The organism is Stenotrophomonas sp. 1278 (assembly GCF_029892765.1).
Classification (GTDB): Bacteria; Pseudomonadota; Gammaproteobacteria; order Xanthomonadales; family Xanthomonadaceae; genus Stenotrophomonas; species Stenotrophomonas indicatrix.
On record NZ_JARXWD010000011.1, the window covers coordinates 1 to 57,671 of the forward strand.

Below are 57,671 nucleotides of genomic sequence, written 5' to 3' on the forward strand. Positions count from 1 at the left end.
GGGGGGGTTGTTTTGTGGGGGGGGCGGCGGCGGGGGCCCCCCACCGGGGTGTGGGGGGGGGGGCCCCCCCCGCCCCCCGCCACTACCCACATCCGCAGGCATTCCGGTGGTTGCCGGCCAGCGGCCGGCACTACCCACATCACCGCTGCGACGGACCCCAGTAGCCCAGGTCCTTGCGGATCTGCAGGTCGCGCACCCAGCTGCCAAACGGCTTGCGACGCAGCACGCCCATCTCGCCGGACAGGAAATCCTCGGTGGCGGCGATCACCCGCTCGCTGGACAGGCCATCGCGATAGGGGTGGATGGCATCGGCGTAACGCACGATCTCCGCCTGCAACGCCGCGTCGGGATGCAGCGCGCGCGCCAGCATGGCCGGCAGCTGCTGCGGATCATCGAAATCGATCATGTGCGGCTTCGGCACGCGGTTGCGGAAGGTCACCACCGGCTTGTGCTGGACGATGAACTCCGAAACGATCGATGAGGTGTCCGACACCAGCACGTCGGCGGCGCGCTGGGCTGCCATCACCTGCTCCGGTTCGATGAAACGCGCATTGGCGCCGGCCAGCGCGCGGTAGCGTTCGAACAGTTCCGGCGGGCACTTCGGGTGCAGGGTCAGCAGCCAGTAGTGCTGCCCGGCGGCGATGTCGGCCGCGATCTGCGCATGCAGGTGCGGGGCGGCGCTCAAGCGCTCGGTGAAGGTTGAACCGAACAGGATCACCGGGCGGCCGCCGGCTGCACTGCGCAGCGCGGCACTGTCGCCACCGTCGTCGCGGAACAGCGGGTCCAGCTTCGGCCAGCCGGTTTCCGCCACGGCGAAATGGCCCTGCACTGCCGCGATCTCGCGGAACGGCGCGGTGGTGGCAGGGCCCTGCGTGCAGTACAGGTCGAACATGCCGCGCACCCGGAAGTGGCCACGCGCACTGTCGCGCTTTTCCACGTTGAAGCCATGGAACAGCTGCACCTTGGCCCCCGACAGGAAGGTCGGCACCCAGTTGGCCGCGCTGAACACCGCCCGCGGCCGCATCGCCAGGGCCTGCTTCAGGCCGATGTTGGGCACGCCGGGAAGCTGGCTGCCAGCCGCGCCATCTTCGAACCAGGCCGCCACTTCCTGGCCGGAAGCGTGCAAGGCCTGCACCAACGGGGCGAGAATAGGCAGCGCATAGCGCTCCGTCGCAAACAACAGGTACCCGGCCATCATGTCCTCCACGACCGCTCCCATCGAACGGCCTCGCATCTCGGCCTGCATTATCGCGTTCAACGAGGCCGGGCGCATCGGCGACTGCCTGGCCTCGCTGGCCTTCTGCGATGAGATCGTGGTGGTGGACTCGCAGTCCACCGACGCCACGGTGGCCATCGCCGAGGCGGCCGGCGCCCGCGTGCTGCAGCGTCCGTTCGATGGCTTCCGCAGCCAGAAGGCGTTCTGCGTCGAGCAGGCCACCCACCACTGGGTGCTGTGCCTGGACGCCGACGAGCGCATCAGCCCGGAACTGCGCACGGCCATCGAGCAGGCCCGCGACGGCGGCTTTGCAGGTCATACGGGTTACCGCTTCGCCCGCCTGTCGGAGTACTTCGGCAGGTTCCTGCGCCACGGCAATGCCTATCCGGACCGGGTGCTGCGCCTGTTCGACCGCCGCCACGGCGGCTGGCGCGGCAAGCGCGAGATCCATGAGGCGGCCAGTGTCGATGGCACGGTCGGCACCCTGCGCGGGGACCTCATCCACTTCCCCTACCGCTCGCTGCAGCAGCAGCTGGCCAAGACCGAGAAGTACGCGCGGATGATGGCCGAACACGAGTTCGCGCGTGGCAAGCGGGCCACCCTCGGCAAGCTGGTGCTGGCCCCGGCCTGGCGGTTCTGGCGCGGCTTCCTGTTCCGTGGCGGCTTCCGCGACGGCTGGCATGGCCTGGTATACGCCTACGTGCGCGCCAACTACGTGCGCCAGAAGACCATCATGCTGTGGATGCTGGGCAACGGTCAGGCCGTGTCCGATCCGCCCAACCCGTGAGTGCGGAGCCGAGCGTGGCTGGACGCTACCGGGCGTTCTTTGCCCGGTGCCGGGCACCTTCCACGATCGACAGGCCGGTCAGCAGGCCGACGATGGTGACGTAGAAGCTTGCGGTCATCTGGTGCGCGAACATCGACTGGGTCAGGCCGCACAGGATGTAGGACACCACCACCATCACGCCGGCGGCGGCAGGGCCACGGAAGGTAGCGTGTCCACTGCGCCGGTGCAGGCGCAGGAACACCCACAGTGGCACCCCGTATACCGCCAGCAGCAGCAACATGCCCGGCAGGCCCTGGGTGGCCGACCATTCGGCCAGATCGTTGTGCGCATGGCGCAGGTGGCAGCGGATTTCCTGCGGATTCTCGCGGCAGGCCGGCACACGCTTCATGGCCCTGTCGAAGTGGCCGATGCCCACCCCGGTCAGTGGATGGTCGAGGAAGGTCTCCCACGCCACCTGCAGGCGCTCGACGCGCGCCCCGGCCGAAGAGTCGCTGTCACCCTGCTCCATGCGCTGCACATCGCTGTGCAGTTCGGACAACCGCACCTGGTGGCGCAGCTCGGGCACCGACAGCAGCAGGGTCGCGCCGATGGCCAGCATGCCGGCAAGCACTGAAAGACGCGCCGCGCCGGTGCGCCAGCGCAGGCTCAGTGCCAGCACCACCAGCAGCGCCAGCAGGGCCGCGAACACGCCCCGGCTTCCGGTCAGGATGATGGTTCCGCAGCCGGCGGCCATTCCGACGATCACCAACGACCAGCGCCGCGACGGCCGGCAGAACACCAGCAGCACCATCAGCATCATCACGATGTCGGCGAGCACGATCGCGTTGGTGAACAGTTCGGCGCGTGCCGCACCCTGGAACACCTGCAGCGCCGAAAGCACGAAGGTGCCCACCAGTCCGGCCAACGCACCGCGCCACAGCCAGCGCATGTCCGGGCGCAGCGCACACACCCACAGTGCGATCCACGGGATGACCAGGAAGCGGGATCGATTGTCGACATCGCGCAAGCCCTGTTCGAACAGCGCGACCGACACGATGGCCATCACCAGCACCGCCAGCATCAGCCAGCTGAGGACCTTGATCGGCTGCTTGTCCATACGCCGGGCCTGCCACAGCAGGCCGGGCACCATCGCCGTGCTGACCAGCAGCAGCAGCGCGTAGGGCAACAGGTTGATCGGGATCGTCAGCACCAGTGCCGGCATGCAGAACAGGCCGATCTGCGCCAGCCAGTGCGCCGCGCGCGGGCGCCTGCCTGCGGGGACGCCCAGCGGATCGCCGATCGTGGATTCCAGGTTGTGCTGTGAAGCTGCCACGTCGAAAAAGTTCGCTGCAATCCGGCGGAATGAACGGGATCACCGGCACGGCCAATCCCACGCTGACGTTTTACTGCCTTTGCTGTCGCTTGGGCAGTCTGGACAAGCACGGGCCAGGATGGTTATTCCTCACGTTGCAGCCGTCGTTCACGTTCGCGTTCCTCCGCGCTGGCCACGCAGCGGCCCTGCACGGCAGCAGCCGGTACCAGCCACCAGCGGCGGCGGTTGGCGATCCCGGCCAACTCGGCGTGGTTGCGGTCGATGCAGGGCAACAGCGCCTCTTCGTGGACCAGCAACCAGCGGCGCCGGGGCGCCAACTGCTGCCATTCCACGGCCGCAGCCAGCTGCGCATCCCAAGGCTCGTTGAAACCGAAGGTGGCTGCCGGGCGGTCGGCCATCAGCAGATTCTGCTCTTTCCAGGCCACCAGTCCCAGCTCCGCATCGGCGCCGATACGCTGGCCGGTGTGCCGCATCAGGCCGCGGGCGGAACTTGAATCATTCAGCAGCGGATAGCCGATCAGGCTGTACAGCACCCAGACGGTAGTCAGGGTCGAGACCAGGGCCAGCTCGCGGCGGGCGCGCCCGAACAGCAGCAGGCTGGCCATACCCCAGCCGCCCATCGCCATCGCCGCCCAAGCCAGGGCGTTCATTTCGCCATTGCCGATGCCCCGCGTCTGCATCAGCCGCACTTCGAAGCCGGGCTTGCCCAGCAGGGCAGACAACCCCGCGGCCAACGTCCCCAGCGACAGCAGCAGGGTGAACGCGCCCAGCAGCCATTGCACATCGCGCCGGCGCAGCAGCCCCGGCAGCAACGGCGCCAGTGCCAGGCAGAACATCGGCAGCGCCGGCAGGATGTAGACGTCGCGCTTGCCATTGGGGATCGAGAAGAACAGCACGATCAGCGCCCACCAGCCCAGCAGCAACAGATAGCGCGCATCCCGGCGCTGCAGCCGGCGCCGCCAGGCGGGGATCGCCCACGGCACCGCCAGGAAGGCCGGAATCCACATCGACGGCATGGTGCCCAGGAAGTACCACCATGGCTGGTGGTGGTCCCACGATTGCGCATAGCGCTTGGCGGTCTGCCGGAACAGGATGTCGTCCATGTAGGCCAGGTATTCGCCGGAACGGGTGGCCAGCGCGGTCATCACCATGGGCACCAGCCACAGCGCGACGGCCAGCACGAATGCCAGCGGCGCCAGCCAGAAGCGCAGGTCGCGCGCATGCAGTCGCACCCGTGGCCAGTGCAGGGCCGAACCGATCACCGCTGGCACGATCATCAGCAGCGCGATCACGCCCACGCCCTTGGTGATCACCCCGATGCCGGCAAAGAACCAGCCCAGCCACCACCAGCGCCAGGCAGGCCCCAGCAACAGGTGGCGAAGCAGGCCATAGTTGGCCAGGGTGATGAACAACACCACCAGCGGGTCGATCTGCGCCTTCTTCGCCTGGAAGGTGAACTGCAGGGCGAACAGCAGCGCCCAGCCAGCGTACAGGCCGACCTGGCGTGTCCACAGGCGCCGCCCGAGGTCGACCACGCACCACAGCGTGCCCAGTGCAGCGATCAGCGAAGGCAGCAGGAACGCTACGCGCCAGTTGCCGATCACGCTGTACAGCGTGGCCTGCCACCACATCAGCATCGGCGGCTTGTCCGAGTACAGCTCCAGCCCACGGTGCGGGAACAGCCAGTCGCCGCTGTCCACCATCTGCTTGGCGACCAGGGCGAAGCGCGGTTCGTCCGAGGGCCAGGGATCGCGTAGTCCCAGCCCGGCACCCAACACCAACAGGGCCATCACAACGAACAGCCATGTCTGGCGTGACGCACGGGTTTTCAGCATGGGGGCTCGGACAGCGGTTGGGTCAGCCCTTTTTTAGCAGACGCGCGTAGAAAAATCCGTCAGCATCGTTTTCACCGGGCAGGCGCTGGCGAGCAATACCGTCACAATCCAGACCAAATGCGTCATCCAGCGCGACCGCTTCCGCATCCGCGTGCCATTTCAGGAAGCCCTTTACCTGATCGACGTTTTCCGCGCGCAGGATCGAGCAGGTGGCATACAGCAACACACCACCGGGGCGCAGCATCGACCAGCAGGCTTCCAGCAGGCGGGCCTGGATGCCGACCAGCGCATCGATGTCTTCCGCACGGCGATGGAACATCACGTCCGGTTGCCGGCGGATGACGCCGGTGGCCGAGCACGGTGCGTCCAGCAGGATCGCGTCGAACGGAACGCCGTCCCACCATGCCCCCGGATCGCTGGCATCGGCCACCAGGACCTGGGCGCCTTCGCCCACACCGGTGCGGGCGAACGTATCCCTGGCGCGCGCCAGACGACGGGCATCGATATCCAGCGCCAGCAATCGCAGGCTGGGGTCTCGCTCGAGCAGGTGCGCCGACTTGCCGCCCGGGGCGGCACAGGCGTCAAGCACGCGGCTGCCGGCCGGCGGCGCCAGCGCGTCGGCTGCACACTGCGCCGACAGATCCTGCACCGACAGCAGGCCTTCGCCGAAGCCGGGCAGCTGGTTCACCGGAACCGGCACGGCCAGTCGCAGCGCATCGGCGCTCAGCGCGCTGGCTTCGGCGGCAATGCCCGCCTCGGCCAGGGCCGCCATCATCTTGTCGCGCCCGCCCTGCTGGCGGTTGGCACGCAGCCACAGCGGCGCCGGCTGCAGGCTGGCGGCGAAGATCGCCTCGGCCTGTGCCGGCCAGTCGCGCTCGACGGCCTCGGCCAGCCAGGCCGGAAATGCGTCGCGTGCAGGTTGTTCGGGGAAACCCTCGCGCTGGGCGCGGCGCAGGATCGCATTGACCAGGCCAGCCTGGCGTTCACGGCCGAGTGCGCGCGCAGCGTCGACCGTGGCCGACAGCGCCGCATGGGCCGGCAGGGCCAGCACATCCAACTGGGCGAAGCCCACCATCAGCAGCGTGCGCAGGTCGGCGTCGCGCGCGGACAGCGGCTTCTGCATCCATCCCTGCAGGGCGGCGTCATAGGTGCTGCGACGACGCAGCACCGCAAAGCACAACGCTTCAAGCAGCGCGCGGTCGCGGGTGTCGGCCAGCTTCGGCAGCGCCCAGGCCAGTTCCGCCTTGAGCGAACGACCGCGGGTGAACACCTGCGCAAGCACGCGCGCAGCCAGCATGCGGGTGGCCGCGCCCGGCGCCGCCTTGGCGATGGAAAAATCGTTTGCCTTGCTCACCCGTCAAACCCCCACGCGCAGATCACGGCGCGCATTGAGGTAGTCGGCGGCGGTAATCGCCTTGCCGCCCTCCCGCTGCAGTACACGCAGACGCAGCGCGCCCTGCCCGCAGGCGATGTCGATGCCCTCGCGGCCAGCGGCCAGCACCGTACCCGGCGCCTGGCCATGCGCCACATCCAGCGCCACCGCGCCATGGATGCGCACGCGCTCACCGGCCAGCAGTGCCTCGGCAATCGGCCACGGATTGAATGCACGCACCGTGCGCGCCAGCGCTTCTGCGTCCTGCGCCCAGTCAAGTTTTGCCTCGGCCTTGTCCAGCTTGTGCGCGTATGTCACGCCCTGCTCCGGCTGCGGCCGTGCGATCGGCTTGATGCCGGCGCGCAGCAGGCCCAGCCCATCGGACAGCACCTGTGCGCCAAGCTCGGCCAGCTTGTCGTGCAGCTGACCACCGGTATCGGTAGCGGCGATCGGCAGCTCCTGGTGCAGCAGCACCGGGCCCGTATCCAGGCCGGCTTCCATCTGCATCAGGCAGATGCCGGTCTTGCTGTCACCGGCCTGGATGGCGCGCTGGATCGGTGCGGCGCCACGCCAGCGCGGCAGCAGCGAACCATGCACGTTCCAGCAACCGTGGGTCGGAATGGTCAGCACCGCCTTGGGCAGGATCAGGCCATAGGCCACCACCACCATCAGGTCCGGCTGCAGGTCACGCAGCTGCTGCTGGGCCGCTTCGTCCTTCAGCGTTTCCGGCTGGTACACGGGGATGCCACGGGCGACCGCTTCCAGCTTGACCGGCGAAGGCGCCAGACCACGGCCGCGACCGGCAGGGCGATCGGGCTGGGTATAGACAGCCACCACCTCGTGATGACGCGCGGCCGCGCGCAGCGACGACACCGCGAATTCCGGCGTACCGGCAAAGACAATCCTCATGGCAACCCCACTTGCAGGATGAAATCGTGCAGGAAAAAAAACGGCGCCGTCGGCCGGCGCCATGCAGCCCGCGCGTCACGCGCAGGCGCGGGCCACCCCGAAGGGCGGCCCGGAGCAGCGATCACGCCACGTGCTTGCGCTGCTTGGCCAGCTTCTTGCGGACCATCTCGCGCTTCAGCGGCGACAGGTAATCGATGAACAGCTTGCCGTCCAGATGGTCCATCTCGTGCTGCACGCAGACCGCCAGCAGGCCGTCGGTGGTCAACTCCTGCGGCTGCCCCTGGCGATCCAGGAACTTGACGGTGATGGTGTCGGCACGGGTCACGTCGGCGAAGATGCCGGGCACCGACAGGCAGCCTTCCTGGTACACCTGGCCCCCGTCCTTGGCGACGATTTCCGGGTTGATGAAGACGCGCGGCTCGTTCTTTTCTTCGCTCACGTCGATGACCATGAAGCGCTGGTGCACGTCCACCTGGCTGGCAGCCAGGCCGATGCCCGGGGCGTCGTACATGGTCTCGAACATGTTGTCGAGCAGCTCCTGGAACGCCGGCGTGGTCACTTCGGCGGCATCGATCAACGCAGCCTTGGTACGCAGGCGCGGATCGGGGAACTCAAGGATGGGGAGTAAAGCCATGGCAGTTTCCGGGGTTGGGGCCGGGGTACGCCGGCATACGTCGCAGATTCTAGCTCCAACGCTTGCCTTGCGCCCCGGTTTCTGGACTATAGTGCGCGAACCTGTTGGGGAATCAGGGCTTCACACCTATGTTGCTTCGTTTTCGTACGGTCGTCGCCGCGGCGATGCTGACCGTGGCTGCCTATGCTACCGCCGTGGAAGTGAATGGCGGGCACCCGGACACCTATGTGGTCCGCAAAGGGGACACCCTGTGGGACATCGCAGGACGATTCCTGCAGAAACCATGGCTGTGGCCGGAGATATGGCAGGCCAATCCGCAGGTCGCCAATCCACACCTGATCTATCCCGGTGACGTCCTCAGCCTGGCCTACCTGGACCGCGTGACGGCCCAGCCCGGCCCGCGCCAGGAAGCCCCGGTAACCGGCGTGCCGCTGGCCCAGGTCGAGCCGTTCCTGAAGCAGCTCAGCGTGGTCGACAGCATCGAACAGCTGCCCTATGTGGTCGGCCTGGAAGACAACCGCCTGCGCGCCACCGGTGGGCAGACCGCCTATGTGCGCCTGGCCGACGCCCAGGTCGGGCAGCGCTGGGCCGTGGTCCGCCCGACCGTGCGCTACGCCCAGCCCAAGCCCACCGAGGACCTGACCGCCAACGGCGACGTCACCCCGGGCAGCGGCAATCTCTGGAAGGCCTTCAGCGCGCCCAACCACCGCCGTGGCGTACTGGGTTATGAGCTGGCACAGGTCGGCACCGGCACCATCACCAAGGTGGCTGGCGGCAAGACCGAAGCGTCAACCCTGGTCCTGGACAACGCCAGTGGCGGCCGTGAAGTGCGTGCCGGCGACCGTCTGGTGCCGGTCGAGGCCACGCCGTACGACCTGCAGTTCTTCCCGCATGTCCCCGCCGCCGGCGTGGAAGGCGTGGATGTACGCGTGCTCGCAGTCACCGACATGTTCAGCACCGGCGGTCCGCGCGATGTGATCGCGATTTCGGCTGGCCGCGCCCAGGGCGTGGACAACGGCACCGTGTTCTCGCTGTGGCGCCAGGGCAGCCACGTGGCGCACCGGATGAAGTTCCCGGGGTCCTCGCGCATGGACGACTCCGTCAGCACGGGCGCCGGCCGGGTCAGCCTGCCCGATGAGTACGCCGCGCATGCCATGGTCTTCCGCACCTTCGACAACGTCAGCTACGCGTTGGTGATGCAGGGTGTGAAGCCGGTGCGTGTGGGCTACAGCGCGCTGCATCCGGACACGAAATGATCCGGCGCCGGGCCCCGACCGGCCTCGGCAGGGAGTGCCGGCCGCATCGGCCGGCAACCTCCGGGATACCCTGACAGCAATACGCGAAGGCGCCCTAGGGCGCCTTTGTTGCGTGAGGCCGATAGTCGGGGGATGACTGAGCATGGACATGAGGCGCTGCTGCGCCTGTTGATCGCGGCTGGTTCCCTGGCACCCAGGCGCGCGCTGCTGCAGACCACCGGCAATGCGGATGCAGCGTTGGCGCTCGGTGTTGCCGGCTGGCGGGCCCACGGCTGCACGGCGGAACAATGCGCTGCGCTGGAGCGTCCCGACACCCGCGCCCTCGCGCTTGCGCAGCGCTGGCTGCAGCAGCCTGATCATCATCTGCTGGCCTGCAACGATGCGGCTTTCCCGCCCCTCCTGCTCGATGCACCCAACCCGCCCCTGGCGCTGTTCGTTGCCGGCGATCCAGCCATCGCCTGGCGTCCTGCGGTGGCCCTGGTCGGCAGCCGTTCACCCACCCCCGCCGGCCGTGCCCTGGCCGCCCGGTTTGCCACCTGCTTCGTCGAGGCCGGGCTGGCGGTGACCAGTGGATTGGCGGCAGGCATCGATGCAGCCGCCCACCAGGCGGCACTGGACGCGGGCGGCTGCACCCTCGCGGTGATAGGCACTGGCCCGGACCGCGCCTATCCCACCAGCCATGCCCGCCTGCAGGCAAGAATCGCCACCGACGGCGCGGTGCTCAGCGAGTACCTGCCAGGTACGCCCGCACGGCCGGGTCACTTCCCCGCGCGCAACCGGCTGGTGGCCGGGTTGGCCCTGGCCACGGTGGTGGTCGAGGCCGCACAACGCTCGGGCGCCCTGATCACCGCCCGGCTGGCAGCCGAAGCCGGCCGCGAGGTCTGCGCGATACCCGGGTCGGTGCTCAATCCGCGCGCCGCCGGCTGCCACCGGCTCATCCGTGAAGGGGTTGCCCTGGTCGAACGGCCCGAAGAAGTGCTGGAACTGCTGGCCCCGGCACTGCGTCACCAGCTTCCGGACTTGCAAACCCGGCTTGCCACCCCCACTGAACAGGCAGCGCCGGCGGACCTGCCGGCATGCTGGGCGAACGACGCTGACTACCAGCGCTTGTGGCGGGTGCTGGAGCACGACCCAATCAGTATGGATTCACTGATCACGCAGTGTGGATTGACGGCGTCGGAGGTGTCCTCCATGCTGCTGGCCATGGAACTTGCGGGGATCGTGGTGTGCGTACACGGCCGCTACTGTCGACGTCCCTAGTTTCTTCACCTCCACAGCGTCGCGCGACGCAGGCCGAGGGGCAATGAAAGAGAGCATCCTGGATGTACTGTTGTACCTGTTTGAACACTATTTCAGCGAAGATGCGGACCTGATCCGTGACCGCGACTCCCTGCAGAATGGCCTGATCCAGGCCGGTTTCAGCCCCACTGAGATCAACAAGGCATTCGAATGGCTCGATGCCCTGGCAGCGCAGCGCCCGAGCGCGGCCCAGGCCCGGGTCGATGGCCCGGTGCGCATCTATCACGGCCCGGAGCTGGACAAGCTTGACGTGGAGTGCCGTGGTTTCCTGCTGTACCTGGAACAGCACGGCATCCTCGATGCCGGCCAGCGCGAGCTGGTGCTGGACCGGGCGATGGCCCTGGACCAGGACGAGCTGGACCTGGACGACCTGAAATGGGTGGTGCTGATGGTGCTGTTCAACCAGCCCGGCGCCGAGGCGGCCTACGCCTGGATGGAAACGCAGATGTTCGTGGACGAGCCAGAACCCCTGCACTGACCGTACACTTGGGGACCGTGCGCATTCAGGAGCGTCCCCGTGAGTGAGTGGTTCCATGCCGAAGGCAACCGCCAGCAAGGCCCGTTGCCCTCGGAACAGTTGATCGAGCTGTTCCGCAGCAACCAGATCACCCTGGACACCCTGGTATGGCGCGACGGCTTGCCGCAATGGCAGCCGTTGCGCAACGTGGTCGACGAACTGGGCCTGATCGTGCCCGCCGTTGATGCAGCCGCCACGGCGCCACCGCCGCCGCCTGCCGCCCCTCTGCCGCCAACCCTTCCCCCCGCCTCTCCGTACGCGGCCACGGCGATGGACGCTGCGCCGGTCGCGAAGAAGGGCCTGTCCGGCTGCGCGTTGACCGCCATCATCGGCGGCGTCGCACTGCTGGTGGTGGTGCCGATCCTGGCCATCCTGGCCGCGATCGCCCTGCCGGCCTACAACGACTACACCATCAAGGCCAAGGTCGCCGGCGCGGTCACCGTGCTGCAGCCGCTGAAGGACAAGGTCCAGCACTTCGCCGATGACCAGGGCCGCTGCCCGGGCGCCAACGACGCCGGCTTCCCGGCGGCGGACGAATTCGCAGGCCAGGGCCTGTCGGCCGTGCATATCGGCCGCTTCAACAATGGCCACTGCGGCATCGAAGCGACGCTGGCGGTTCCCGGCAAGAGCCAGGATGGCGACCTGCTCTGGCTCGAATACGACCGCGACAGCGGGCGCTGGGAATGCAGCGGCGAAAGCGACGACAAGTATCTGCCCACGCAATGCCGCGGCTGAGCCGCGCATCGGGCAACCCACCAAGGACGACCCAACAGGGGACATGCAATGACTGAGTGGTACTACGCCGAAGGACAGCAACGCCAGGGACCGCTGGAGGTCACCGAGATCCGCCAGCGCTTCCAGCGTGGCCAGTTGAACCTGGACACCCTGGTCTGGCGCGAAGGCATGGGGCAGTGGGCGCCGCTGCGGCAGATGGTGGAAGAGCTGGGCCTGCAGACCCTGGCCGATGCCAGCACGTCCCCCGCCACCGGTGGCTTCGACCTGCGCAACGACTACGCCGCGATCGACAACGGCACCGCGCCCCTGCCGGGCACCGGCGCCCTCAGCAGCTCGCCGTACACCGCGCCCGGTGCAGGCGGCAATGACTATTCGCAGCCGGTGCAGGGCGGCGAGGTGGTCTATGCCGGCTTCTGGAAGCGCTTTGCCGCCTACCTGATCGACTACTTCGTCCTGCTGATTCCCAGCGGCGTGGTTGGTGGCGTACTAGGCTTCGTGCTCGGCGCGGGCATGGGCGCTGCCGGCAGCGGCGAAACAGCGGTTGAAGTGGTCACCCAGCTGATCAGTGGCCTGGCCGGCCTGTTCATCGCCGCCGCCTACTACGGCTGGTTCCATGCCTCCCGCGGCGGTGCCACCCTCGGCAAGATGGCCATCGGCATCAAGGTCGTGCGCGGCAATGGCGATCGCCTGACCCTGGGCCGCAGCATCGGCCGCTATTTCGCCACCATCCTCAGTGGCCTGACACTGTGCATCGGCTACCTGATGGCCGCCTTCACCGAGCGCAAGCAGGGCCTGCATGACCTGATCTGCGACACCGTGGTGGTCGACCGCTGGGCCTATACCGACCAGCCGCAGCTGCAGCGCCGCGAGATGGGCACGGTGACCATCGTGATCCTGGTGCTGGGCGGCCTGCTGATGCTGGCCGGTTTCGCCGCGATCATCTTCGCCGTCGGCGTCATCGCCAACATGGCGTCGTGATCGCGGATCGAGGGCCAATGCGCCGTCGCGGACGGCCATCCTCACGCCCCCCTGCTTGACAATGGCAGGCCGGGCGTGATTCCTCTAATAAGGTGAAACCTGAACGCCCGGCACAGTCCCGGGCGTTCAGTTTATTGATTTGCCCGTGGCCGCTTCACTAATGCGGCCGTTTGCTCCACCCTAGCGGCCCTTCCCCGCGGCTTACCCACAGACCCTGCTGCCATGCCCAAGCACCTGCTCATCGTTGAATCGCCGGCCAAAGCCAAGACGATCAACAAATACCTCGGCAAGGACTACACGGTCCTGGCCTCGTATGGGCACGTGCGTGACCTGATCCCGAAGGAAGGCGCGGTTGACCCGGACAACGGGTTCGCCATGCATTACGACGTGATCGAGAAGAACGAAAAGCATGTCGATGCGATCGCCAAGGCCGCAAAGGGCGCCGACGACATCCTGCTGGCGACCGACCCGGATCGCGAGGGTGAAGCGATCAGCTGGCATATCGCCGAGATCCTGAAGGAGCGCGGGCTGGTCAAGGACAAGCCGATGCAGCGCGTGGTGTTCACCGAGATCACCCCGCGCGCGATCAAGGAAGCGATCAGCCAGCCGCGCGAGATCGCCAGCGACCTGGTCGATGCCCAGCAGGCGCGCCGCGCGCTGGACTACCTGGTCGGTTTCAACCTGTCGCCGGTGCTGTGGCGCAAGGTCCAGCGCGGCCTGTCGGCAGGCCGCGTGCAGAGCCCGGCGCTGCGCATGATCGTCGAGCGCGAGGAAGAGATCGAAGCCTTCATCGCCCGCGAGTACTGGTCGATCGCCGCCGAGTGCGCGCATCCCTCGCAGCACTTCAACGCCAAGCTGGTCAAGCTGGACGGGCAGAAGTTCGAGCAGTTCACCGTCACCGACGGCGACACCGCCGAGGCCGCCCGCCTGCGCATCCAGCAGGCCGCGCAGGGCGCCCTGCATGTCACCGACGTGGCCAGCAAGGAGCGCAAGCGCCGCCCCGCGCCGCCGTTCACCACTTCCACGCTGCAGCAGGAAGCTTCGCGCAAGCTCGGTTTCACCACGCGCAAGACCATGCAGGTCGCGCAGAAGCTGTACGAAGGCGTGGACATCGGCGGCGACGAAGGCACGGTCGGCCTGATCTCGTACATGCGTACCGACTCGGTGAACCTGTCGCAGGACGCGCTGGCCGAAATCCGCGACGTGATTGCCCGTGATTACGGCATCGCCTCGCTGCCCGACCAGCCCAACACCTACCAGACCAAGTCCAAGAACGCCCAGGAAGCGCACGAAGCGGTGCGCCCGACCTCGGCACTGCGCACCCCGGCCCAGGTCGCGCGGTTCCTGACCGACGACGAGCGCAAGCTGTACGAGCTGATCTGGAAGCGTGCAGTGGCCTGCCAGATGATCCCGGCAACGCTCAACACCGTCAGCGTGGACCTGTCGGCCGGCAGCGAACATGTGTTCCGCGCCAGCGGCACCACGGTGGTGGTGCCCGGCTTCCTGGCCGTGTACGAGGAAGGCAAGGACAGCAAGAGCGCCGAGGATGACGATGAAGGCCGCAAGCTGCCGGCGATGAAGCCGGGCGACCGCGTGCCGCTGGAGCGCATCGTGGCCGACCAGCACTTCACCCAGCCGCCGCCGCGCTTCACTGAAGCGGCGCTGGTGAAGGCGCTGGAAGAGTACGGCATCGGTCGTCCTTCGACCTACGCCTCGATCATCCAGACCCTGCTGTTCCGCAAGTACGTGGAAATGGAAGGCCGCAGCTTCCGCCCGTCCGATGTCGGCCGTGCGGTGTCCAAGTTCCTGTCCAGCCACTTCACCCAGTACGTCGACTACGACTTCACCGCCAAGCTGGAGGACGAGCTCGATGCCGTCTCGCGTGGCGAGGAAGAGTGGATTCCGCTGATGTCGCGCTTCTGGGGACCGTTCAAGGAACTGGTCGAAGACAAGAAGGAATCGGTCGACCGTGCCGAGGCCAGTGGTGCGCGCGAGCTGGGTACCGACCCGAAGACCGGCAAGCCGGTCAGCGTGCGCCTGGGCCGGTTCGGGCCGTACGCGGCCATCGGCAGCACCGCCGAGGATGCCGAGGACAAGCCCAAGTTCGCCTCGCTGCGGCCGGGCCAGTCGATGCACACCATTTCCCTGGAAGACGCGCTGGAACTGTTCCTGATGCCGCGCGCGCTGGGTGAGGACAAGGGCGAGGACGTCAGCGTCGGCATCGGCCGCTTCGGCCCGTTCGCCAAGCGCGGCAGCACCTACGCTTCGCTGAAGAAGGAAGACGACCCGTACACCATCGACCTGGCCCGCGCCGTGTTCCTGATCGAAGAGAAGGAAGAAATCGCGCGCAACCGGATCATCAAGGAGTTCGAGGGCAGCGACATCCAGGTGCTGAACGGTCGTTTCGGCCCGTACATCAGCGACGGCAAGATGAACGGCAAGATCCCCAAGGATCGTGAACCGGCATCGCTGACCCTGGCCGAGGTGCAGCAGTTGATGGAAGAAACCGGCAAGCCGGTGCGCAAGGGCTTCGGCGCCAAGAAGGCCGCCGCCAAGAAGGCACCGGCAAAGAAGGCGGCAGTGAAGAAGGAAGCCGCGCCGAAGAAGGCTGCTGCCAAGAAGGCGCCGGCCAAGAAGGCGGCTGCGAAGAAGGCCGTGGCCAAGAAGGCACCGGCAAAGAAGGCCGTCAAGAAGGCGGCCAAGTAGATCCACGCCATGCGTGGATGATCTGCCAAGGTGAGCGGACCCACGGTCCGCCCCCACCGCTCCACCCGCTCTGCACGCAGCGGGGGGATAATGAAGGCCCACGCCGGGCCCGGTCGCCGCCATGAAAGAACTCACACTGGACACCGCAGTCGCCACGCTCCGCAGTGGCGGGGTGATTGCCTACCCGACCGAAGCGGTCTGGGGCCTGGGTTGCGATCCTGCGCACGAGGCAGCGGTGCACACGCTGCTGCGACTGAAGCAGCGCCCGATCGAGAAAGGCATGATCCTGGTGGCCGCTGACCTGTCGCAGCTGCAGGGCTGGGTGCGCCTGCAGGCGCTGCCCGATGCGCGCCAGCGCGCAGTGCTCGCCAGCTGGCCCGGCGCCAACACCTGGATCCTGCCCGCCGGTACCCGCGCGCCCGGCTGGATCACCGGCGAACACAGCGGCATCGCGGTACGCATCAGCGCCCACCCGCTGGTCGCAGCGCTGTGCCAGGCCTGGGGTGGCCCCCTGGTATCAACCAGTGCCAACCTTGCCGGCGAGCCCCCCGCGCGCAGCCGCGAAGAACTGGACCCACGCCTGCTGCGCCTGCTCGACGGCATCCTCGATGGGCAGACCGGCGGCCTGGCCCAACCCACGCCGATCCGCGACGCGCTCAGTGGCAACGTACTGCGCTCCTGACAGGTCCATTGCGTCGGCGTTGCCGATCGCGCACGCTGCGCCCATGACCCTGCTGCGCGCTGTCCTGTCTCTGGCCCTGCTGCTGTCGTTGCCGGCCCTTGCCGCCGACGACGTGCGGGTCTACCGCTGCGTCGGCAGCAATGGTGCCGTCGCGCTGCAGGACAAGCCCTGCACGGCCGGCCGCCAGCAAGTGCGCGACCTGCAACGGCCGCGCGACCCGCCGCCACGGGTGGTCAGCACCGAGGCCGCGCCGCCCGCACCGGTGCAGACGCCAGCGATGCGCGAGCGCGAGGTGCGCCATGTCTACATCCAGCCGCCACAGCCGATGTACGAATGCGTGAGTGAAGACGGCGACCGTTACACCAGCGACAACAACGAAGGGAATCCGCGCTGGGTGCCGCTGTGGACCACGGTCTGGTACCCGCATGGTCATCCTGGCGGTGCGTACCCCGGACCGCATCCGGGGCCGCGTCCGGCCGGCAGCGGCAACACCATCGGCCCCCCCATCGGCGGCGGGCCTGCGGTGTATCGCCCGCCGTCAGTGGGCGTCGGTGTCAACGTGCCTGCCGGCAACATCCTGGTGCGCGATACCTGCCACGCCCTGCCCCCGCAGGAAGTGTGCGCACGCCTGCGTGATCGTCGCTGGGAACTGGACCGGCGTTACAACAGCGCGCTGCAGAGCGAGCGCACCGCGATCAGCAAGGAGCAGCGTGGCATCGACGCGCGGCTGGCGCAGGACTGCGGCGGCTGAGCCCTGTGCTGGGGACGGTACCCCCTCTTTGGTAGATGCCCACCTTGGTGGGCACTGGCAAACAGCGGTGCCAACCAAGGTTGGCAACTACCGGGGCATGGACCACCGCTGTAGGCTGCTCGCATGAGAAGACTGATCTGGCTGGCCATGGCCCTGTTGCCCGGCAACGCGTTGGCCGACGACATGGTGATCTACCGCTGCATGGGCAGCAGCGATGTTCCTACGTTGCAACGCACCCCCTGCCCCGCCGGCACCCGGCAGGAAATCCAGCGTGTCCCGGCGCCTTCGCCGACGGCGCCGATCGTACCGGTGCAGAACAGCCCCACTCCGCCGCCTGCAGCGATGCCGTCCGTGGACGTCGCCGCCGAGCCTGCCGCGACGCAGCCACGTGAGGGCCGAACGATCATGGAAGCACGCATGGTCGAGCACGAAGGCGGCGACGCCATACTCGACAGCGCGGTGCTGCCACGTTCGAGCGACGCCACGTCGGGGGATGGCAACACACCGTCAAAGCCACCGCTGCCGGCGATCTATCAATGCCTCGGCAGCGAGGGAAGCTCGTACCTGCATGAGTACGAGGCTGCACCAGGCCGCTGCGAACTGTTGAACGTGCAGGGCCTGGGCGGAGCGACACCGGTGAACGCCGCCAGCTGCGAGGTGGTCCGGGACCGCTGCACTGAAGTGGCCGAAGCGCAGCGCTGCGGCAGCTGGCAGCAGCGCTTCCGCGATGCACGCGGTCGCGAGCGCTTTGCTGCGCCCGAGAACCAACCGGCAGCGCGCGGCGAACGCGAACGCCTGCAGGCCGTGCTGGAAGCCAGCGACTGCCCCGTACCGAAGTAGAGCATCCACGCCCGCCGTGGATGCCGATTCGCAGCGGGTGGTCCCGTCAGAACCCGTATCGCAGGAAGCCGCCATCCACCGCGATGCATTCGCCGGTGACATAGCTCGATGCCGGCAGGCACAGGAAGCCCACGGCCGAGGCCACTTCCTCCGGCTCACCGATGCGCCGCATCGGCGTGCGTCCGATCACTTCCTCGTAGTAGTCGGTATCGGACAGCGGGCCGGACGTGCGACGGGTCCGGATGTACCACGGCGCTACTGCATTGACCCGGATGCCGTCCTCGGCCCACTCCACCGCGAGGTTGCGGGTCATCTGGTGCATCGCCGCCTTGGTCATGCCATAGACCACGCCGCTGCGCACATGGGTCAGGCCGGACACGCTGCCGACGTTGACGATGGCCGACGAAGCGTGGCGCGCGAGCAACGGATGCGCATAGCGCGACAGCTCGAACGCCGAGAACAGATTGGTCTCGAAAATGCCGCGCCACTCGTCTTCGGAATATTCCGTGGCGGGCTTGGTGATGTTGCCACCGGCATTGTTGACCAGAATGTGCAGGCCGTCGGCGTGGTCCTCGACCCAGTCCAGGATCTGCCGGCGATCTTCGTCATCGGACACATCGGCGGCCAAGGCATGCACCTGGTGCTGCGGATACACATCCAGCAGTTCGTCGCGGGCACTCTCCAGCATGTCCAGGTCGCGGCCGACGATCATCAGATCGGCGCCGAGACCGGCCAGTTCATGCGCGATCGCCAGGCCGATACCGGCGCTGGCACCGGTGATCAGGGCCGTCTGCCCATCCAGGCGCCACCGTTGCTGGGTCATATGTCCTCCGGGGCCGCGCCCGCTGTGTTTCGATGCGGCAAGGATACGCGCTCACGACCGTCCGCCGCCCGGGATGCGACACTGACTGCACGTCCCTCGTGGAGAGCTGCCATGCGCGTCCTGATTCCCGTCCTGCTGTCGGCCGTCGCGCTGGCCGGGTGCCAGCGCCCTGCACCGCCCAATCCCGAACGACCACCGCAACCGCAGGCGATGGCCAAGGCGTTCAATCAGCCGCTGGACCGCGCAAAGGCCGTGCAGAAGACCCTGGACGAGGCGGCCGAACGCGAGCGCAAGGCAGAGGCCGACGCGCAGTAGAACCCCGCATGCAACAACGCCCGGCCAAGGCCGGGCGTTGTGCGTTCAGTAGATCCACGCCATGCGTGGATGGGCCATCAGAACCCGCAGAAGCAATACGCCAGCGACTTCACCGGTGCACCGTTGCCCTTCTCGCGGGCCGCATTTTCAACGAAGCGCAGCTGCGTATCGATTTCCGGCATCGTTCGCGCCAGCATCATCCGGCCCACGCCGGAATCGGCCAGCATCCAGGCGCCGACGTGGCTGCCAGCGAAGCCGCTGACGAACTGCGCGAACGGCGTGGCCGCCTTCTCGATGTAGCGCACACGGTACTTGTCGGTCGCGCCCAGCTTGGCCCGGCCAGCAGCGTCAGCCACGGCGTCCTTCAGGCCACCGAAGGCATCGACCAGACCGCGCTCCTTGGCCTGCGCACCGCTCCAGACACGCCCACGGGCCACTTCGTCAATCGCCTCGACCGGCTTCTTGCGGGCCTCGGCAACACGGCCGGTGAAATCGGCATAACCCTTGTTGATCACCGACTGGATGACCTGGCCCACCGCAGGGTCCATCGGCCGGGTGACATCGAAGGCACCGGCAAAACGGGTGGTGCCGACGCCGTCGGTGTGCACGCCGAACTTGTCCAGCGCACGGCTGAAGTTGGGGATCATGCCGAAGATGCCGATCGAACCGGTGATGGTCGACGGATCGGCATAGATGCGATCGGCGTTCATGCTGATCCAGTAACCACCCGATGCAGCGAGGTCACCCATGGACACCACCACCGGCTTGCCCGCAGCCTGCAAGGCCACCACTTCGCGACGGATCTGCTCGGAGGCGTAGACCTCGCCACCCGGCGAATCCACACGCAGCACCACAGCCTTGACGTCGTCATCGTCGCGCGCCGCGCGCAGCAGCGCCGAGGTCGATTCACCACCGATACGGCCGGCCGGCAGATCGCCGCCGCTGATTTCACCGGAGGCCACCACCACGGCGACCTGCGGACGCGAATCAACCGGGTTGCGACGCGCATCGAGCTGGGCCATGTAGGTGCCGAAATCGATGTTGCGGAAGCCGCCGTCGGCGTCTTCGTCAGCCACGCCGCGCTCGATCATCAGATCCTCGAATTCCTCGCGGGTCTTCAGCGCGGTCACCAGCTTCTGCTGCAGGGCGAACTTGGCCAGGTCGCCGCCGGCGGCAGCGACGCCTTCAGGCAGGGTGTCGATACCGGCCGCCAGCTGTGCCGGATCCAGGCGGCGGGCCTTGGCGATATCGCCGAGGTAGCGCTGCCACACATCGTTCATCCAGAACAGATCGGCTTCCTTGGACGCCGGCGATGCTGCGTCGAGCACGTACGGCTCGGCCGCCGACTTGTACTCGCCCACCTTGAACAGGTGCACGTCCACGCCCAGCTTGTCCTGCAGGCCGGTGCGGAAATACTGGCGGTAGCGACCCAGGCCTTCCAGCACCACCGACCCCATCGGATCCAGGTAGACCTCGTCGGCCTGTGCGGCAAGCAGATACTGCGACTGCCCCATGCTCTCGCTGAAGGCCACCAGCTGCTTGCCCGAAGCGCGCAGTTCCTGCAGCGCGGCGGACACTTCGCGCAGCGAGGCGAAACCGGACGGCTGCAGCTTGTCCAGTTCCAGCACCACCCGCTCGATCTTCTTGTCATCGCGCGCGCTCTCGATCACCCGGATCAGATCGCGCAGCTGCACTTCCTCGGCACCGTTGTCACCGACGGCCTTGGCCAGCGCGCGGCTGACCGGATCGGCACTGTACTGCTCGACCAGGCGGCCTTCCGGCGCGATCACCAGGGTGGTGCGGTCCTGCAGCGCCTTGCTGGCACCTGCGCCCATGCCCGCAGCGACGATGAACATCACCAGCACCAGCAGCAACAGGCCGAAGAACACCAGGTTGAGGATCAACCGGCGGGTGAAATTCATCACGTCCCACAGCCCGATGAAGAAGCTGGCGACAGGATTGCGGTTCGCCGGGGGCAGCGGCGGCACGGGTTGGTTCATGGAGCACTCCGGATGGCTTCTTGCCGTGGTAACAGCATAGCCGGTGCCGCGTGAGGCAGCATCGGACACAAGTCAGGGGATCGCCGGTCACGGTTGCCCGGGACCGGCGTGATGTCAGGCCAGCGTGGACTGGCCAATGCGTTTGCTGCTGCGGCTCAGACGCCAGCCCATCAGGATGGCGGCGGCGGTCAGGCCGACGATCAGGCCGATCCACATGCCCTGCGGCCCCAGGCCCAGGCCCAGGCCGAGCCCGGCGCCCAGCGGCATGCCCAGGCCCCAGTAGGCGAACATGGCGATGAACATCGGCACGCGGGTGTCCTTCAGGCCGCGCAGCGCGCCGGCCGACAGCACCTGGATGCCATCGGGGAACTGGAAGGTGGCCGCGTACAGCAGCAGGGTCGAGGCCAGCCCGGCCACGGCCAGGTCGTTGGTGTAGACGCCGACGATGGCGTCGTGGCCGAACAGCAGTGCCGCCGCCGACAGCGTCTGCGTGCCCATGATGATCGCGTAGCCGGCCCACGCCGCACGGCGCACGCCGAAGCCATCGCCACGGCCAACCGCATGGCCGACCCGCACGGTGGTCGCCTCGGCCACGCCCATCGGGATCATGAAGCACAGCTGCGCCACGTTGATCGCGATCTGGTGCGCGGCTGCTTCATTGGCGCCCAGGCGACCAATCAGCAATGCGGTGACGATGAACAGGCCACCTTCCATCAGCACGGTGATGCCGATCGGCAGGCCGGTGCGCAGCAGGTCCCAGATCGCTGACCAGCGCGGCCCCTCGAAGTGCGAGAACAGCTGCAGGTGGGCAAAGCGCTTGGTGAACCACAGGTAGGTACCGAAGGCGATCGCCTGCAGCCACATCATCACCGCCGAGGCGATGCCCAGGCCTTCAGCGCCCATTTCCGGGAAGCCCAGCTTGCCGTTGGCCAGCACGTACCCCATCGGCGCCAGCACCAGCAGGCCACCAAAACCGAGCAGCATGGTCGGTAGCGTCCAATGCATGCCTTCACTGAGATAGCGCATGCAGAAGTACAGCGTCAGCGCCGGGCCACCCCAGCGCACCGCATGCAGGAAGGCCGTTGCGCCGGGCACGATGTCCGGGGCGATGCCGAATGCCGGCAGCAGCGGCGGTACCACGGTGAGGAAGGTGAACATGATCAGGCCCAGGCCCAGCGCCAGCCACAGCGCCTGCCGGAACAGCGGGCCGATCTCGCGCTCACGGCCGGCGCCATGCAGCTGCGACACCGAGGCGGTGAGGGAGATCAGCGTGCCGATCGGGATCAGCATCGGCAGCCACAGCAGCGCAGTGCCGATGGTCACTGCGGCCAGGGTGGATGTCGCATGGTGGCCGGCAATCACGTTGTCGACGAAGGAGATCAGACCGGTGGAGACGTGCCCGAGCACAAGCGGCAGGGCAAGCAGACCGGTAGCGCCGACTTCCTTGCTGAAGCGCGGCGTGGAGGTTGCAGTAGACATAAGGTGCTTGACGCGAACTACGGTTGCGCGCGAAGGGCACAGGCACCGGGTTGCGGCCGGCCATCTTACGCGCGCCGGGCGGTCATTCCCATGACTGCCCCATAAAGGGGACGGAGGAAATTAAGTCGTATCCGGCACAGTCGAGCCAAAAACGACTTAATTCCCTCCGTCCCCTTTTCGCTTATTGGCCGGCCTGGCGCTTGAGCCAGGTGTCGCGTTCGGCGGCGGGGACCGTCAGGAATGCGCTGCGTACGCTGTCGCGTTCCTGCGGCGGCGTGCGCTGGGCGACCAGGGCCAGCTGCGCCAACTGCGACGGGCTCAGCTGGCGCAGCACGGCAAGCACGGCATCGCGCTGTTGCGGCGGTACGAAGCCGAACAGGCCGTGCAGCTTGGGGAATTCGGCGCCCAGTTGCGGGCCCAGCCGCCAGCCTTCGCGGAAGGCCTGGTCCTGTGCCTGGAACTGCGCGCGCAGGCGTTGCTGCTGGTCGGCCGGCAACGCGGCGAAGCGGGCGGCGGCCTGGCGGATGCGTTCGCGTTCGCCCTCGGGCAGGGCGCGCCACGCGGCGTAGTCGCTGCGGCGCTGGCGTTGCTGGGCGGGATCGAGTTGCGCGAATGCCGCCGCGGCAGTGGGCGCCGCAGTGGGCGCGGCCGATGGTGTTGCCGACGGTGCGGGCAGCGGCACGTTCACTGATTGCGGAGCGGCCGCCAGCGACAGCGGCAGGGCCAGCAGCAGGCCGGCGAAGAGGAGCTTATTCATCGGCAGCAGAGGTTTCCAGCGCTGCGCCGACCGGTTCCGGGTGGGTCGGCTTGGGTTGTGACTCGTCCACCGGCAACGGGCCGCCGGCGGCACTCCAGGCATGCATGTCGGCCTCGGCCAGCAGCGGGTAATCGCGGTCGGCCAGCATCGCGGCATCTTCGCTGGCCTGCGCATCGCTGCCCGCAGCAGGGCGGACATCGCTGGCTGGCAGCGCCTCGACGGTGACCGGCCCGGCCTCACCCACCACGCCTTCGGGCAGGGGGCCATCGGCAGTCAGCGCACGGCCCTGCCAATGGCGCCAGCCCAACGCAGCCAGCAGCAGCACCGCCACGGTGATCAACAGGATCACCGGGCCACGCCAGCGCGGCTTGGCATTGGGGCGGCGGCGCTTGCCGCTTGCAGATGCGCGTTCGTCGCGCGGCGGTGCACGCCAGCTGGACGCAGGCGCCTGGTTGTTGGCCGCTGGCGCGGACGGTTGCTGCAGCTGCTGCAGGCGCTTGGCCGGCAGGTCGCGGACACGCAGCTGCACCTGTTCGGCCAGAGCGCGCCATGCAGCGGCGTCGGGCTGGCCATCGGCATCGCGTGGGCAGGCCGTGGCCAACAGGCGCTGATAGCCTTCTTCGTCTACATCCAGAACGCGGGTGGCGATGCCCTCGTCCAGGCTGCCCCCCACCCGCAGCAGCAGGGCCAGCCGTGGCAAGGGGGCCATCTCGCCCAGCGCGGCCAGCGACGGTGGCCACTGACCGCTGGCCGGCTCGCGCAGCGCCTGGCGCTGGCCCAGCAGGGTCCAGAAGCGGCTGGGCCACTGCGCCATCGGCAGGTCGCTGGCGACTGCGGCGAAGGCGCGCATCACCGCCACCAGCGTCTGTTCGGCACGGGCGGGGTCACCGCACTGCAGTTCGGCCACGACCAGGGCACGGCGTTCGACGCCACGCAGGAATGCCGACAGCGCGCCGGCCGCGGTCGAGGAAACAGGGGCGGGCACAGCCGTCATCGGTCACTCCAAAGGTCTGCCGGCATGATAGCGGCAGCCCATCGCTGCCCGGCAGGACTTGCGATTGCAGACGGTTTCTGCTGCAGGTTGTGCACAGCACCACGCGGGAACCGGGCGATTCCTGCGTGAATGGCTGAATTCACCCTGTTTCAGCAATGTTTCACACTTAAGTTGTTGATTTCAATTGAATTTAAAGTGTGGCTATTTTTTGACCAACCAAAGCGTGAGGCCGTCGCCATCGGCCTCATACGGCGCCATGAGCCGCTAACGCACAGACTTATCCACAGAAGATGTGGATAAGACTGAATCTCCAATAGACACCGATATTTAGGTGACATTTATGATTCGCCGGAGGGCATGCCAGTCGCATCTGCCACTGCCATGCGCCCTCGCATGGGCCGTTACACTGACCCGATGCTCGCCCCTGAATCCGGCCCTGTCCCGACCCTGCAGGTCGCCCTGCCCGTGCCCCTGCCGCGCCTGTTCGACTACCTGCCACCGCAGGGCGAAGGCCCGACGGTAGCGGTCGGCTGCCGGCTGAAGGTGCCGTTCGGCAACCGCGAACTGATCGGCGTGGTGGCCGGCCACGGGCAAACCGAGGACAGCCAGGGCCTGCGCCAGGCACTGGCCTGGTGTGACACCACACCGCTGCTGCAGGGCGAGTTGTGGCAGAGCCTGCAGTGGCTGGCCCGCTATGCCCACGCCCCCTTGGGCGAAGTACTGAGCACCGCCCTGCCCGGCCCGCTGCGGCATGGCGAACCGCTGCCCGACACCCATCACTGGGGTTGGCAGCTGACACCTGAAGGCCATGCCCAGCGCGAGAAGCTGCGCGCCGGCAGCCGACCGCGGCAATTGGCCGAGCTGCTGGCCGAAGCGGTGGTGGACGAAGATGTCCTGTCCGCGCGCATGCAGGACTGGCGGGTGGCCGCACGCAGCCTGGGCAAGCGCGACCTGGCCGAGCGCATCGCCCTGAGCGTGGCGCCGCAGCACGCCCAGCCCCTGCCCGGCCCCACCCTCAATGCGGAGCAGGCCGAAGCGGTGGCCGCGATCACCGCCGCCGAAAGCTTCCAGGCATTCCTGCTGGACGGGGTGACCGGCAGCGGCAAGACCGAGGTCTACCTACAGGCCATCATCCATTGCCTGGCGCAGGGCAGGCAGGCCCTGGTGCTGGTGCCCGAGATCGGCCTGACCCCGCAGACCCTGGCGCGCTTCCGTGGCCGTCTCGGCATCGCCGTGCATGCGTTGCACTCGGGGCTGACCGACAACGAACGCGCGCGGGTCTGGGCTGCGGCCTCGCGCGGCGAAGCACGGGTGATCGTGGGCACGCGTTCGGCGGTGTTCATTCCGCTGCCGCAACCCGGCCTGCTGATCGTGGACGAAGAGCACGACGGCAGCTACAAGCAGCAGGACGGCATCCGCTACCACGCACGTGATTTCGCTCTGGTGCGGGCCAAGGCGCAGGGCATTCCTGTGCTGCTGGGCAGCGCCACGCCGTCATTGGAAACCCTGCACAACGCCTATGCCGGCCGCTATGCGCACCTGCGCCTGAAACAGCGCGCCGGTGATGCCCGACCGCCGCGCGTGCGCATCCTCGACGTCCGCAAACGCCCGCTTCGCGATGGCCTTTCCGCCGACGTACTGGCCGGCATCGGCGAACACCTGCAGCGTGGCCAGCAGGTGCTGGTGTTCAAGAACCGCCGCGGCTATGCGCCGGTGCTGCTGTGCCACGACTGCGGCTGGACCGCACCCTGCAACCGCTGCGATGCACCGATGACCGTGCATGGCGGTGGCCGTCGCCTGCAATGCCATCACTGCGGTGCGCGGCAGCCGGCACCACTGGCCTGCCCCGCCTGCGGCAGCCTGGCCCTGCAGCCACAGGGCATCGGCACCGAGCGGCTGGAAGAACACCTGGTCAGTGCCTTCGCCGATTTCCCGGTGGTGCGCATCGACCGTGGCACCACCGCCCGCCGCGATGCGCTGGAGCAGCAGCTGGCCAAGCTCGGCAACACGCCCGGCATCCTGGTCGGCACGCAGATCCTGGCCAAGGGCCACGACCTGCCCAAGCTGACGCTGGTGGTGGTGGTGGGCATCGACGAAGGCCTGTTCTCGGCCGATTTCCGCGCCAGCGAAAAACTGGCGCAGCAGCTGATCCAGGTAGCCGGCCGCGCCGGTCGCGCGCGCGATCCGGGTGAAGTATGGCTGCAGACCCATCATCCGGGCCATCCGCTGCTGGAGACGCTGGTCAACGGTGGCTACCACCCGTTCGCCCAGGCCGAACTCAACCAGCGCCAGGCAGCCGGGTTCCCGCCCTTCGCGCACCTGGCATTGATGCGTGCCGAAGCGCAGCAGGTCGAGCATGCCAACGCGTTCCTGCTCGCTGCGCGGAAACTGCTGGGTGAACAGGACATGGTGGATGCCTACGGGCCGATGCCGGCGCCGATGCCACGCCGTGCCGGATATCAGCGCACGCAGCTGCTGCTGTCGGCGGCACAGCGGCCGCCGCTGCATGGGGTACTGGCACAGCTGGTGCCGCAGTTGTACGCGCTGCCGGAGGCACGCAAGGTGCGCTGGTCGCTGGATGTGGATCCGACGGATCTGTACTGAAGGCAATGCGCTGGGGTCAGAGCCCGCCCGCCGGGTGGGATCCGACCCCGATGGCTTGAGGTCGGATCCCTTTCCGCAGAAAAGGGCTCTGACCCCGAACGTCGCGCCTTCGCTTACGTCATCGGTGACATCACGCCGCGCTGGTACGCCGGGCGTTCGCGCAGGCGTGCATACCACTCGGCCAGGTGCGGCAGGTCCGGGCGCTGGATCGGCAGTTCGAACCAGGCGTAGATCAACGAGCCCAGCGCGATGTCACCCATGGCGAACGTGTCGCCCGACAGCCACGGCTGCTTGGCCAGGGTTGCGTTGGGCAGCGCCAGGAAATCACCGGCGCGCACGATCGCTGCATTGATGCGCGCCTCATCGCGGTCGGCCGGTGCGGTGCGCATGATGCCCCAGATCAGTTCGGAGTACAGCGGCGCCATCCGCGAGGTGCTCCAGTCCATCCACTTTTCGGCCTGGGCGCGCTCCATCGGATCTTCGGCATACAGCGTGCCCAGCGAATAGCGCGCACTGAGGTAGCGCACGATGGTGTTCGACTCCCACAGCGGCAGGCCGTGGTCTTCGATCACCGGCACCAGGCCGTTCGGGTTCATCGCCACGTACTCCGGCGACTGCGTGCCACCGTGGCTGCCACCCACTTCGATGGACTCGTACGGCAGGCCGATTTCCTCGGCGCACCACAGCACCTTGCGGACGTTGCTGGAATTGCGGCGGCCCCAGATCTTCAACATGCGGGTTTCCTTGCGTGCAGCAGTGCGCCGCGATGGCGCGGAGCCGCTACGATACGCCCATCCACAGGGAGAGACGACATGACCGCATGGGATGCAGTGAACTACACGCTTCTGGCAGCAGGACTGGTGATGCTGGTGCTCGGGTACCGGCGCTCGAACCGCAACATGCTGCTGTGCGCCGGCGTGCTGCTGCTGGCCTTCAATGGCGTTGAAGACTTCGCCAACGGATTTGCGGAAGGCCATGCCGGCTCCAGCGCACGTACGCTGTAGCCACACCATGTCTTCTGCAGTGCTGCGCGACCGGCACACGCTGGGCAACGCCCGGCGCTACCGGTTCTTCTTCGGCAGCGCGCGTACGTAGGAGGACTTGCCGTCCTTCTTCAGTTCGAACAAACCGATCGCCGCCAGCAGGTCACTGAGTTTGCCGTAACCGTAGTTGCGCGGATCGAACGAGGCCTGGTTGCCGATCTGGCTGCCGACCGGACCCAGGTGCGACCAGCCATCCTCGCCTTCTGCCGAGGACACCGCACGGCGCAGCATCTTCACCAGGCGCGTATCGCTGCGCATTTCCGCCCCGCTCTTGCGTGGGCGCGCATCATCGCTGGTGGCCTGCTCGCTGGGCGCCTGTCCGTTCGATGATTGTTCGTTCGCTGCCTGCTCCACATCCTGCACGCTGGCGTGGGTCTGGCCCAACGCTTCGAGGTAGGTGAACTTCGAGCACGCGTTGACGAAGGGTTCCGGGGTTTTCTTTTCGCCGAAGCCATACACCTTCACGCCATCGGTCAGCAGGCGCATCACCATCGGGGTGAAGTCGGCATCGCTGGACACGATTGCGAAGCCATCGAGGTTCCGCGCGTACAGCAGATCCATCGCGTCGATCACCATCGCCATGTCCGACGCGTTCTTGCCCTTGCTGTAGGCGAACTGCTGGATCGGGCGGATCGCGTACTCGTGCAGCACCGCCTCCCAGCCTTTCAGCCGAGGGCTCTTCCAGTTGCCGTAGGCACGGCGGACGTTGGCCACACCGTAGCGCGCGACCTCGGCCAGGACTTCGTCGATCTTCGAGGCCGGTGCATTGTCGGCGTCGATCAACAGGGCGATGCGCTTTTCCGGTTCGCTCATGGACTCCTCACGGGCAGTTGCCTGAACCCGAGTATCGCCGATCCCGATGCACGCTGACGTGACAAGGAGCGGCCGTGCGAAGATGCCAGGCACTTCCCCCATGCCCCCCTGGAGTGAGTCGATGAGTCGTGATCGCGTCCCCCACCTGGTCGTTGTCGGCGGCGGTTTCGCCGGCCTGTGGGCCACCCGTGCGCTGGCCCGCGAACGCATACGCATCACCCTGGTCGACCGTCGCAACCACCACCTGTTCCAGCCGCTGCTTTACCAGGTGGCCACCGCTGGGCTGTCCGCTCCGGATATCGCCGCACCGCTGCGCCACATCCTCGGCCACCAGCGCAACGTGGAGGTGCGGCTGGGCGAAGTGGTGGCCATCGACAAGCAGGCCCGCCAGGTACGCATGGCCGATGGCAGCACGCTGGACTACGACAGCCTGCTGCTGGCCACAGGCGCCACCCACGCCTACTTCGGCCACGACGAATGGGCGGACGATGCGCCCGGCCTGAAGACCCTGGACGATGCCATCGCCCTGCGCCGCAAACTGCTGCTGGCGTTCGAACGCGCCGAAGCCGAGCCGGACCCGGAAAAGAAGGCGGCATGGCTGAGCTTTGCCGTGGTGGGGGGTGGCCCGACCGGGGTCGAGCTGGCCGGCACCCTCGCGGAAATCGCCCGGCATACGCTGCGCAATGAGTTCCGCCACATCGATCCGGCCAGCGCCAAGGTTCGGCTGGTCGAGGCCGGTCCGCGCGTGTTGTCCACCTTCCCCGAAGTACTTTCGCTGAAGGCACGCCGGCAGCTGGAAAAGCTGGGCGTGGAAGTGATGACTGGGACGCCGGTGAGCCACATCGATGGACAGGGCTTCAAGCTGGGCGACCAGTTCGTGCCCGCGCGCACCGTGGTCTGGGCCGCCGGCGTGGCCGCCTCACCGCTGGCGCGCACGCTGGACGTGCCGCTGGACCGCGCCGGTCGCGTGCAGGTGCAGCCCGACCTGACCCTGCCTGGTCATCCGGAACTGTTCGTGGCCGGCGATCTGGCCGCACTGAACCAGGCCAACGGCAAGCCGGTACCGGGCGTTGCGCCTGCCGCCAAGCAGATGGGCAAGTACGTGGCGGACGTGATTCGCGCGCGCCTGCATGGCAAGGCAGCACCCGGGCCGTTCAAGTACGCCGACTTCGGCAACCTGGCCACCATCGGCCGCATGGCCGCGATCGTGCACCTGGGCAAGCTGCAGTTGTCCGGCGTGCTGGCCTGGTGGTTCTGGCTGGCCGCGCACGTGTTCTTCCTGATCGGGTTCCGCAACCGCGTCGTGGTGCTGTTGAACTGGGCGGTGGCGTACTGGAGCTACCAGCGCAGCGCGCGGATCATCTTCGGCGATGACCGCGAAGACCGGCGACCGAAGCGGTAGGTACTGCCGTGGGTGACCTCTCGACCGACACAGTAGATCCACGCCATGCGTGGATGAAGTTCAGTGCAGGTTGCATGGAGCGCAGCCACGCATGGCGTGGCTCTACTGCTTCATCGGGCCTGGATCATGTCCGGCAGAACTCTTCGCGGTAGGTAGCGCGGCGAACGCCCTCGACCGACACAGTAGATCCACGCCATGCGTGGATGAATTTCTGTGCAGGTTGCATGGAGCGCAGCCACGCATGGCGTGGCTCTACTGCTTCACCGGGCCTGGATCATGTCCGGCAGAAATCTTCGCGGTAGGTAGTGCCGCGGGCACGTCCTCGACCGGCACAGTAGATCCACGCCATGCGTGGATGAATTTATGTGCAGGCCGCAGGGAGCGTAGCCACGCATGCAGTGGATTCACCGTTTCATCGGGCCGCCGGGCACACGCCGTTTCGACCATGCCCGGCAGAAATCCTCCTTCCTCGCGGTGTCGGCAATCTGCGCCGCACTCCAATGCCGGGTGATCCAGATCGTCAGTGCGCTGCTGCTCAGGTGCCAGCGCAGCATGTCGTGCTGCGGCTGCCGCATCAGGTGGCGGCGTGCAACCCAGAACGCTTCGCGCTCGATATCAGTCGCTTTCTTCAGCGCTCCAGGATCGAAGAACCGCGTCGTGAAGCTCCATGGATTCATCGGCTGGAATCCCATGCGCGGCTCACCGCTGCATGCGGCCACACCACTGGGCGCGCGATCAGCCGGCTGCGGCCAGCCTTCCACCATCGCCAGCCCCAGCAGGTGCAGTAGGCCGGGCAGCAGCGCGATACCGGCTGCCACCAGGACGACCGAGAGCCACGCTTTACCGGCGGCGCGCATTGCTCATTTCGCCTTCGGCTTCGGGTACCACAGCGCGTTGACGATGACCCAGCGCTGCTCGAAGCGGCCCATGTGGAAGTAGTCGACGAACCACGGGGTTTCCAGCCGCACCGATGCGGCGTTGCCGGTCACGTCCAGCACCGTGCAGCGGCGATCCCATTGATCTTTCGGGGTCTTCAACGCGCCCTGCTTCGTCAACGCAACCAGCTCTTCCTTCGACATCCGGCGCAGGCCCAGGCGTTCGTCCGGTGTATCACCGAGCACCGCGCGCTTGGCCAGATCCGGATGCAGGGAACGGGCGACGCGCTGCGGGTCGGCTTCCAGTTGACCGTCGACGTAGTCGTGGCAGGTGGCTTCGATGGCTGCGATCGTGGCGGCGTCGGCGGCGGGGCTTGCTGCTGCGGAAAGTGCGAACAACAGGGCAACGGTGGACATCCGGGTCTCCAGCGCTGAGGGCTGGGCGATCATGGCATGGCCGGATGCGCCCCATCCACGCATGGCGTGGATCTACTGCAACAGCCACGCCAGTTTGCGTTCGCGCGGCTGCCGCTTGAGCTCCCATTCGGCGCGCGAGGCCGCCGCCCGGTCCGGGTACTCACGCACCGCCAGGACCCGCAGTGGCGGCCGTGACCGGGTGTAGCGGGCCCCCTTGCCGGCCTGGTGGGCAGCAAAACGGGCCTGCACGTCGGTGCTGATGCCGGCGTAATAGCTGCCGTCGCGGCATTCGAGCAGGTACAGGAACCACGGGCGGGAGGGCGAAACCATTGCCGGATTATGCCGTGCTGCACTGCAGCGGATATACTGGCGACCGAATGCAGGAGAGAGGCGCCGCGCTGGCGCCCGCCGAAGGCGCAGGCTCCCATGATCGCTCAGGCCGGTGGGCTGGAATCCCACCAACCATGCATTCGACTCGCCGAGCTGGAGAGAGGTCACCGGGCACGCCCGGGACGATCCGCCGAAGGGGCACGCGGCTCACGCCGCTGAACTCTCAGGCAAAAGGACAGCGGGAGCGGCACCGGTCATCGTCATCCCGTCATTGCGCAGGCAGTGGCGGTATCTGCGCATGGCCGGCCCCACCGCGCCCGGAGCCTGTCCCATGCTGCTGTCCATCATCTACCTGATCGCCATTTCCGCCGAAGCCATGACCGGTGCCCTGTCTGCCGGCCGCCGCCGCATGGACCTGTTCGGCGTGGTCATGATCGCCTGTGTTACCGCCCTCGGTGGCGGCTCACTGCGCGACATCCTGCTCGGCCATTACCCGCTGGGCTGGGTGAAACATCCGGAGTACCTGGGCTTCACCGTGTGCGCGGCACTGATCGCCACCTGGGTGGCGCGCTGGATGCATCACTTCCGCCGCACCTTCCTGGTGCTCGATGGCCTGGGCCTGATCGCCTTCACCCTGATCGGCTGCTCGATCGCGCGCGAGGCCGGCCATGCACTGCCGATCGTGCTGATCGCCGGCATGCTCACCGGCGCGTTCGGCGGCGTGCTGCGCGACATCCTCTGCAACGAGGTGCCGTTGATCTTCCAGAAAGAGCTGTACGCCATCATCTCGCTGCTGACCGGTGCGGTGTATCTGCTGTTGCTGCACTGGGGCGTGGCCGATGCCACGGCGATCCTGTGCTGCCTGGGTGGTGGTTTCGCTGTGCGTCTGCTGGCCATCCACTACCGCTGGGAAATGCCCAAGTTCGTGTACCACGACGAAGTGCATTGAGGGGCGCGGGCCGGCACCACCGGCGGGGTCGCATGACCAAGGTCACGCGGCGACAGCCCGCGTAAACCGCTACCATTGGCGCCCCGTCGCACGCGCGACGGCATCCAGCCACGCCGCGTCCGCGGCCCCGCCAGACAATCCCCCTCCCCGCTGCCCGTGGCCCTTCGTGGTGCCGACGGGCCCGCATGACCCTGCGTGCACGCAGGGCGCAGGATGCCCCATGTCTGTCGCCGAAAACTCCCGCTCACGTCGTGCCCGCCTGCTGCTGGTCGTTGCCGGTCTTGCCCTTGCCCTTGTCGCTGGCCTGGCGTGGTGGCTGTGGCCGCAGGCCGAGGCGGGCAGTGGCGAAGCCGGCAGCGGCAAGACGGTGCCTGTACGCATCGCCCTTGCCAGCGCCGAGCCGCTGGTGCTGCGGATGAAGGCGGTCGGTACGGTCACTCCGCTGCACAGCGTGGTGGTGCGCAGCCGCGTGGACGGCGAACTGATGCGCCTGCATTTCCAGGAAGGTCAGCAGGTCAACGCCGGCGACCTGCTCGCACAGATCGATCCCCGCCCCTACCAAGTGAAGCTCGCGCACGCGCAGGGTACGCAGCAGCAGAACCTGGCCGAGCTGGAGAATGCCGAGCGCCAGCTGCAGCGCTACCGCGAACTGCAGCGACAGAACTACGTGTCGGCACAGGAACTGAGCGACCAGCAGAGCAAGGTGCGGCAGCTGCAGGGGCGCCGCCTCAGCGACCAGGCATCGGTGGACGAAGCACGCCTGCAGTTGCAGTACACGCGCATCATCGCCCCGGTCAGCGGCCGTGTCGGCCTGCGCCGGCTGGACGTAGGCAACCTGGTGCACGCCAGCGATACCGAAGGCCTGGTCACGCTGGCGCAGACGGCGCCGATCAGCGTGCTGTTCACCGTGCCCGAGCCGGAGCTTCCCGCCCTGCTCGATGCGGTGCAGGCGCAGCCGGCGCTGGCGGTGGAAAGCTGGGACCGCGAAGAACGACGGCAGCTCGCCAGTGGCACCCTGTCCAGCGTCGACAACCGCATCGATACCGCCACCGGCACGCTGAAGCTGCGCGCGCAGTTCGACAACGCCGACCAGGCGCTGTTCCCCAACCAGTTCGTCAATGTGCGCCTGCAGCTGGGTGAGCATCCCGCGCTGCTGATTCCCGATGCCGCCGTGCAGTTCGGCAGCCAGGGCAACTACGTGCACATCGTCGACAAGGACAACAAGGCACAACGTCGCTCGGTAGTGCTCGGTCCGGCCGACGACGGACGCGTGGCGGTGCGTTCCGGTCTGGTGGCTGGTGACAAGGTGGTGATCGAAGGCATCGACGGGCTGGAAGACGGCACCGCGGTGGAGATCATCACCGAGGAGGCATCGACCAGGGCCGGCGCATGAACCTCTCGCGCGCCTTCATCCTGCGCCCGGTCGCCACCACCCTGCTGATGGTGGCGCTGCTGCTGTCCGGCGTGCTGGCCTATCGCCTGCTGCCGGTGGCGGCGCTGCCGCAGGTCGACTATCCGATCATCCAGATCACCACGCTGTACCCCGGCGCCAGCCCCGAGCTGACCACGCGCACCATCACCGCGCCGCTGGAGCGCCAGCTCGGGCAGATCCCCGGCCTGAAGCAGCTGTCGTCCACCAGTTCCGGGGGAGCGTCGGTGATCACCCTGCAGTTCGGCCTGGAGGTGTCGCTGGGCGTGGCCGAACAGGACGTGCAGGCGGCGATCAACGCCGCCGGCAGCTTCCTGCCCGGCGACCTGCCGGTGCCGCCGGTGTACCGCAAGGTCAATCCGGCCGACACGCCGATCCTGACCCTGGCGGTGACCTCGCAGGGCCTGTCGCTGCCCCAGGTGCATGACCTGGTCGATACCCGCATCGCCCAGCGCTTGGCGCAGTTGCCGGGTGTGGGCCTGGTCAGCCTGGCCGGTGGCCAGCGTCCCGCCGTGCGCATCCAGGTCAATCCGGCCGCACTGGCCGCCAACAACCTGGGCATGGACCACATCCGCACAGCGATTGCCGCAGCCAACGTCAACCTGCCCAAGGGCAGCTTCGATGGCCCGATCCGCGCGGTGATGCTCGATGCCAACGACCAGATGCGCAGCGTTGCCGAATACCGCGCACTGGTGCTGGCCTGGCGTGAGGGCGCACCGCTGCGGCTGGGCGATGTGGCCACCATCACCGACGGCGCCGAGAACCGCCAGCTGGCGGCATGGAGCGGCACCACCCCGGCGGTGCTGGTGAACATCCAGCGCCAACCCGGCGCGAACGTCATCGCCGTGGTCGGACAGGTGCGTGCGTTGCTGCCGCAGCTGCAGGCCACGCTGCCGGCCGGCGTGCAGATGACCGTGCTCAGCGACCGCACCGAATCGATCCGCGCGTCCGTGCGCGGCGTACAGAAGGAACTGGTGCTGGCCATCGCGCTGGTGGTGCTGGTCACCTGGGTATTCCTGCGCAACCTGCCGGCTACGCTGATTCCCAGCGTGGCGGTGCCGCTGTCGCTGATCGGTACGTTCGCGGTGATGCTGCTGGCCGGCTATTCGCTCAACAACCTCACGCTGATGGCGTTGACCATCGCCACCGGCTTCGTGGTGGACGATGCGATCGTGATGCTGGAGAACATCGCCCGCCACTTGGAAGACGGTGAAAGCCCGCGCGAGGCAGCGCTGAAAGGTGCCAGCGAGATTGGCTTCACCCTGGTGTCGCTGACGGTCTCGTTGATCGCCGTGCTGATCCCACTGCTGTTCATGGCCGACCTGGTGGGCGCGCTGTTCCATGAGTTCGCAGTGACGCTGGCGGTGGCCATCGGCATTTCGCTGCTGGTGTCGCTGACCTTGACGCCGATGCTGTGTGCGCGCTTCCTGAAACCACATGCCAAGGAGTCAGCGCCCCACGGGGATCTGACCCTGGCCGGGTCGGATCCGGTCAGGGCTCCGACCCCGAAGCGCGACGTGTTCGATCGCATCATCGCCCTCTACGACCGCCAGCTGCGCTGGGTACTGCAGCGCCAGCCACTGATGCTGTTGGCAACCGTGGCCACGCTTGCGCTGACGGTGGCGCTGTATTTCGCCGTGCCGAAGGGCTTCTTCCCGGTGCAGGATGCCGGCCTGGTCCAGGGCATCAGCGAAGCCCCGCAGGCGATCTCGTTCCAGGCCATGCGCGAGCGCCAGCTTGCCTTGGCCACGGCCATTGAACAGGACCCAGCCGTGGCCAGCCTGTCTTCCTACATCGGCGTGGACGGCAACAATGCCGCCCTCAACACCGGCCGCCTGCTGATCGAACTGAAGCCACACGGCGAGCGCGAGGGCGCCGACGTGGTGATGGCGCGGCTGCGGCAGCGCGTGGCGAGGATTCCCGGTATCACCCTGTACCTGCAACCGGTGCAGGAGCTGGGCATCGAAGACCGCATCAGCCGCAACCAGTACCAGTTCACCCTGACCACGCCGGACCTGCAGACGCTGGAAACCTGGACGCCGAAACTGTTGCAAGCGCTTCGCCAATCGCCGGCGCTGCGTGATGTGGCCAATGACCTGCAGATGCAGGGCCGGCAGGCCAGGGTGAGCATCGACCGCGATGCCGCCACACGCCTTGGCGTGAGTGTGGAAGCGGTGGCCGACGCACTGTACGACGCCTACGGGCAACGGCAGATCTCGACCATCTTCACCCAGGCCAGCCAGTACCGGGTGGTGCTGGAGGCCGATCCCGCGCGGCAACCGGGGCCGGAGGCGATCAGCGGCCTGCGCGTGCGCAGCAGCAACGGCCAGACCGTGCCGCTGGGCGCGGTGGCGCGCGTCGAGCAGGGGCCAACGGCGCTGCTGCGCAACCATGTCGGTCAGTTCCCGGCGGCCACGCTGTCGTTCAACCTTGCGCCCGGCGCATCGCTGGGCGAAGCGGTGGATGCCGTGCATGCCGCGCAGGCACAGGTGGCATTGCCGCAGAGCATCGAGCTGCGCCTGCAGGGCGCGGCGGCGGCCTTCAGCAGTTCGCTGTCGAGCACGCTGTGGCTGATCCTGGCGGCGGTGGTGGTGATGTACATCGTGCTGGGCGTGCTCTACGAGAGCTTCATCCACCCCATCACCATTCTCTCCACCCTGCCCTCGGCGACCGTGGGCGCCCTGGCCGCGTTGTGGGTGAGCGGACGCAGCCTGGACCTGATCGCAGTGATTGGCATCGTGCTGCTGATCGGCCTGGTGAAGAAGAACGCGATCATGATGATCGACTTCGCGCTGGACGCGCAGCGCACGCGCGGCATGAGCCCGCGTGAGGCGATCCACCAGGCGGCGCTGCTGCGCTTCCGGCCGATCCTGATGACCACCCTGGCCGCGCTGTTCGGCGCGGTACCGCTGATGCTGGCCAGTGGCTCGGGCGCCGAGCTGCGGCAGCCGCTGGGCTGGGTGATGGTGGGTGGCCTGATGGTCAGCCAGGTATTGACCCTGTTCACCACGCCGGTGATCTACCTGGCCTTCGACCGTCTGCAGCGTCGCCGCGCGACAGCACCGGCAACCGCTGGCGAGGCCGGCGCATGACCCCTGTGGCACGCCTGGCACAGGCCTGCGTGCAGCGTCCGGTGGCGACCCTCCTGTTGGCGGTGGCACTGGTGCTGGCCGGCCTGCTGGCGCTGCGCCTGCTGCCTGTGGCACCGCTGCCCCAGGTCGACTACCCCGCCATTGAAGTCAGCGCCAGCCTGCCTGGCGCCTCGCCCGAATCGATGGCGGCCACCGTGGCCACGCCGCTGGAGCGTGCGCTGGGCAGCCTGCCCGGCATCTCGCGCATCGACTCGGCCAGCACCCAGGGGCAGACCGAGATCGAATTGAAGTTCGTGCTCGGCCGCGACATCGACGAGGCCGCGCGCGAAGTGCAGGCCGCGATCAACCTCGCCCGCGGCCAGCTGCCCAGCGGCATGCCGGGCATGCCGCAGTACCGCAAGGTCAACCCGTCGCAGGCGCCGATCCTGGCGCTGGCGTTGACCTCCGATACGCTCTCGCCGGGCCAGCTGTACGACCTGGGTTCGACTGTGCTGGCACAGAAGCTGTCGCAGGTGCCCGGCGTGGGCGAAGTGCAGGTGGGCGGCAGCGCGCTGCCGGCGGTTCGCGTGTCGCTGGACCCCAATGCTCTCATTCACGCAGGCCTGGCACTGGAAGACGTGGCACAGGCAATCAGCCGCGCCAATGCAGTGCGCCCACTGGGTGCGGTCGCAGGCGCGCAGCAGCACTGGCAACTGGAAGCGCCGCTGCAGCTGCGCCAGGCCGCGCAGTATCGCCAGCTGGCGCTGAAGGCCAGCGATGACCGCCTGCTGCGACTGGGCGATGTCGCTGCCGTCGTCGATGGCGTGGAGGATCGCTATGCCAGTGGCTTCCACAACGAACGCCCTGCCGTGCTGCTGATCGTCAGCCGCCAGCCCGGCGCCAACATCATCGCCACCGTCGATGCCATCCAGGCGCAGTTGCCGCAGCTGCACGCACTGCTGCCCAGCACGGTGGACATGCGCCTGGTGATGGACCGCTCGCCGGTGATCCGCGCCACCCTGCACGAAGCAGAAGTGACCCTGCTGCTGGCGATCGCGCTGGTGGTACTGGTGGTGCTCGGCTTCCTCGGCCACTGGCGCGCAGCACTGGTACCCAGCGTGGCGATTCCGGTGGTGCTGTTCGGCACGCTGGCGTTGATCGCGCTGATGGGCTTCTCGCTCAATACGCTCTCGCTGATGGCCCTGATCGTGGCGGCGGTACTGGTGGTGGACGACGCCATCGTGGTGCTGGAGAACATCGCGCGCCATCGCGAGCTGGGCGCCGACCGCTGGCAGGCGGCGGTGCGTGGTGCATCGGAAGTGGGCGCTACGTTGCTATCGATGAACCTGGCGCTGGCGGTGGTGTTCGTCTCGATCCTGTTCCTGGACGATTTCGTCGAGCGCCTGTTCCGCGAATTCTCGCTGACCCTGGTAGCAGCGATGGCGGTGTCGGTACTGGTGGCGCTCAGCCTGGTGCCGATGCTGTGTGCGCGCCTGTTCGTCGATAACGCGCAACAACCCTCGCGCTGGCAGCGCGGCAGCAATGCGCTGTTCGAGCGCGTGCGTGGCACCTATCTGCGCACCCTGCAGGCCAGCCTGCGTCACCTGCGCTGGCCCTTGCTGGCCTTCGTGGCAGTGATCGCACTCAACGCCTGGCTGTTCCAGCAGGTACCCAAGGGCATCGTTCCGCAGCAGGACACCGCACAGCTGCGCGGCTTCGCGCGTGGCGATGACGGCCTGTCCTTCCAGGCGATGCAGCCGAAGATCGATGCCTACCGCAGACTGCTGCTGTCCGACCCGGCCATCGAGGACATCATCGGGTATATCGGTGGCAGCAACGGGGTCAACAACGCCTTCATCATGATCAAGATGAAGCCGCTGGCCGAACGCAGAGTCTCCAGCCAGCAGGTGATCGATCGCCTGCGTGCGCGCCTGCCCAAGCTGCCCGGCGGTAATCTGTACCTGTGGGTGGACCAGGACATCCGCTTGGAAGGCGCCGGTAGCAGCGGCAAATACGAATTCCAGCTGCTGTCAGCGGACACCGCACCCTTGCGCCAATGGGCACCGAAGGTCGCTGCTGCGCTGCGTGGCCTGCCGGAACTGGTGGACGTGGAAGCGCAGGGCGAGGCCGGCATGCGCCAGGTGATGCTGGACATCGACCGCGAGGCAGCGGCGCGCCACGGCGTGGACCTGCGCATTGTGGCCAACATGCTCAACAACGCCTTCAGCCAGCGCCAGGTCGCCACGTTGTACGACAGCCTCAACCAGTACCGGGTGGTGATGGAGCTGGACCCGAAGCACACCCAGGACCCGGGCACGCTGGCACGGCTGCAGGTGATCGATGGCAGCGGCCAGCGCATTCCCCTGTCGAGCATCGCCAGCTGGCGCTATGGCATGGCGCCGGACCGCGTGTATCACAGCGAGCAGTTCGCCTCGATCTGGATCGAGTTCGCGCTGGCACCCGGCGTGGGCCTGGAACAGGCCACCCGGGCGATTGATGCGGCGATGGCCAAACTGATGCTGCCGCGCTCGGTGCAGGCCAAGCTTTCCGGCGAGGCCGGTGGCCTGGAGCAGCTGCGTTCGCGCCAGTTGTGGCTGGTACTGGGTGCGACGCTGGCGGTGTACCTGGTGCTGGGCATCCTCTACGAGAGTTTCCTGCAGCCCTTGGTGATCCTGTCCACGCTGCCCTCGGCCGGCATCGGGGCGTTGCTGGCACTGTGGCTGTTCGGCAACGAACTGAACCTGATCGCCCTGCTCGGCCTGTTCCTGCTGGTGGGCGTGGTGATGAAGAACACGATCCTGCTGGTCGACTTCGCCCTGGCCGGCGAACGCCGCGGGCTGAGTGCGCAGGATGCAGTGATGGAAGCGGCACGATTGCGCCTGCGGCCGATCCTGATGACCTCGCTGGCGGCACTGCTGGGCACATTGCCGCTGATGCTGGCCAACGGTGAAGGCTGGGAGCTGCGGCAGCCGCTGGGCATCGCCATCGTCGGCGGGTTGCTGGTCAGCCAGTGGTTGACGCTGTACACCACGCCGGCGATGTATCTGGCGTTGGCGCGAGTACGGGCGAGGCGGTGAGCGAGGCGGCTTCATCCACGCATGGCGTGGGTCTACTGCGGCCATCGCCGGTTCGGGTCTCACGCCACCCCGGCGATGTACCTGGCGCTGTCGCACATACGCAGCGCCAGGCGCATCGCCGGTGCAGACGGGCCGGTCTCCAACTCCGACCGGCCCTGATCGCGGCCGCGCCCCCGCAGGCGCTGGCCGCCATCCACACACGTGCCGCACTCAAGCGGCTTCGGACACCTTCACCTCACGGCGGGCGCGCACCGCAGCGGCAAGCCGCTCCAGCACCTGCACGGTGGTGTCCCAATCAATGCAGCCATCGGTGATGCTCTGGCCGTAGACCAGCGGCTGGCCTCCCACCAGTTCCTGGCGACCGCCGACCAGATGGCTTTCGACCATCACACCGACGATGCGCTGCTCGCCGTCTTCCAGCTGGATGGCGATGTCTTCGATCACCTTCGGCTGGTTTTCGTGGTTCTTCAGGCTGTTGGCGTGGCTGGCATCGATCATCAGGCGCGTCGGCAGCTTGGCCTTGGCCAGCGCTTGGCAGGCATCGGCCACGCTGGCCGCATCGTAGTTCGGCTGCTTGCCGCCACGCAGGATCACATGGCAGTCGGGGTTTCCGGTGGTGGAGACGATGGCGGTGCCGCCCTGCTTGGTGACCGACAGGAAGTGATGCGGATTGGAGGCCGCGCCCACGGCATCGGCGGCGATCTTGACGTTGCCGTCGGTGCCGTTCTTGAAGCCGACCGGGCACGACAGCCCCGACGCAAGTTCACGATGCACCTGGCTTTCGGTGGTGCGTGCACCGATCGCGCCCCATGCCACCAGGTCGGCGATGTACTGCGGCGAGATCACGTCGAGGAACTCGACGCCAGCCGGCAGGCCCAGCTTGTTGATGTCGCGCAGCAGGCCACGGGCGATGCGCAGGCCCTTGTCGATCTTGAAGCTGCCATCCAGGTCCGGATCGTTGATCAGGCCCTTCCAGCCCACCGTGGTGCGCGGCTTCTCGAAGTACACGCGCATGACGATTTCCAGCTCGCCGGCCAGCGCATCGCGCAGCGGCTTCAGGCGCTGTGCGTACTCGATGGCGGCTTTCGGATCGTGGATCGAGCACGGCCCGACCACCACCGCCAGGCGGTCGTCGCGGCCATGCAGGATCTGGTGCAGGGCGGCGCGCGAGGCGCTGACGGTGTCGGAGGCTTCGTCATCGCAGGGCAGCATCGCCAGCAGCTGGGCAGGCGGTGTCAGCGGTTCGATGGTGCGGATACGCAGGTCGTCGGTGTGCGGGGGCATGGTGAGGGGTCTCTACGGAACGTTGGGGGTCCGCAGCGTGGCGACATGAAAAAAGCCGCCAGGTTCGCTGGCGGCTTTCGGGAATGCGTCTGAAGCTTTCTTCAGGGTGAGCGCAATCCTTCCTCCGCCGGGGGCTTCGGAAAGTAATACCAATAAAAGCTGGCGTGGGCTGCGTTCATGGGATCTATTGATAACACAGGGTTTTGGCGGGTGCCAACTGTTTCATCCGCAACTGCGGGCGCGGTTCAGCGGACTATCGGCCGCCATGCACTTCCACATCCAGCAGCAGCGTCTCGTGGATGTCGACCCAACGCTCCACCACGCGGTCCAGTTCCTGCCTGGCCTCATCAAGCTGTTCGGGGTTGAGCATGGACCTGGCCGTATACAGATCGGACACCAGCTGCCGCAGGGTGGCTTCCTGGATGGCCACCACCGGCCCTTCCAGGCCGGGTACCTGCAGCGCTGGACTGCTGCCCAGCGCTCCGTACAACGTCACCTGGATCTTGCTCTGCATGCTCGACTTCCCTGCGGGTGGATGCGGCCGAGCGCCATCTTTACCCGGAATGGATGACACGCGCATGTGCCACGGGGGTGCCGGAATGCCGTCCGATGGGGCGGTGGCGCATGGGGTCTCCCTTGAAGGTCATGGGGTTGCCGGCCAGCGGCCGGCACTAACGGGAAACGCGGGTGAACGGTACGGCGCTACAGCGAGCGCAGCGCACGCTTGCGGATGTACGTATTGGCTGCGCTGTCGTGCGTTGACTGCCACCGCGTGCATACATCGCGCACCCAGTCGGGCTGGCTCTTGCCGGCGTCGTTCAGCCAGTTGCCGACCGAGTCCTGCACATAGCGCTCGGGATCGTCAGCGAGGGCCTCCAGCAGGGGCAACGCGTGCTCGGGGTGCTGCTTGAACAGCGCAATGTGCGTGGCCCATACACCGCGGGGGCGAAGCGCCTCACAGGCGAAGCGGCGCTGATGCGGCGAGCGCTGCTGCGTCCAGGGTTGCAGCAGGGCAAACGCTTCCAGCGGCTCGGCGACGATATCGCTGCGCAAGGCCAACCATGCCCATTCGCGCACGCCGAAGTGCGCATCATCTGCCAGAGGACGCATGGCCTGCAGCTTGTCGGCCAATGCCGCCTGCGGGTCGGCGCCGATCAGATAGCAGGCCCAACCGCGCACGGTGTCCGAGGGGTGCGCCTGCCAGCAGTGCACGTCACCCTGCCCTGCCTCGCGCAGCACCGCTGCGGTCAATGCCATGCGCTGGGTGATTCCCTTGCCTGCAGCGGCGCGCATGCGCTGAATGGACGCCTGGGGCAAGGTTGGTGCCACCGCCTGCAGCAGTGCGGCGAAATCCACTGCGAGGCACTCGGCCAGGTGCGTGCTGGATACGCTGCCCGCATTGAGTGCCTGCAGGCGTGCCGTGCCGATGGTGCCGCTCATGTGCCTGTTTCCTGGCCTGCGTCGGTGTGTCGCCAGACTTTTTCCAGCAGCAGCGACAACTGCACCTGTTCGCGGGAATCAAGACCGTTGAACAGTCCGCCGATCCATTGTGTGTGCTGGTCGAACAGATCGCCGGCCAAGCGCTTGCCGCGCGCGGTCAGCACGATCTGCAGGCGGCGGCCATCCTCGGCATCGTTGCGCCGCTGCAGCAGGCCGTCACGCTGCAGGCCATCGAGCAACCCGCTGATGGTGGCGCGGGTGACGCCGGCACGCTCGGCCAACTCGTGCGGAGGCAACGTGCCACCAGCGCCGTGCAGCAGGAACAGCACCACGAAGCGGCTTTCGCTGAGGCCGTGCGGCGCCAGGCGTGAAGCGCAGTCACGGTCGACCGCGCTGGACAACGCCAGCAGCTGGAAGCACAGGCGCAGCTGGGCCAGGCGGGGATCGCCGCGACGGCCAGCCTCCTGGATGAGAGCCGTGTGTTTTGCTTCAAGCATCCATCATATCCGTGATGATTAGGCGCCTTATTATATTTTCGATCCCGCAGGGCGCAAGTCCGGACCGGGCTGCCGCAGGGCATGACGCGGCGCCGCCCCGGGGCCTGGATGGGGTCGACCGGCGCCGGCAGCCAAAGCTGCGGTAGCATCGCGCCACGTCCCGCCAGGAGTTCCACGCATGTGCCGTGCCGTCCTGTTGTTGCTGACGCTGTTGCCGATGGCCGTAGTCGCTGCGCCACCACCGCTGCCATCGCCGGCCCGCATTGATGCCCAGGCGCAACGGCTGATGCAGGCCGCACACGCACGTGGCATGGCGCTGGCGGTGATCGACGCTGGCAAGGTGGTGCACGTGGCCGCCTATGGCGAGCGCAACACCGCCGGCGAACCGCTGCGTACCGACACCGTGATGTACGCCGCTTCGCTGACCAAGATGGCCTTTGGCCACCTGATCGCGCAGCTGGCACAGGACCAGGTGATCGCGCTGGACGCCGGCATTGCCACGTATCTGGACAAGCCGTTGCCGGACTACCCCGTCGATACGAAGCACTACGCCGATTACAGCGTATTGGCTGGCGACGAACGCTGGCGCCGGCTCACCCCGCGCCTGCTGCTCAATCATGGCAGCGGCTTTGCCAACTTCGCGTTTCTGGAACCGGATGGCAGGCTGCAATTCCATTTCGATCCGGGCAGCCGCTACGGCTATTCCGGCGAAGGCTTGATCCTGCTGCAGTTCGTGCTCGAACGGGGGCGCCTTGGCCAGGACATCGGCGCGCTGATGCAGCGCCGCGTGTTCGACCGCTTCGGCATGCCGCGCACCAGCATGATGTGGCGCGAGGATTTCGCCACCAACCTGGCCGACGGCTGGACCACCGATGGCACGCCCGAGCCGCATGACGAGCGCAGCCGGGTGCGGGCCGCCGGCTCGATGGATACCACCATCGCCGACATGGCCAACTTCGCAGCGGGCTATGTGCGCGGCGAAGGCCTTTCAGCGGCGATGCGGCAGGAGCTGGTACGTCCGCAGCTGCCGATCACCACGGCCAGCCAGTTTCCGACCCTGCAGGCGGAACTGCCGGTAGCGGAGCGGCGCAGGGACCTGGCAGCCGGCCTGGGCGTGGTCACCTTCCGCGGACCGCAGGGGCCCGGCTTCTACAAGGGCGGCCACGATGACGCGGTGGGCAACACCCTGGTGTGCATCGAGCAGGGCCAGCGCTGCGTGGTGATGCTGGGCAACGATGTCCGCGCCGAGGCGGTGTTTCCGGCGCTGGTGGCGTTCGTGCTGGGCGATACCGGAGTGCCGTGGGACTGGGAGTACGGCGCGGAGAAGGTGTTCGTGCGCTGACGCCATCCACGCATGGCGTGGATCTACTGGCATGGACCCATTGGCATGGACCCATTGGCGTGTGCCCATTGGCGGCAACACGCCACCCAAAAAAAAACCCCGCCTTGCGACGGGGTTTTTCATTGCAGCAGTGCAGCGGGACTTAGAAGTCCATGCCGCCCATGCCACCCATGCCGCCCATGCCACCGGCGCCACCCATGGCCGGCTCGTCCTTCTTCGGAGCGTCGGCAACCATGGCTTCGGTGGTGATCATCAGGCCAGCGATCGAGGCTGCGTTCTGCAGCGCCGAACGGGTCACCTTGGTCGGGTCCAGGATGCCGAACTGCAGCATGTCGCCGAACTCGCCGGTAGCGGCGTTGTAGCCGAAGCTGCCGGTGCCTTCCTTGACCTTGTTGACGATGACCGACGGCTCTTCACCGGCGTTGGCAACGATTTCGCGCAGCGGGGCTTCCATCGCGCGCAGGGCGATCTGGATGCCGTGGTTCTGGTCTTCGTTGGCACCCTTCAGGCCAGCCAGTGCGGAGACCGCACGGACCAGGGCAACGCCGCCGCCCGGGACCACGCCTTCTTCAACGGCTGCACGGGTCGCGTGCAGGGCGTCGTCGACGCGATCCTTCTTTTCCTTCATTTCGATTTCGGTCGACGCGCCGACCTTGATCACTGCAACGCCACCGGCCAGCTTGGCCACGCGCTCCTGCAGCTTCTCGCGGTCGTAGTCCGAGGAGGTGTCTTCGATCTGGGTCTTGATCTGCGCAACGCGCGAATCGACCGCAGCCTTGTCACCCACGCCATCGATGATGGTGGTGTTTTCCTTGGAGACCTGCACCTTCTTGGCGCGGCCCAGGTCCTTGATGGTGGCCTTTTCCAGCGACAGGCCGACTTCCTCGGAGATCACGGTGCCGCCGGTCAGCACGGCCATGTCTTCCAGCATCGCCTTGCGACGGTCGCCGAAGCCCGGAGCCTTGACGGCCACGACCTTGACGATGCCGCGGATGGTGTTGACCACCAGGGTCGCCAGCGCTTCGCCTTCGACTTCCTCGGCAACGATCAGCAGCGGCTTGCCAGCCTTGGCGACGCCTTCCAGCACCGGCAGCAGGTCACGGACGTTGGAGATCTTCTTGTCGTGCAGCAGGATGTACGGGTCATCCAGGTCAGCGGTCTGCGACTGCTGGTTGTTGATGAAGTACGGGGACAGGTAGCCGCGGTCGAACTGCATGCCCTTGACCACGTCCAGCTCGTTGTCCAGGCCCGAGCCTTCTTCAACGGTGATCACGCCTTCCTTGCCGACTTCCTTCATCGCGTTGGCGATGATCTGGCCGATCGACTCGTCCGAGTTGGCCGAGATCGTGCCGACCTGGGCAATGGCCTTGTCGTCAGCGGTCGGCTTGGAGATGTTCTTCAGCTCGGCGACGGCAGCCACGACGGCCTTGTCGATACCGCGCTTGAGGTCCATCGGGTTCATGCCGGCAGCAACGGCCTTGGCGCCTTCGCGGATCAGGGCCTGGGCCAGCACGGTGGCGGTGGTGGTGCCGTCGCCGGCGTCGTCGTTGGTACGCGAGGCGACTTCCTTCACCATCTGCGCGCCCATGTTCTCGAACTTGTCAGCCAGTTCGATTTCCTTGGCGACGGACACGCCGTCCTTGGTGATGGTCGGGGCGCCGAAGCTCTTCTCGAGCACGACGTTGCGGCCCTTCGGGCCCAGGGTGGCCTTGACGGCATTGGCGAGAACGTTGACGCCGCGCACCATGCGCGAACGGGCGTCTTCACCGAAACGAATATCCTTGGCAGCCATTGCGTTTACCTCATTGGTAGCGCCGGGCCATGCCCGGCGGCTGGGTGTTGGAATCAGGGGATGAAGCAGGTCGCGCCGACGCTCAGCCGATGACGGCGAGCACGTCGTCTTCGCGCAGGACCTTGTACTCGACGCCTTCGCTCTTGTACGAGCTGCCGGCGTACTGGCCGTAGATGACCTTGTCACCGACCTTCAGCGACGGAGCGCGCACGTTGCCGTTGTCCAGCGGCTTGCCCGGGCCCACGGCCACGACTTCACCCTTGGTGGACTTTTCCTTGGCGGAGTCCGGGATCAGGATGCCACCGGCGGAAACTTCGTCGGCTTCGATCGGCTTGACCACAACGCGGTCGTGCAGCGGCTTGATGCTCATGTGGGACCTCTTAAGTTATTGATTGGTCTGAAAAAGTCCGGCGATGTTAGCACTCGCACCAGGCGACTGCCAGCAACGCGCGTGAAAAAGCCCGACAGGTCGGGAGCACGACAGAGATGGAGACCTCCGGAGGCCTTTCAAGGCCCGCCCCCGAAATTTTTCCCGGCGGCCCGGCGGCACTCCTTCCCTGCGCGGACGCCTTTATAGGGATGCGTCGCGGCAAGCCAAGGGGGAATTGGCCACCATTTGGTGACCGCCGTCGCACTGTCAGATATCTGGCGTTCATTTACGACAAAGTGTCACCGGATCGGCTTTAGGGTGGCCCGGCATTCCCAATCACAAGGAGTAGTCGATGCGATTGCTGTCCCCGCTCGCCGCCGCCTGCCTGCTGGCCCTGGCTGCCGCGCCGGCCCAGGCCGAGGTCTTCATCAACGAACTGCACTACGACGACAGCACCGCTGCCGGTGACGTCGGCGAAGCCATCGAAGTGGTCGCCACTGCCGGCGAGGACCTGTCCGGCTACCGCCTGTACCTCTACAACGGCAGCAACCCGTCGGCCGCCACGGTCTACGCCAACAACGCGGTGCCGGCCGGAACCGCGGCCAGCTGCGGCAGCGCCACCCTGGCGGTGGTCACCTACCCCAGCAACGGCCTGCAGAACGGTGCCAACGACGGCATCGCCCTGGTCGACTCCAGCGGCAAGGTGGTCCAGTTCCTCAGCTACGAGGGCGCGATCACCGCTTCCGGTGGCCCCGCCGCCGGCATGACCAGCCAGAACATTCCGGTTGCCGAAACCAACAGCACCGCGGCGGGCACCTCGCTGCAGCTGACCGGCAGCGGCAGCCAGTACGCGCACTTCACCTGGGCCGAATCGGCCAGGCAGACCTTCGGCAGCTGCAACAACAACCAGACCTTCAGTGGCGGTGGCACCCCGGGCCCGAACACGCCGCCGTCGGTGTCCACCACCACGCCGGCACAGGGCAGCAGCACCTTCCCTGCCGCCGCCGACCTGGAAGTGGTATTCAGCGAAACGGTCAACCTCGCCAGCGGCGCCTTCGCACTGACCTGCGGCACTTCGGGCAGCGTGCCGCTGACCTGGCCGGCCAGCGGCAAGAGCGTGAAGCTGTCGACCAACACCGCGCTGGTCGCCGGTGAAGCCTGCCGCTTCGACATCCGTGCCGCACGCATCACCGATGCGCAGGGTGCCCGCCCCGCGACCGACAGCCGCATCGCCTTCACCGTGGCCACCACCACCGGCAATCCGGACCCGGGCAATCCCGGCGGACCGGCCGGTTACTACTCGAAGGTCAACACCAGCAGCCCCAGCCAGCTGCGCTGCTCGCTGCACGCCACCATCAAGGGCCACACCGCGTATCCGTACAGTGGCTCGGGCACCAGCACCTGGACCATCCTGGAAATCGCCGACGAAGATCCGAACAACAGTGGCCGGATCCTTGATGCCTACCGCAACCACAGCTTCGCCAAGGTGACCGACCGTGCAGGCAGTGGCGGTGGACTGAAGTACAACCGCGAGCACACCTGGCCGAACTCGCTGGGCTTTGCCAGCACCACCGGTGACAAGGGCCTGCCGTACGCGCCCTACACCGATACCCACATGCTGTACCTGACCGACGCACAGTGGAATGCCGACCGCGGCAACAAGCCGTTCGGCAAGTGCGATGCCAACTGCGGCGAGCGTGCCACCGAAGCCAACAACGGCCACGGCGGTGGCAGCGGTGGTTACCCGGGCAATTCGAACTGGGTACGTACACCGGATGGCAATGCCGGTACCTTCGAGGTGTGGGGCCATCGCAAGGGCGACATGGCACGCGCGGTGATGTACATGGCCATCCGCTATGAAGGTGGCAAGGATGCGGCCACCGGCCAGTCCGAACCGGACCTGGAACTGACCGACGACCGCAGCAAGATCGTCAAGACCAGCAGCTCGCCGGCCTACATGGGCCTGCTGTCGACCCTGATCGACTGGCACCTGTCCGATCCGCCAGATGCCGCCGAGCAGGCGCGTAATGACGTGATCTACTCGTTCCAGGGCAACCGCAACCCCTTCATCGACCACCCCGAGTGGGCCACCCCGGGCCTGTTCACCTCGGCCAAGCCGGCCACCTGCCAGCTGGCCAACTGACCGCGCAACGCTGCGGTCCACTGCCGTCGCCGGGACCTGCCCCGGCGACGGCCCTATACTCGACGGTCATGTCGACCGTCGATCCCGTCCTGCTGCTGTTGACCACCTGCCCGGACCGGGCCAGTGCCGAGCGCATCGCGCATGCGCTGGTCGCCGAGCATCTGGCTGCCTGCGTGACCCGCCTGGACGGCGCTCAGTCGACCTACCGCTGGCAGGGTGAGGTCACCACCGACGCCGAGCTGCAGCTGCTGGTGAAGACCACCGCAAGCCGTGTCGATGAAGCCATCGCCCGGATCGTCGAACTGCATCCGTATGAACTCCCGGAGTGCATCGCGGTCGAAACCCGGGCCGGCCTGCCGGCGTATCTGGACTGGATCCGGGCACAGACCCGGGAGGACACTGATTGAAGACTCTGTTTGCGCGTGGCGCCGCCTTGTGCGCTCTGTTGTGGCTTTCATTGCCGGCCTTCGCGCTGGATGAGAAGGATCTGCTGCCGGTGGACCAGGCGTTCGCGCTGACCGCCAGCGCGCCCGAGCGTGGCCAGATCCAACTGCAGTTCAAGATCGCCCCGGGCTACTACCTGTATCGCCACCGCACCACGGTGAAGGCCGATCCGGCGTTCAACGCCGCTGCGCTGCAGATGCCCGCAGGCAAGAAGCACCACGACGATTTCTTCGGTGAGGTGGAGACCTACCGCGAGCGCCTGCAGGCCACCCTGCCCGGCGCGCCCACCGATGCCGCCGGCACCATCAGCCTGGAAGTGCGTTACCAGGGCTGCGCCGATGCTGGTGTGTGCTACCCGCCGCAGAAGCGCGTGGTGCAGGTGACCCTGCCCGGTGCAGGCGGTGCGGCGGCCACGCTGCCGACCGCACGCGCCACCGGCGCCAGTGCATTCAACAACCCGCTGGGCGGCGCCGGCAGTGGCGGTGGCCTGCGACTGCCGGGCACCAGCAACAGCCAGGCACTGCCGCTGCCTTCGGATCAGGCATTCGGCTTCGATGCCATCGCCAGCGATGGCAACACCCTGTTGCTGCGCTTCAGCCCGGCACCGGGCTATTACCTGTATCGCGACCGCACCTCGCTGAAGCTGGAAGGCAGCGCCGGAGTACTGGCCGACAAGCCGCGTTGGCCGGCGGCGCAGTCGCACCGCGACGAGCACTTCGGTGATGTGGCGGTCTATTTCAACCAGGTGGAAGTGCCGGTGCCGCTGCGCCGCAGCCGCGCCGAGGCGGTCGACAGCACGCTGGTGGTGACCTTCCAGGGTTGCCAGACCGATGGCATCTGCTACCCGCCGATGACCCGCCGGGTGAAGTTGTCGATCCCCGCCGGCAAGGCCAACGCCACCAGTGATGCACCTGCCGCACGCGACGAAGTGATTCGTTCGCTGCCGGCTTCGGCCACTGCCGGCACCCGCGAGGGCGCCAACGGCACACCGCTGCGCCTGCTTCCGACCGTGCCCAACGACGCACCGGCCGCCACGGGTGGTGCCGACGCCAGCAACGGCTCGCGCGATGCCTTCGCCGCCGACGCGCAGCAGGACAATGCGCTGCGTACCAAGGCTCCGAGCCGCGTACCGAAAACCGACAGCTCGCTGCTGTGGGTACTGCTGCTGGCACTGGGCGGTGGCCTGGTGCTGAATCTGATGCCCTGCGTGCTGCCCATCCTGTCGCTGAAAGTGCTGAGCCTGGCGCAGAGCGGTGAAAGCGCCGAGCGCGCCCGCAGCCATGCCATGTGGTACACGCTGGGCGTGCTGGTCGCCTTCGCGGTGATCGGCACGCTGATGGTCGGCCTGCGCATGCTCGGCAATGCGGTCGGCATCGGTTTCCAGCTGCAGCATCCCGGCGTGGTCGCGGCGTTGGCCTACATCATGTTCGCGGTGGGCCTGAGCCTGTCCGGCGTGTTCACCATGGGCGGCGGCATCGGCAACTTCGGCCAGTCGCTGGCGCGACGCAGTGGCCCGGCCGGCGACTTCTTCACCGGCGTGCTGGCCTGCGTGGTCGGCAGTGCCTGCGTGGGGCCGTTCTTCGGCCCGGCGGTGGCCTATGCCTTCGTTGCACCGCCGGTAGCGGCGATGCTGGTGTTCCTGTTCCTCGGCCTGGGCCTGGCCCTGCCGTTCCTGCTGATCGGCTTCGTGCCGGCGCTGGCCCGCCGCCTGCCCAAGCCGGGCCAGTGGATGGAAACCCTCAAGCACGTGCTGGCCTTCCCCATGTACGCCGCCGCGTTGTGGCTGCTGTGGGTGCTGGGCAAGCAGCGCGGCGTGGATGGCATGGCGCTGGCACTGGGTGGCCTGCTGCTGCTTACCGGTGGCCTGTGGTTGTTCGAACGCAGCCGCTGGCGCAGCCAGCGCGCGGCCGGGCTGCTGGGCGTGCTGCTGGTGATCGCCGCGCTGGTGCCGGTGTGGGGTGTGACCCAGCTGGCACCGCCGTCACGTGCCGCGCAGGCGAGCAGCGAGAACGTGGTGGATTATTCGCCGCAGATGCTGGACCGCCTGCGCGCCGACAACCGCGTGGTGTTCGTCAACATGACCGCCGACTGGTGCGTGAGCTGCAAGGCCAACGAGCGCGCGGTGCTGTCGCGCCCGGAGTTCAAGGAACTGCTCAAGCGCACCAACGCGGTGTACATGCGTGGCGACTACACCAATGTCGACCCGCAGATCACCGCGTTCCTGGATGAGCACAAGGCCGTGGGCGTGCCGCTGTACGTGGTGTACGGCCCCGGCGCCCCGCCGACGGTGCTGCCGACCCTGCTGACGCAGGCGCTGGTGGAAGAAGCACTACTGCGCACCGCGCGATGAAGTGGCAACGGCCAGCGCTGCTGTGGACAGCAGTGCTGGCTGCCGGTCTTGGCCTATGGGCCGGCAACCGGCTGGCGCCGGAGCCGGCGACGGAAACTGCAGCGCCTGTTGCGGTATCGCCGCCGGCGCTGCCGATGCTGCGGCCCGGTGATCCGCTGCCGGCGCTGGTGCTTGCCAACGCTGAAGGTCACGCGCTGGATATCCGCGAACGCTTCAAGGACCGGCCATTGCTGGTCAATGTGTGGGCCAGCTGGTGCGGCCCCTGCGTGGAAGAGATGCCCGAACTGGCCCGCTTTGCCGAGGGCCAGGGCGCACACGGCGTGCAGGTGTTGGGCCTGGCACTGGATACGCCGGACGGCGTGCGTGATTTCCTGCAGCGAGTGCCGGTGGACTATCCCATCGTGCTCGATACCCCCGGCCCACGCGATGCCAGCGTGCAGTTGGGCAACGCGCAGGGTCTGCTGCCCTACAGCGTGTTGTTCGACGCACAGGGACGGATGGTGAAGGCCAAGCTCGGACCGTTCGCGCACGGCGAAATCGAAGGCTGGGCGAAGTAGGTCGGCAGGGCTGCGCCCTGCACCTGCAGATGCTTTCAAGCAACAGCAACAGCAACCGCTACAGCTACAGCGGGCTTCCGTGGGATGGCGGGGCGGTGTCGGACTGCGGGGACGCCGCAAGTACGTCCTTGTAGGCTTGGCCGCGGCATCCATGCCGCGGCCAAGCCCCCATGGATGGGTTTACGGCGTCCCCCGCAACCGGACCCACCCCGCCTACCCTCAGGAAACCAGCTTCGGCTGTTGCTGTTGCTGTTGAGGTTGCTGTTGAGGTTGCCGGCCAGCGGCCGGCACTACAGCAGGTGCAGGGCGCAGCCCTGCCGGCAAACCCTCCTTGACCGCAGCGGCCCGCGCCCCGGAGAATTACGAGATTAATTCTCATTTGCTGTTGCGCAGGATGCGGGCGGCAGCCTCGACGGCCCTCGATCCCGATGTTCAAGAACGTCCTCTTCCAACTGCACTGGCTGCTGGGCATCAGCGCGGGTGCCATCCTGGCCGTGATGGGCCTGAGCGGTGCAGTCCTGTCGTTCGAGGATGAACTGCTGCGCGCGGCCAATCCCGGCTTCGCCGAGATCGCCGAGCACCATGCCGACAACCAGCAGCCGCTCGCCCTGAGCGAGCTGGTGCCGTTGCTGCAGGCAGGCAGCGAGCGGCCGCTGCAGCGCCTGCGGGTGGATGCCAGCGGCCAGCGGCCATCGGTGGCACGCTTTGCCGGCGGCAAGGACCACTGGGTCTATTTCGATCCCTACAGCGGCGAGCGCTTCAGCGCGCTGCGTGGACAGGCCTTCTTCGATTTCGTCGAGGACCTGCACCGCCACATGGTCGCCGGTGAACGCGGCTCGTGGATCACCGGCAGCTGTGCGATCGCGCTGTTGTTCTTCACCCTGTCCGGGCTGTACCTGCGCTGGCCACGCCGCTGGTGGCACTGGCGCAGCTGGCTGGCGGTGGAATGGGCGCGCAAGGGCCGAGGCTTCCTGTGGAGCCTGCATTCGGTGATCGGCACCTGGGTGCTGCTGATCTACCTGATGAGCGCACTGACCGGGTTGTGGTGGTCGTTCGACTGGTATCGCAACGGGCTGACCCAACTGCTGGGTGTCGCGCCCCCCGCCAAGCACAAGGTCGCCACGGATCTGCCTCTGGATCTGCACAAGGTCGAGGCCACGCTGTATGCACTGCCCGGCGTGCGCCAGGGCTTCATCGACCTGCGCCTGCCGGAGAAGCCCGGTCAAGCGCTCAACGTTCGGGTGATGTCGGCAGATCCCGCACAACGGGGCGGCCATCACGACCGCGCGCATGACCTGCTGCAGCTCGACCCGGCCACCGGCGTGGTCCTCGACGCGCGCCCCTATGCGCGCCAGGGTGCCGGCGGCCAGCTCACCACCAGCATGTTCGCCCTGCACTCGGGCAGCTTCTTCGGCATGCCCGGGCGCATCGTGGTGATGCTCAGCAGCCTGGGCATGTGCTTGTTCTTCGTTACCGGCTGGCTGTTGTACCTGGACCGCCGCCGCAGCCAGCGCGCCGCCCGTGCGCTGCGGCAGACCCTTCCGGCAGCAGCGCCCCATGCTGCGGGCACGCCGTGGCTGGTGGTGCATGCCAGCCAGAGCGGCCTGGCCGAACAGTTGGCCTGGCGTGCGGCGGCACAGCTGCAGGCCGCCGGCCACGGAGTGCAGGTACTGCCGCTTGCGCGCGTAGCTGCCACGCAGCTGCAGGCCTCCACGCAAGCGCTGTTCGTGCTCAGCACCTTCGGTGATGGCGAACCACCGGACAACGCACGGCGCAGCGCGCGCCAGTTGCTGGCACAGCTTCCGGACCTTTCCGGGCTGCGTTACGGCATGCTCGCGCTGGGTGATCACCAGTACGCGCAGTTTTGCGGGTTCGGCGTGCAGATCGACGACTGGTTGACGCGCTCGGGCGCGCAACCCTTGTTCGCCCGCATCGACGTCGATGCTGCTTCGGTGGGGGCGCTGCGCCAGTGGCAGCTGCAGCTGACCGCACTGACTGGCATCGACACCGACGACAGCGTGTTGCCGGCCGCCACAGTGATGCACGGCTGGCGCCTGCTCGGCCGCACCCTGCTCAACGCTGGCAGCGTCGGCGGCCAGATCTGGAAGATCCGCCTGGCACCGCCGGCCGATGTCGATTGGCAGGCCGGCGACATCCTGCACATCGCGCCCCGCCACGGCGCGATGCATGCCAGCGCGGTACTGCGCGCGCATGGCCTGGATCCCCAGCAGCCACAGCTGATCGATGGCGCTGCGAAGACCCTGCTGGAACTGGCCAGCGAACGCGTGCTGCCCGAACCCGGCCGTGCGTTGCAGGTGCAGGATGCGGGCCTGTGGTTGTCGGGCCTGCCGTCACTGCCTGGGCGTGAGTACTCGATCGCCTCATGCGCAGCCGATGGCGAAGTGGAGCTGGTGGTGCGGTTGGTCCACGACGCAGCAGGCCGCGCAGGACTGGGCTCGGGCTGGCTGGCCCTGCATGCGCCGCTGGACGGTGCGATAGCGGCCCGCGTGCATCGCAACCCGGGCTTCCATCGGCAGCCGGGCGCCCCGATGCTGCTGATCGGCAACGGCACGGGCATCGCCGGCCTGCGCAGCCTGCTGCGCGAAGCCGCGCACCAGGGCGAGCACGGTCACTGGCTGCTGTTCGGCGAGCGTCAGCGCGCGCACGATTTCCTGTTCGCCGACGAGATCATCCAGTGGCAGGCTGACGGGCATCTGCTGCGCTTGGATCAGGCCTATTCGCGTGATGTGGACGATGGCAGCTACGTACAGCATCGATTGCGCGCTGCGACAGATGAACTGCAGGCGTGGTTGGCACGGGGTGCAGTGATCCATGTGTGTGGATCGCTGCACGGCATGGCCGAAGGCGTGGACCAGGTGCTGCGCGAGGCACTGGGCGATGAAAGGGTGGAACTGCTGCTGGAGAACGGGCGCTACCGGCGCGACGTGTATTGAATCCGTTCGCCGGGCATGGCCCGGCGCTACCCGTCATGGGATTCAACGGTAGCGCCGGGCCATGCCTGGCGAAGGCGATCAGGCCATCACGCCGCCGCCCGTGACCGGCGCTCGGGCTGCAGCCGGAACGCGGCCACCGCTTCGGCCAGCGCACGCACCTGGGTCTGCATCTGCGCAGTCGACGCGCCGGCCTCTTCCACCAGGCTCGCATTGCGCTGCGTGCTGGCCTCCATCTGTACGACGGTCTGGTTTACCTGGGCAATGCCCGCATGCTGGTCGTGCGAGGCACTGCGGATACCGGCCAGCAGGCCGGCCAACTGCTGCACGCTGCTGACGATCTCGTCCATCGTCGTACCCGCCTGCTCGGCCTGCGTACTGCCCTGGTCGACCCGCGTCACCGAATCCTCGATCAGCCCCTTGATCTGCTTGGCCGCATCGGCACTGCGCTGGGCCAGCAAGCGCACTTCGGCCGCCACCACCGCGAAGCTTCGGCCCTGCTCGCCTGCACGCGCGGCCTCCACTGCCGCGTTGAGGGCAAGGATATTGGTCTGGAAAGCGATGCCATCGATCAGCTGGATGATGTCGCCGATGCGCCGCGATGCGTTGCTGATGCCCTGCATGGTGGCCACCACCTGGCCGACCGCAGTGCCGCCGCGCTCGGCAACCCGGGCGGCCTCACGTACCAGTCCATCGGCGCGCTCCGTCGCATCGGCGTTGCGGCCGACGGTATCGGTCAGTTCATGCATCGACGCAGCGGTTTCTTCCAGGTTGGCGGCCTGCTGTTCCGTGCGCTGGGAAAGATCGTGATGGCCGGCAACGATTTCACCCACCCCCACATCTAGGCGGACGGTGGCCTGCTGGATGCGGGTGACGATGTGGCCCAGCTGCGCGACGGTGGCGTTGGCATCGTCACGCATGCGGGCGAACACGCCCTGCAGGTCGCCCTCCAGGCGCACGCTCAGGTCGCCGCGTGCCAGTGCGGCCAGCAGTGCCTGCAGATCGCCGAGGTTGGTCTCGAAGGTGGACAGCAGGCGATTGATGCTGGTCGACAGCGTGCGCACGAAGCCCTGCTTGCCCTCCAGTACGATGCGCCCCTGCAGCTCGCCATGCGCCGCCGCGTCGACCAGTGCCGCCACTTCGGTTTCCAGCAGTGTCTCCAGCGCGCGGCTGCGCCATTCCACTGCCACGCCGAGGAAGTGGTCGTCCTCGACGATGGCGTTGGCGATCAGCTGGTAGCGGGTGCCGGCGTGGCCGATCTCGCGCTCTTCGCGCTGACGGACACCAATCAGCCCCGCCAGTACCGGGTGCAGGCGGACCGCGTCGCTGCCAAGCAACGTCTCTGCAGGAAGATCCAGCAGCTGCAGCAGCGCTGGATTGGCGTAGGCCACCTGCCCTTCCGCGTCGACCACCATCAAGCCGGTCTGCGCGCTGTCCAGCGCCTGCCGCACGCGCGTGTTGCCGCGCGCAACCGCGCGCTCGGTTTCGATCCGCGCACGCAGGCGTTGCTGCATGTCGACCAGGCACTGCGCAAGCTGGCCGATCTCATCGTTGGCGTTATGCACGCGCAGCGTGGTGTCGAGCCGATCATCGGCGATATCGCCAGCGAAACGCAGGGTGTCCTGGATCGGTCGACGCACCGCGCGGACGACCAGCACCAGGCTGGTGATCAGTACACCGGCCACCAGCAGCAGAGTGGTCACGAACAGCACGCTGGCCATCCGTGCGCCCGACTGCTGACGAAGCTGCGCCTGGGCCAGTCCCGCAGTCTGTGCCTGCTGGAATGCGGCCAGTGCCGGGCCCACGGCTGCCGCCGTCTCGAGCAGCGACTGTGCTTCCACGTCCAGGCCGACACGCGCGGCGGTATAGCCCAGCAGCGCGGCCTGGTAGGCCTCCATGCCCGTGCGCACGTGCTCCTGCACCTCGGCTGGCAGGTCCGCCAATGCCAGATCGAAGGGCAGTTTTTCTTCGCTGGCACGATCGGCGTGGGTGGAATCGCCATCGAGCAGCAGCAGCGCTTCCTGGCGCCGCATCCGCTGCACATGCAGGGAAAGCGCAGGTCGCTCCAGCGCGTCCACCTGTGTCTGCAGTGCGTCGGCGGACTGCTGCAGCTGCGCGGCCAGGCCTGCGTCGCCGCGCCCCATCTCATCCACCCGCTCGAACAACGCGGCGATGCCCTGTGAGAATGCGTCGACGGCTTCAGTCATCGCCTGCAGGACCTTGCGCCGACCCGCATCCATCGGCATTGCACGCAACGCCTGCAGATCCTGCTTCAACATCCGTTGCGTGGCCAG

Annotated in this window: 47 protein-coding genes and 2 riboswitches (1 of these 49 running past the window's edge); of the genes, 24 read left to right on the forward strand and 23 right to left on the reverse strand. The window is 67.4% G+C overall.

Annotation, left to right across the window (positions count from 1 at the left end):
• Positions 1-139: 139 nt before the first annotated feature.
• Positions 140-1,198, reverse strand: a complete 1,059-nt coding sequence (locus tag M2299_RS11505) for a CDP-glycerol glycerophosphotransferase family protein (RefSeq protein ID WP_099785535.1) — start codon at positions 1,196-1,198, stop codon at positions 140-142.
• Between M2299_RS11505 and M2299_RS11510 the strand changes: the two genes are divergently transcribed.
• Positions 1,197-2,003 (forward strand): glycosyltransferase family 2 protein, encoded by an 807-nt coding sequence (locus tag M2299_RS11510; protein ID WP_280884372.1) that lies wholly within the window; start codon positions 1,197-1,199, stop codon positions 2,001-2,003. The two genes, M2299_RS11505 and M2299_RS11510, sit on opposite strands and share 2 nt — an antisense overlap.
• A gap of 25 nt (positions 2,004-2,028) precedes the next feature.
• On the opposite strand, the gene M2299_RS11515 is transcribed toward M2299_RS11510, so the two are convergent.
• The 5 genes from M2299_RS11515 to def form a co-directional block, all read right to left on the reverse strand.
• Positions 2,029-3,315 carry an O-antigen ligase gene (locus tag M2299_RS11515; protein ID WP_223483485.1) on the reverse strand — a complete coding sequence of 429 codons (1,287 nt, stop codon included), beginning with the start codon at positions 3,313-3,315 and terminating at the stop codon, positions 2,029-2,031.
• Positions 3,316-3,437: 122 nt separating this feature from the next.
• Entirely contained in the window at positions 3,438-5,150 is a 1,713-nt protein-coding gene (locus M2299_RS11520) for a glycosyltransferase family 39 protein (RefSeq protein ID WP_280884373.1), read from the reverse strand.
• 22 nt (positions 5,151-5,172) lie between these two features.
• Entirely contained in the window at positions 5,173-6,504 is a 1,332-nt protein-coding gene (gene rsmB / locus M2299_RS11525; RefSeq protein ID WP_099843840.1) for a 16S rRNA (cytosine(967)-C(5))-methyltransferase RsmB, read from the reverse strand.
• 3 nt (positions 6,505-6,507) lie between these two features.
• The gene (gene fmt, locus M2299_RS11530) at positions 6,508-7,431 is read right to left on the reverse strand and encodes a methionyl-tRNA formyltransferase (RefSeq protein ID WP_049468220.1); all 924 of its coding nucleotides are present in this window, start codon (positions 7,429-7,431) and stop codon (positions 6,508-6,510) included.
• Between the two features lie 121 nt (positions 7,432-7,552).
• Positions 7,553-8,065 carry a peptide deformylase gene (def, locus tag M2299_RS11535; RefSeq protein WP_025879059.1) on the reverse strand — a complete coding sequence of 171 codons (513 nt, stop codon included), beginning with the start codon at positions 8,063-8,065 and terminating at the stop codon, positions 7,553-7,555.
• A 128-nt stretch (positions 8,066-8,193) separates the two neighbouring features.
• Between def and M2299_RS11540 the strand changes: the two genes are divergently transcribed.
• The 9 genes from M2299_RS11540 to M2299_RS11580 all read left to right on the forward strand — a co-directional run bounded on the left by M2299_RS11540 (position 8,194) and on the right by M2299_RS11580 (position 17,829).
• Positions 8,194-9,321 (forward strand): LysM peptidoglycan-binding domain-containing protein, encoded by a 1,128-nt coding sequence (locus M2299_RS11540; RefSeq protein WP_280884374.1) that lies wholly within the window; start codon positions 8,194-8,196, stop codon positions 9,319-9,321.
• A 132-nt stretch (positions 9,322-9,453) separates the two neighbouring features.
• On the forward strand, positions 9,454-10,581 hold the full coding sequence (gene dprA, locus M2299_RS11545) for a DNA-processing protein DprA (RefSeq protein WP_105164722.1): 1,128 nt from the start codon (positions 9,454-9,456) through the stop codon (positions 10,579-10,581).
• Positions 10,582-10,624: 43 nt separating this feature from the next.
• Positions 10,625-11,098: a DUF494 family protein gene (locus M2299_RS11550; protein ID WP_025879062.1), complete on the forward strand. Its 474-nt coding sequence runs from the start codon at positions 10,625-10,627 to the stop codon at positions 11,096-11,098.
• A 39-nt stretch (positions 11,099-11,137) separates the two neighbouring features.
• Entirely contained in the window at positions 11,138-11,872 is a 735-nt protein-coding gene (locus M2299_RS11555) for a GYF domain-containing protein (RefSeq protein ID WP_280884375.1), read from the forward strand.
• Positions 11,873-11,920: 48 nt separating this feature from the next.
• The gene (locus M2299_RS11560; protein WP_280884376.1) at positions 11,921-12,850 is read left to right on the forward strand and encodes an RDD family protein; all 930 of its coding nucleotides are present in this window, start codon (positions 11,921-11,923) and stop codon (positions 12,848-12,850) included.
• Between the two features lie 222 nt (positions 12,851-13,072).
• Complete coding sequence (locus M2299_RS11565; protein ID WP_080149742.1) at positions 13,073-15,556, forward strand: DNA topoisomerase I; 2,484 nt, start codon at positions 13,073-13,075, stop codon at positions 15,554-15,556.
• 121 nt (positions 15,557-15,677) lie between these two features.
• Entirely contained in the window at positions 15,678-16,238 is a 561-nt protein-coding gene (locus M2299_RS11570) for a Sua5/YciO/YrdC/YwlC family protein (RefSeq protein ID WP_032952114.1), read from the forward strand.
• Positions 16,239-16,281: 43 nt separating this feature from the next.
• A complete protein-coding gene (locus M2299_RS11575) occupies positions 16,282-16,989 on the forward strand; it encodes a DUF4124 domain-containing protein (RefSeq protein ID WP_223486763.1) in 708 nt (235 codons plus the stop codon).
• Between the two features lie 123 nt (positions 16,990-17,112).
• Positions 17,113-17,829 carry a hypothetical protein gene (locus M2299_RS11580; RefSeq protein WP_134833147.1) on the forward strand — a complete coding sequence of 239 codons (717 nt, stop codon included), beginning with the start codon at positions 17,113-17,115 and terminating at the stop codon, positions 17,827-17,829.
• A 46-nt stretch (positions 17,830-17,875) separates the two neighbouring features.
• On the opposite strand, the gene M2299_RS11585 is transcribed toward M2299_RS11580, so the two are convergent.
• A complete protein-coding gene (locus tag M2299_RS11585) occupies positions 17,876-18,652 on the reverse strand; it encodes an SDR family oxidoreductase (protein WP_025879399.1) in 777 nt (258 codons plus the stop codon).
• 111 nt (positions 18,653-18,763) lie between these two features.
• Here M2299_RS11585 and M2299_RS11590 point away from each other — a divergent pair, with 111 nt between their 5' ends.
• Positions 18,764-18,967 (forward strand): hypothetical protein, encoded by a 204-nt coding sequence (locus tag M2299_RS11590; RefSeq protein WP_033832339.1) that lies wholly within the window; start codon positions 18,764-18,766, stop codon positions 18,965-18,967.
• Positions 18,968-19,044: 77 nt separating this feature from the next.
• Here M2299_RS11590 and sppA read toward each other — a convergent pair whose 3' ends face one another.
• The 4 genes from sppA to M2299_RS11610 form a co-directional block, all read right to left on the reverse strand.
• Positions 19,045-20,967 carry a signal peptide peptidase SppA gene (sppA, locus tag M2299_RS11595; RefSeq protein ID WP_223486765.1) on the reverse strand — a complete coding sequence of 641 codons (1,923 nt, stop codon included), beginning with the start codon at positions 20,965-20,967 and terminating at the stop codon, positions 19,045-19,047.
• Between the two features lie 114 nt (positions 20,968-21,081).
• Positions 21,082-22,446 carry an MATE family efflux transporter gene (locus M2299_RS11600; RefSeq protein WP_280884378.1) on the reverse strand — a complete coding sequence of 455 codons (1,365 nt, stop codon included), beginning with the start codon at positions 22,444-22,446 and terminating at the stop codon, positions 21,082-21,084.
• 181 nt (positions 22,447-22,627) lie between these two features.
• Positions 22,628-23,203: a DUF3106 domain-containing protein gene (locus M2299_RS11605; protein WP_033832341.1), complete on the reverse strand. Its 576-nt coding sequence runs from the start codon at positions 23,201-23,203 to the stop codon at positions 22,628-22,630.
• Positions 23,196-24,197: a hypothetical protein gene (locus tag M2299_RS11610; RefSeq protein ID WP_099785554.1), complete on the reverse strand. Its 1,002-nt coding sequence runs from the start codon at positions 24,195-24,197 to the stop codon at positions 23,196-23,198. The genes M2299_RS11605 and M2299_RS11610 overlap by 8 nt, the downstream gene beginning before the upstream one ends.
• A gap of 393 nt (positions 24,198-24,590) precedes the next feature.
• Here M2299_RS11610 and M2299_RS11615 point away from each other — a divergent pair, with 393 nt between their 5' ends.
• Positions 24,591-26,801, forward strand: coding sequence for a primosomal protein N' (locus M2299_RS11615; protein WP_280884379.1), 2,211 nt, complete (start codon positions 24,591-24,593; stop codon positions 26,799-26,801).
• A gap of 113 nt (positions 26,802-26,914) precedes the next feature.
• On the opposite strand, the gene M2299_RS11620 is transcribed toward M2299_RS11615, so the two are convergent.
• The gene (locus M2299_RS11620; protein ID WP_025879392.1) at positions 26,915-27,535 is read right to left on the reverse strand and encodes a glutathione S-transferase family protein; all 621 of its coding nucleotides are present in this window, start codon (positions 27,533-27,535) and stop codon (positions 26,915-26,917) included.
• A 78-nt stretch (positions 27,536-27,613) separates the two neighbouring features.
• On the opposite strand from M2299_RS11620, the gene M2299_RS11625 reads away from it, so the two are divergent.
• Entirely contained in the window at positions 27,614-27,805 is a 192-nt protein-coding gene (locus M2299_RS11625) for a hypothetical protein (RefSeq protein ID WP_032976475.1), read from the forward strand.
• 57 nt (positions 27,806-27,862) lie between these two features.
• On the opposite strand, the gene M2299_RS11630 is transcribed toward M2299_RS11625, so the two are convergent.
• Complete coding sequence (locus tag M2299_RS11630; RefSeq protein ID WP_025879390.1) at positions 27,863-28,657, reverse strand: NYN domain-containing protein; 795 nt, start codon at positions 28,655-28,657, stop codon at positions 27,863-27,865.
• Between the two features lie 121 nt (positions 28,658-28,778).
• On the opposite strand from M2299_RS11630, the gene M2299_RS11635 reads away from it, so the two are divergent.
• Positions 28,779-30,059 (forward strand): NAD(P)/FAD-dependent oxidoreductase, encoded by a 1,281-nt coding sequence (locus M2299_RS11635; protein ID WP_099785558.1) that lies wholly within the window; start codon positions 28,779-28,781, stop codon positions 30,057-30,059.
• A 404-nt stretch (positions 30,060-30,463) separates the two neighbouring features.
• Here the strand turns inward: M2299_RS11635 and M2299_RS11640 are convergent, their stop codons facing one another.
• From M2299_RS11640 to M2299_RS11650, 3 genes are all read right to left on the reverse strand, one after another.
• The gene (locus M2299_RS11640; RefSeq protein ID WP_280884380.1) at positions 30,464-30,916 is read right to left on the reverse strand and encodes a hypothetical protein; all 453 of its coding nucleotides are present in this window, start codon (positions 30,914-30,916) and stop codon (positions 30,464-30,466) included.
• Between the two features lie 3 nt (positions 30,917-30,919).
• Complete coding sequence (locus M2299_RS11645; protein ID WP_088101477.1) at positions 30,920-31,351, reverse strand: nuclear transport factor 2 family protein; 432 nt, start codon at positions 31,349-31,351, stop codon at positions 30,920-30,922.
• 72 nt (positions 31,352-31,423) lie between these two features.
• Positions 31,424-31,681 carry a GIY-YIG nuclease family protein gene (locus M2299_RS11650; RefSeq protein ID WP_032952084.1) on the reverse strand — a complete coding sequence of 86 codons (258 nt, stop codon included), beginning with the start codon at positions 31,679-31,681 and terminating at the stop codon, positions 31,424-31,426.
• A 40-nt stretch (positions 31,682-31,721) separates the two neighbouring features.
• A riboswitch (glycine riboswitch) is annotated at positions 31,722-31,811 on the forward strand.
• Positions 31,812-31,824: 13 nt separating this feature from the next.
• Positions 31,825-31,928: riboswitch (glycine riboswitch) on the forward strand.
• A gap of 84 nt (positions 31,929-32,012) precedes the next feature.
• On the opposite strand from M2299_RS11650, the gene M2299_RS11655 reads away from it, so the two are divergent.
• The 4 genes from M2299_RS11655 (at position 32,013) to M2299_RS11670 (ending at position 40,207) form a co-directional block, all read left to right on the forward strand.
• Complete coding sequence (locus M2299_RS11655; RefSeq protein WP_032952083.1) at positions 32,013-32,630, forward strand: trimeric intracellular cation channel family protein; 618 nt, start codon at positions 32,013-32,015, stop codon at positions 32,628-32,630.
• Positions 32,631-32,850: 220 nt separating this feature from the next.
• Complete coding sequence (locus tag M2299_RS11660; protein ID WP_280884381.1) at positions 32,851-34,023, forward strand: MdtA/MuxA family multidrug efflux RND transporter periplasmic adaptor subunit; 1,173 nt, start codon at positions 32,851-32,853, stop codon at positions 34,021-34,023.
• The gene (locus tag M2299_RS11665) at positions 34,020-37,151 is read left to right on the forward strand and encodes a multidrug efflux RND transporter permease subunit (protein WP_280884382.1); all 3,132 of its coding nucleotides are present in this window, start codon (positions 34,020-34,022) and stop codon (positions 37,149-37,151) included. The genes M2299_RS11660 and M2299_RS11665 overlap by 4 nt, the downstream gene beginning before the upstream one ends.
• Positions 37,148-40,207, forward strand: a complete 3,060-nt coding sequence (locus M2299_RS11670) for an efflux RND transporter permease subunit (protein ID WP_280884383.1) — start codon at positions 37,148-37,150, stop codon at positions 40,205-40,207. Before M2299_RS11665 ends, M2299_RS11670 begins: the two co-directional genes overlap by 4 nt.
• A 210-nt stretch (positions 40,208-40,417) precedes the next feature.
• Here M2299_RS11670 and M2299_RS11675 read toward each other — a convergent pair whose 3' ends face one another.
• The 4 genes from M2299_RS11675 to M2299_RS11690 all read right to left on the reverse strand — a co-directional run bounded on the left by M2299_RS11675 (position 40,418) and on the right by M2299_RS11690 (position 43,428).
• On the reverse strand, positions 40,418-41,491 hold the full coding sequence (locus M2299_RS11675; protein WP_280884384.1) for a 3-deoxy-7-phosphoheptulonate synthase: 1,074 nt from the start codon (positions 41,489-41,491) through the stop codon (positions 40,418-40,420).
• 253 nt (positions 41,492-41,744) lie between these two features.
• Positions 41,745-42,005 (reverse strand): hypothetical protein, encoded by a 261-nt coding sequence (locus tag M2299_RS11680; RefSeq protein WP_025878654.1) that lies wholly within the window; start codon positions 42,003-42,005, stop codon positions 41,745-41,747.
• Between the two features lie 188 nt (positions 42,006-42,193).
• Positions 42,194-42,931: a DNA alkylation repair protein gene (locus M2299_RS11685; RefSeq protein WP_099785566.1), complete on the reverse strand. Its 738-nt coding sequence runs from the start codon at positions 42,929-42,931 to the stop codon at positions 42,194-42,196.
• Positions 42,928-43,428, reverse strand: a complete 501-nt coding sequence (locus M2299_RS11690; RefSeq protein ID WP_280884385.1) for a MarR family transcriptional regulator — start codon at positions 43,426-43,428, stop codon at positions 42,928-42,930. The genes M2299_RS11685 and M2299_RS11690 overlap by 4 nt, the downstream gene beginning before the upstream one ends.
• Before the next feature lie 178 nt (positions 43,429-43,606).
• Between M2299_RS11690 and M2299_RS11695 the strand changes: the two genes are divergently transcribed.
• The gene (locus M2299_RS11695; protein WP_280884386.1) at positions 43,607-44,770 is read left to right on the forward strand and encodes a serine hydrolase domain-containing protein; all 1,164 of its coding nucleotides are present in this window, start codon (positions 43,607-43,609) and stop codon (positions 44,768-44,770) included.
• A gap of 142 nt (positions 44,771-44,912) precedes the next feature.
• Here the strand turns inward: M2299_RS11695 and groL are convergent, their stop codons facing one another.
• Both groL and M2299_RS11705 read right to left on the reverse strand, forming a co-directional pair.
• Positions 44,913-46,562 carry a chaperonin GroEL gene (groL, locus tag M2299_RS11700; RefSeq protein ID WP_025878650.1) on the reverse strand — a complete coding sequence of 550 codons (1,650 nt, stop codon included), beginning with the start codon at positions 46,560-46,562 and terminating at the stop codon, positions 44,913-44,915.
• A gap of 82 nt (positions 46,563-46,644) precedes the next feature.
• Entirely contained in the window at positions 46,645-46,932 is a 288-nt protein-coding gene (locus tag M2299_RS11705) for a co-chaperone GroES (protein ID WP_025878649.1), read from the reverse strand.
• Positions 46,933-47,284: 352 nt separating this feature from the next.
• On the opposite strand from M2299_RS11705, the gene M2299_RS11710 reads away from it, so the two are divergent.
• From M2299_RS11710 to M2299_RS11730, 5 genes are all read left to right on the forward strand, one after another.
• Positions 47,285-49,075, forward strand: a complete 1,791-nt coding sequence (locus tag M2299_RS11710; RefSeq protein ID WP_280884387.1) for an endonuclease — start codon at positions 47,285-47,287, stop codon at positions 49,073-49,075.
• 68 nt (positions 49,076-49,143) lie between these two features.
• On the forward strand, positions 49,144-49,482 hold the full coding sequence (gene cutA / locus M2299_RS11715; protein ID WP_025878647.1) for a divalent-cation tolerance protein CutA: 339 nt from the start codon (positions 49,144-49,146) through the stop codon (positions 49,480-49,482).
• Entirely contained in the window at positions 49,479-51,869 is a 2,391-nt protein-coding gene (locus tag M2299_RS11720) for a protein-disulfide reductase DsbD domain-containing protein (RefSeq protein ID WP_100436978.1), read from the forward strand. Before cutA ends, M2299_RS11720 begins: the two co-directional genes overlap by 4 nt.
• The gene (locus tag M2299_RS11725) at positions 51,866-52,426 is read left to right on the forward strand and encodes a TlpA disulfide reductase family protein (protein WP_280884388.1); all 561 of its coding nucleotides are present in this window, start codon (positions 51,866-51,868) and stop codon (positions 52,424-52,426) included. Before M2299_RS11720 ends, M2299_RS11725 begins: the two co-directional genes overlap by 4 nt.
• A gap of 428 nt (positions 52,427-52,854) precedes the next feature.
• The gene (locus tag M2299_RS11730; protein WP_280884389.1) at positions 52,855-55,380 is read left to right on the forward strand and encodes a sulfite reductase flavoprotein subunit alpha; all 2,526 of its coding nucleotides are present in this window, start codon (positions 52,855-52,857) and stop codon (positions 55,378-55,380) included.
• 86 nt (positions 55,381-55,466) lie between these two features.
• On the opposite strand, the gene M2299_RS11735 is transcribed toward M2299_RS11730, so the two are convergent.
• Positions 55,467-57,671, reverse strand: partial view of a methyl-accepting chemotaxis protein gene (locus tag M2299_RS11735; protein ID WP_100436981.1) — the 3' portion only. The gene runs 333 nt beyond the window's last position; only the last 2,205 of its 2,538 coding nucleotides appear in the window; the start codon falls outside the window, past its right edge — the gene reads right to left on this strand; its stop codon occupies positions 55,467-55,469.

Coding starts and splice junctions, on each gene's coding strand:
- M2299_RS11510 (WP_280884372.1), top strand. CDS start 1,197: ATGTCCTCCACGACCGCTCCCATCGAACGGCCTCGCATCTCGGCCTGC.
- M2299_RS11505 (WP_099785535.1), bottom strand. CDS start 1,198: ATGATGGCCGGGTACCTGTTGTTTGCGACGGAGCGCTATGCGCTGCCT.
- M2299_RS11520 (WP_280884373.1), bottom strand. CDS start 5,150: ATGCTGAAAACCCGTGCGTCACGCCAGACATGGCTGTTCGTTGTGATG.
- fmt (WP_049468220.1), bottom strand. CDS start 7,431: ATGAGGATTGTCTTTGCCGGTACGCCGGAATTCGCGGTGTCGTCGCTG.
- def (WP_025879059.1), bottom strand. CDS start 8,065: ATGGCTTTACTCCCCATCCTTGAGTTCCCCGATCCGCGCCTGCGTACC.
- M2299_RS11540 (WP_280884374.1), top strand. CDS start 8,194: ATGTTGCTTCGTTTTCGTACGGTCGTCGCCGCGGCGATGCTGACCGTG.
- dprA (WP_105164722.1), top strand. CDS start 9,454: ATGACTGAGCATGGACATGAGGCGCTGCTGCGCCTGTTGATCGCGGCT.
- M2299_RS11550 (WP_025879062.1), top strand. CDS start 10,625: ATGAAAGAGAGCATCCTGGATGTACTGTTGTACCTGTTTGAACACTAT.
- M2299_RS11560 (WP_280884376.1), top strand. CDS start 11,921: ATGACTGAGTGGTACTACGCCGAAGGACAGCAACGCCAGGGACCGCTG.
- M2299_RS11565 (WP_080149742.1), top strand. CDS start 13,073: ATGCCCAAGCACCTGCTCATCGTTGAATCGCCGGCCAAAGCCAAGACG.
- M2299_RS11570 (WP_032952114.1), top strand. CDS start 15,678: ATGAAAGAACTCACACTGGACACCGCAGTCGCCACGCTCCGCAGTGGC.
- M2299_RS11575 (WP_223486763.1), top strand. CDS start 16,282: ATGACCCTGCTGCGCGCTGTCCTGTCTCTGGCCCTGCTGCTGTCGTTG.
- M2299_RS11580 (WP_134833147.1), top strand. CDS start 17,113: ATGAGAAGACTGATCTGGCTGGCCATGGCCCTGTTGCCCGGCAACGCG.
- M2299_RS11585 (WP_025879399.1), bottom strand. CDS start 18,652: ATGACCCAGCAACGGTGGCGCCTGGATGGGCAGACGGCCCTGATCACC.
- M2299_RS11590 (WP_033832339.1), top strand. CDS start 18,764: ATGCGCGTCCTGATTCCCGTCCTGCTGTCGGCCGTCGCGCTGGCCGGG.
- sppA (WP_223486765.1), bottom strand. CDS start 20,967: ATGAACCAACCCGTGCCGCCGCTGCCCCCGGCGAACCGCAATCCTGTC.
- M2299_RS11600 (WP_280884378.1), bottom strand. CDS start 22,446: ATGTCTACTGCAACCTCCACGCCGCGCTTCAGCAAGGAAGTCGGCGCT.
- M2299_RS11605 (WP_033832341.1), bottom strand. CDS start 23,203: ATGAATAAGCTCCTCTTCGCCGGCCTGCTGCTGGCCCTGCCGCTGTCG.
- M2299_RS11610 (WP_099785554.1), bottom strand. CDS start 24,197: ATGACGGCTGTGCCCGCCCCTGTTTCCTCGACCGCGGCCGGCGCGCTG.
- M2299_RS11615 (WP_280884379.1), top strand. CDS start 24,591: ATGGGCCGTTACACTGACCCGATGCTCGCCCCTGAATCCGGCCCTGTC.
- M2299_RS11620 (WP_025879392.1), bottom strand. CDS start 27,535: ATGTTGAAGATCTGGGGCCGCCGCAATTCCAGCAACGTCCGCAAGGTG.
- M2299_RS11625 (WP_032976475.1), top strand. CDS start 27,614: ATGACCGCATGGGATGCAGTGAACTACACGCTTCTGGCAGCAGGACTG.
- M2299_RS11630 (WP_025879390.1), bottom strand. CDS start 28,657: ATGAGCGAACCGGAAAAGCGCATCGCCCTGTTGATCGACGCCGACAAT.
- M2299_RS11635 (WP_099785558.1), top strand. CDS start 28,779: ATGAGTCGTGATCGCGTCCCCCACCTGGTCGTTGTCGGCGGCGGTTTC.
- M2299_RS11640 (WP_280884380.1), bottom strand. CDS start 30,916: ATGCGCGCCGCCGGTAAAGCGTGGCTCTCGGTCGTCCTGGTGGCAGCC.
- M2299_RS11645 (WP_088101477.1), bottom strand. CDS start 31,351: ATGTCCACCGTTGCCCTGTTGTTCGCACTTTCCGCAGCAGCAAGCCCC.
- M2299_RS11650 (WP_032952084.1), bottom strand. CDS start 31,681: ATGGTTTCGCCCTCCCGCCCGTGGTTCCTGTACCTGCTCGAATGCCGC.
- M2299_RS11655 (WP_032952083.1), top strand. CDS start 32,013: ATGCTGCTGTCCATCATCTACCTGATCGCCATTTCCGCCGAAGCCATG.
- M2299_RS11660 (WP_280884381.1), top strand. CDS start 32,851: ATGTCTGTCGCCGAAAACTCCCGCTCACGTCGTGCCCGCCTGCTGCTG.
- M2299_RS11665 (WP_280884382.1), top strand. CDS start 34,020: ATGAACCTCTCGCGCGCCTTCATCCTGCGCCCGGTCGCCACCACCCTG.
- M2299_RS11670 (WP_280884383.1), top strand. CDS start 37,148: ATGACCCCTGTGGCACGCCTGGCACAGGCCTGCGTGCAGCGTCCGGTG.
- M2299_RS11675 (WP_280884384.1), bottom strand. CDS start 41,491: ATGCCCCCGCACACCGACGACCTGCGTATCCGCACCATCGAACCGCTG.
- M2299_RS11680 (WP_025878654.1), bottom strand. CDS start 42,005: ATGCAGAGCAAGATCCAGGTGACGTTGTACGGAGCGCTGGGCAGCAGT.
- M2299_RS11685 (WP_099785566.1), bottom strand. CDS start 42,931: ATGAGCGGCACCATCGGCACGGCACGCCTGCAGGCACTCAATGCGGGC.
- M2299_RS11690 (WP_280884385.1), bottom strand. CDS start 43,428: ATGCTTGAAGCAAAACACACGGCTCTCATCCAGGAGGCTGGCCGTCGC.
- M2299_RS11695 (WP_280884386.1), top strand. CDS start 43,607: ATGTGCCGTGCCGTCCTGTTGTTGCTGACGCTGTTGCCGATGGCCGTA.
- groL (WP_025878650.1), bottom strand. CDS start 46,562: ATGGCTGCCAAGGATATTCGTTTCGGTGAAGACGCCCGTTCGCGCATG.
- M2299_RS11705 (WP_025878649.1), bottom strand. CDS start 46,932: ATGAGCATCAAGCCGCTGCACGACCGCGTTGTGGTCAAGCCGATCGAA.
- M2299_RS11710 (WP_280884387.1), top strand. CDS start 47,285: ATGCGATTGCTGTCCCCGCTCGCCGCCGCCTGCCTGCTGGCCCTGGCT.
- cutA (WP_025878647.1), top strand. CDS start 49,144: ATGTCGACCGTCGATCCCGTCCTGCTGCTGTTGACCACCTGCCCGGAC.
- M2299_RS11725 (WP_280884388.1), top strand. CDS start 51,866: ATGAAGTGGCAACGGCCAGCGCTGCTGTGGACAGCAGTGCTGGCTGCC.
- M2299_RS11730 (WP_280884389.1), top strand. CDS start 52,855: ATGTTCAAGAACGTCCTCTTCCAACTGCACTGGCTGCTGGGCATCAGC.